The sequence below is a fragment of the Chromobacterium sp. Ag138 genome, assembly GCF_055181315.1.
Genome location: NZ_JBUPWA010000001.1, coordinates 1,348,975 through 1,396,385, shown reverse-complemented (window position 1 = coordinate 1,396,385; position 47,411 = coordinate 1,348,975). Strand labels below are relative to the sequence as shown.

49 protein-coding genes and 1 other annotated feature are annotated in these 47,411 nt (G+C 64.2%); of the genes, 33 read left to right on the top strand and 16 right to left on the bottom strand.

Translation table 11 applies throughout. From position 1 onward, the window contains the following. From ACY3GB_RS06155 to ACY3GB_RS06045, 23 genes are all read left to right on the top strand, one after another. Window positions 1–751, top strand: a 751-nt coding sequence (locus ACY3GB_RS06155) for a sigma 54-interacting transcriptional regulator (RefSeq protein WP_463087975.1), incomplete at its 5' end; no start/stop codon positions are given. A gap of 2 nt (window positions 752–753) precedes the next feature. After that, on the top strand, window positions 754–1,077 hold the full coding sequence (gene fliE / locus ACY3GB_RS06150) for a flagellar hook-basal body complex protein FliE (protein ID WP_463087974.1): 324 nt from the start codon (window positions 754–756) through the stop codon (window positions 1,075–1,077). 51 nt (window positions 1,078–1,128) lie between these two features. Next, a complete protein-coding gene (gene fliF / locus ACY3GB_RS06145) occupies window positions 1,129–2,868 on the top strand; it encodes a flagellar basal-body MS-ring/collar protein FliF (protein ID WP_463087973.1) in 1,740 nt (579 codons plus the stop codon). Continuing rightward, a complete protein-coding gene (gene fliG / locus ACY3GB_RS06140; protein ID WP_021477483.1) occupies window positions 2,861–3,859 on the top strand; it encodes a flagellar motor switch protein FliG in 999 nt (332 codons plus the stop codon). The genes fliF and fliG overlap by 8 nt, the downstream gene beginning before the upstream one ends. Then, window positions 3,840–4,709, top strand: a complete 870-nt coding sequence (locus ACY3GB_RS06135; RefSeq protein ID WP_463087972.1) for a FliH/SctL family protein — start codon at window positions 3,840–3,842, stop codon at window positions 4,707–4,709. Before fliG ends, ACY3GB_RS06135 begins: the two co-directional genes overlap by 20 nt. Next, complete coding sequence (gene fliI / locus ACY3GB_RS06130) at window positions 4,690–6,087, top strand: flagellar protein export ATPase FliI (RefSeq protein WP_463087971.1); 1,398 nt, start codon at window positions 4,690–4,692, stop codon at window positions 6,085–6,087. The genes ACY3GB_RS06135 and fliI overlap by 20 nt, the downstream gene beginning before the upstream one ends. A 9-nt stretch (window positions 6,088–6,096) precedes the next feature. Next, a complete protein-coding gene (fliJ, locus tag ACY3GB_RS06125) occupies window positions 6,097–6,549 on the top strand; it encodes a flagellar export protein FliJ (RefSeq protein WP_463087970.1) in 453 nt (150 codons plus the stop codon). A 54-nt stretch (window positions 6,550–6,603) separates the two neighbouring features. Then, entirely contained in the window at window positions 6,604–7,554 is a 951-nt protein-coding gene (locus ACY3GB_RS06120; protein WP_463087969.1) for a flagellar hook-length control protein FliK, read from the top strand. Between the two features lie 107 nt (window positions 7,555–7,661). Then, window positions 7,662–8,180: a flagellar basal body-associated FliL family protein gene (locus ACY3GB_RS06115; RefSeq protein WP_021477488.1), complete on the top strand. Its 519-nt coding sequence runs from the start codon at window positions 7,662–7,664 to the stop codon at window positions 8,178–8,180. Window positions 8,181–8,187: 7 nt separating this feature from the next. Further along, a complete protein-coding gene (fliM, locus tag ACY3GB_RS06110) occupies window positions 8,188–9,192 on the top strand; it encodes a flagellar motor switch protein FliM (protein ID WP_021477489.1) in 1,005 nt (334 codons plus the stop codon). Next, window positions 9,189–9,632, top strand: a complete 444-nt coding sequence (gene fliN / locus ACY3GB_RS06105) for a flagellar motor switch protein FliN (RefSeq protein ID WP_463087968.1) — start codon at window positions 9,189–9,191, stop codon at window positions 9,630–9,632. Before fliM ends, fliN begins: the two co-directional genes overlap by 4 nt. A gap of 5 nt (window positions 9,633–9,637) precedes the next feature. Then, window positions 9,638–10,102, top strand: coding sequence for a flagellar biosynthetic protein FliO (gene fliO, locus ACY3GB_RS06100; RefSeq protein ID WP_463087967.1), 465 nt, complete (start codon window positions 9,638–9,640; stop codon window positions 10,100–10,102). Window positions 10,103–10,104: 2 nt separating this feature from the next. Further along, window positions 10,105–10,857, top strand: coding sequence for a flagellar type III secretion system pore protein FliP (fliP, locus tag ACY3GB_RS06095; protein ID WP_463090917.1), 753 nt, complete (start codon window positions 10,105–10,107; stop codon window positions 10,855–10,857). A gap of 2 nt (window positions 10,858–10,859) precedes the next feature. Beyond that, entirely contained in the window at window positions 10,860–11,354 is a 495-nt protein-coding gene (locus ACY3GB_RS06090) for an N-acetyltransferase family protein (protein WP_463087966.1), read from the top strand. Further along, window positions 11,351–11,620, top strand: coding sequence for a flagellar biosynthesis protein FliQ (gene fliQ / locus ACY3GB_RS06085; RefSeq protein WP_463087965.1), 270 nt, complete (start codon window positions 11,351–11,353; stop codon window positions 11,618–11,620). Before ACY3GB_RS06090 ends, fliQ begins: the two co-directional genes overlap by 4 nt. Beyond that, window positions 11,620–12,396 carry a flagellar biosynthetic protein FliR gene (gene fliR, locus ACY3GB_RS06080; protein ID WP_463087964.1) on the top strand — a complete coding sequence of 259 codons (777 nt, stop codon included), beginning with the start codon at window positions 11,620–11,622 and terminating at the stop codon, window positions 12,394–12,396. Before fliQ ends, fliR begins: the two co-directional genes overlap by 1 nt. 100 nt (window positions 12,397–12,496) lie before the next feature. Then, window positions 12,497–13,222, top strand: a complete 726-nt coding sequence (locus ACY3GB_RS06075; RefSeq protein WP_463087963.1) for a YebC/PmpR family DNA-binding transcriptional regulator — start codon at window positions 12,497–12,499, stop codon at window positions 13,220–13,222. A 134-nt stretch (window positions 13,223–13,356) separates the two neighbouring features. After that, window positions 13,357–14,652 (top strand): aminopeptidase P N-terminal domain-containing protein, encoded by a 1,296-nt coding sequence (locus ACY3GB_RS06070; RefSeq protein WP_463087962.1) that lies wholly within the window; start codon window positions 13,357–13,359, stop codon window positions 14,650–14,652. A gap of 17 nt (window positions 14,653–14,669) precedes the next feature. Beyond that, window positions 14,670–15,827, top strand: a complete 1,158-nt coding sequence (locus ACY3GB_RS06065) for an FAD-dependent oxidoreductase (protein ID WP_463087961.1) — start codon at window positions 14,670–14,672, stop codon at window positions 15,825–15,827. Window positions 15,828–15,831: 4 nt separating this feature from the next. Next, a complete protein-coding gene (locus ACY3GB_RS06060) occupies window positions 15,832–16,983 on the top strand; it encodes a UbiH/UbiF family hydroxylase (RefSeq protein WP_463087960.1) in 1,152 nt (383 codons plus the stop codon). 20 nt (window positions 16,984–17,003) lie between these two features. Continuing rightward, window positions 17,004–17,735, top strand: coding sequence for a DsbC family protein (locus tag ACY3GB_RS06055; protein WP_463087959.1), 732 nt, complete (start codon window positions 17,004–17,006; stop codon window positions 17,733–17,735). A gap of 57 nt (window positions 17,736–17,792) precedes the next feature. Beyond that, complete coding sequence (locus ACY3GB_RS06050) at window positions 17,793–18,368, top strand: hypothetical protein (RefSeq protein ID WP_463087958.1); 576 nt, start codon at window positions 17,793–17,795, stop codon at window positions 18,366–18,368. Between the two features lie 101 nt (window positions 18,369–18,469). Further along, window positions 18,470–18,730: an acyl-CoA-binding protein gene (locus ACY3GB_RS06045; RefSeq protein ID WP_463087957.1), complete on the top strand. Its 261-nt coding sequence runs from the start codon at window positions 18,470–18,472 to the stop codon at window positions 18,728–18,730. A gap of 61 nt (window positions 18,731–18,791) precedes the next feature. Here ACY3GB_RS06045 and ACY3GB_RS06040 read toward each other — a convergent pair whose 3' ends face one another. From ACY3GB_RS06040 to nhaR, 7 genes are all read right to left on the bottom strand, one after another. Beyond that, window positions 18,792–19,226 carry a type IV pilin protein gene (locus ACY3GB_RS06040; RefSeq protein WP_463087956.1) on the bottom strand — a complete coding sequence of 145 codons (435 nt, stop codon included), beginning with the start codon at window positions 19,224–19,226 and terminating at the stop codon, window positions 18,792–18,794. 20 nt (window positions 19,227–19,246) lie between these two features. After that, window positions 19,247–22,528 carry a pilus assembly protein gene (locus ACY3GB_RS06035; RefSeq protein ID WP_463087955.1) on the bottom strand — a complete coding sequence of 1,094 codons (3,282 nt, stop codon included), beginning with the start codon at window positions 22,526–22,528 and terminating at the stop codon, window positions 19,247–19,249. Between the two features lie 2 nt (window positions 22,529–22,530). Beyond that, entirely contained in the window at window positions 22,531–23,085 is a 555-nt protein-coding gene (locus ACY3GB_RS06030) for a pilus assembly PilX family protein (RefSeq protein ID WP_463087954.1), read from the bottom strand. Beyond that, window positions 23,082–23,771 (bottom strand): PilW family protein, encoded by a 690-nt coding sequence (locus tag ACY3GB_RS06025; protein WP_463087953.1) that lies wholly within the window; start codon window positions 23,769–23,771, stop codon window positions 23,082–23,084. The genes ACY3GB_RS06030 and ACY3GB_RS06025 overlap by 4 nt, the downstream gene beginning before the upstream one ends. Further along, window positions 23,768–24,304 (bottom strand): type IV pilus modification protein PilV, encoded by a 537-nt coding sequence (pilV, locus tag ACY3GB_RS06020; protein ID WP_463087952.1) that lies wholly within the window; start codon window positions 24,302–24,304, stop codon window positions 23,768–23,770. Before pilV ends, ACY3GB_RS06025 begins: the two co-directional genes overlap by 4 nt. Further along, entirely contained in the window at window positions 24,295–24,852 is a 558-nt protein-coding gene (locus ACY3GB_RS06015) for a GspH/FimT family pseudopilin (RefSeq protein WP_463087951.1), read from the bottom strand. Before ACY3GB_RS06015 ends, pilV begins: the two co-directional genes overlap by 10 nt. Before the next feature lie 139 nt (window positions 24,853–24,991). After that, window positions 24,992–25,873 (bottom strand): transcriptional activator NhaR, encoded by an 882-nt coding sequence (gene nhaR, locus ACY3GB_RS06010; RefSeq protein WP_463087950.1) that lies wholly within the window; start codon window positions 25,871–25,873, stop codon window positions 24,992–24,994. A gap of 131 nt (window positions 25,874–26,004) precedes the next feature. Between nhaR and htpX the strand changes: the two genes are divergently transcribed. From htpX to ACY3GB_RS05975, 7 genes are all read left to right on the top strand, one after another. Further along, window positions 26,005–26,886, top strand: coding sequence for a protease HtpX (htpX, locus tag ACY3GB_RS06005; protein WP_463087949.1), 882 nt, complete (start codon window positions 26,005–26,007; stop codon window positions 26,884–26,886). 56 nt (window positions 26,887–26,942) lie between these two features. After that, on the top strand, window positions 26,943–27,428 hold the full coding sequence (locus ACY3GB_RS06000; protein WP_463087948.1) for a TerC family protein: 486 nt from the start codon (window positions 26,943–26,945) through the stop codon (window positions 27,426–27,428). After that, window positions 27,346–27,942, top strand: a complete 597-nt coding sequence (locus tag ACY3GB_RS05995; protein ID WP_463087947.1) for a TerC family protein — start codon at window positions 27,346–27,348, stop codon at window positions 27,940–27,942. Before ACY3GB_RS06000 ends, ACY3GB_RS05995 begins: the two co-directional genes overlap by 83 nt. 114 nt (window positions 27,943–28,056) lie before the next feature. After that, the gene (locus ACY3GB_RS05990) at window positions 28,057–28,770 is read left to right on the top strand and encodes a response regulator (protein ID WP_021477512.1); all 714 of its coding nucleotides are present in this window, start codon (window positions 28,057–28,059) and stop codon (window positions 28,768–28,770) included. Then, complete coding sequence (locus ACY3GB_RS05985; RefSeq protein WP_463087946.1) at window positions 28,767–30,221, top strand: ATP-binding protein; 1,455 nt, start codon at window positions 28,767–28,769, stop codon at window positions 30,219–30,221. Before ACY3GB_RS05990 ends, ACY3GB_RS05985 begins: the two co-directional genes overlap by 4 nt. A gap of 447 nt (window positions 30,222–30,668) precedes the next feature. Beyond that, window positions 30,669–31,745: a porin gene (locus ACY3GB_RS05980; protein WP_463087945.1), complete on the top strand. Its 1,077-nt coding sequence runs from the start codon at window positions 30,669–30,671 to the stop codon at window positions 31,743–31,745. Window positions 31,746–31,901: 156 nt separating this feature from the next. Then, window positions 31,902–32,516, top strand: a complete 615-nt coding sequence (locus tag ACY3GB_RS05975; protein WP_463087944.1) for an LbetaH domain-containing protein — start codon at window positions 31,902–31,904, stop codon at window positions 32,514–32,516. 46 nt (window positions 32,517–32,562) lie between these two features. On the opposite strand, the gene ACY3GB_RS05970 is transcribed toward ACY3GB_RS05975, so the two are convergent. The 9 genes from ACY3GB_RS05970 to ACY3GB_RS05930 form a co-directional block, all read right to left on the bottom strand. Continuing rightward, window positions 32,563–34,182, bottom strand: coding sequence for a flavin monoamine oxidase family protein (locus ACY3GB_RS05970; RefSeq protein ID WP_463087943.1), 1,620 nt, complete (start codon window positions 34,180–34,182; stop codon window positions 32,563–32,565). 31 nt (window positions 34,183–34,213) lie between these two features. Beyond that, window positions 34,214–36,127, bottom strand: a complete 1,914-nt coding sequence (locus tag ACY3GB_RS05965; RefSeq protein ID WP_463087942.1) for a thiamine pyrophosphate-binding protein — start codon at window positions 36,125–36,127, stop codon at window positions 34,214–34,216. A gap of 328 nt (window positions 36,128–36,455) precedes the next feature. Further along, the gene (gene mgtA, locus ACY3GB_RS05960; RefSeq protein ID WP_463087941.1) at window positions 36,456–39,200 is read right to left on the bottom strand and encodes a magnesium-translocating P-type ATPase; all 2,745 of its coding nucleotides are present in this window, start codon (window positions 39,198–39,200) and stop codon (window positions 36,456–36,458) included. Between the two features lie 301 nt (window positions 39,201–39,501). Then, window positions 39,502–39,840, bottom strand: a complete 339-nt coding sequence (locus tag ACY3GB_RS05955) for a hypothetical protein (RefSeq protein ID WP_463087940.1) — start codon at window positions 39,838–39,840, stop codon at window positions 39,502–39,504. Between the two features lie 230 nt (window positions 39,841–40,070). Then, the gene (locus ACY3GB_RS05950) at window positions 40,071–40,448 is read right to left on the bottom strand and encodes a hypothetical protein (protein WP_463087939.1); all 378 of its coding nucleotides are present in this window, start codon (window positions 40,446–40,448) and stop codon (window positions 40,071–40,073) included. A 700-nt stretch (window positions 40,449–41,148) separates the two neighbouring features. Then, the gene (gene lipA, locus ACY3GB_RS05945; RefSeq protein WP_463087938.1) at window positions 41,149–42,096 is read right to left on the bottom strand and encodes a lipoyl synthase; all 948 of its coding nucleotides are present in this window, start codon (window positions 42,094–42,096) and stop codon (window positions 41,149–41,151) included. Further along, the gene (gene lipB / locus ACY3GB_RS05940) at window positions 42,093–42,716 is read right to left on the bottom strand and encodes a lipoyl(octanoyl) transferase LipB (protein ID WP_021477524.1); all 624 of its coding nucleotides are present in this window, start codon (window positions 42,714–42,716) and stop codon (window positions 42,093–42,095) included. The genes lipA and lipB overlap by 4 nt, the downstream gene beginning before the upstream one ends. A gap of 17 nt (window positions 42,717–42,733) precedes the next feature. Next, the gene (locus ACY3GB_RS05935; RefSeq protein ID WP_463087937.1) at window positions 42,734–43,003 is read right to left on the bottom strand and encodes a YbeD family protein; all 270 of its coding nucleotides are present in this window, start codon (window positions 43,001–43,003) and stop codon (window positions 42,734–42,736) included. A gap of 86 nt (window positions 43,004–43,089) precedes the next feature. Beyond that, window positions 43,090–44,235 carry a D-alanyl-D-alanine carboxypeptidase family protein gene (locus ACY3GB_RS05930; protein WP_463087936.1) on the bottom strand — a complete coding sequence of 382 codons (1,146 nt, stop codon included), beginning with the start codon at window positions 44,233–44,235 and terminating at the stop codon, window positions 43,090–43,092. A 203-nt stretch (window positions 44,236–44,438) separates the two neighbouring features. Here ACY3GB_RS05930 and ilvA point away from each other — a divergent pair, with 203 nt between their 5' ends. From ilvA to ACY3GB_RS05915, 3 genes are read left to right on the top strand one after another with little or no spacing between them, the layout of a single operon-like run. Then, a complete protein-coding gene (gene ilvA / locus ACY3GB_RS05925; protein ID WP_463087935.1) occupies window positions 44,439–45,968 on the top strand; it encodes a threonine ammonia-lyase, biosynthetic in 1,530 nt (509 codons plus the stop codon). A 44-nt stretch (window positions 45,969–46,012) separates the two neighbouring features. Beyond that, window positions 46,013–46,660 carry an HAD family hydrolase gene (locus tag ACY3GB_RS05920; RefSeq protein ID WP_463087934.1) on the top strand — a complete coding sequence of 216 codons (648 nt, stop codon included), beginning with the start codon at window positions 46,013–46,015 and terminating at the stop codon, window positions 46,658–46,660. A 6-nt stretch (window positions 46,661–46,666) separates the two neighbouring features. Continuing rightward, window positions 46,667–46,843, top strand: coding sequence for a hypothetical protein (locus ACY3GB_RS05915; RefSeq protein WP_463087933.1), 177 nt, complete (start codon window positions 46,667–46,669; stop codon window positions 46,841–46,843). Window positions 46,844–47,153: 310 nt separating this feature from the next. After that, window positions 47,154–47,411 (top strand) — a sequence feature (16S ribosomal RNA rRNA prediction is too short).

The following is a 47,411-nucleotide window of genomic DNA, read 5'->3' as shown; positions in this document are numbered from 1 at the left end:
CGCCGCGCAGGCGCTGCCCGGCAAGTTCGAGCAGGCGCAGGCGGGTACCATTCTGCTGGATGAGGTGACCGAGATGCCGTTGCCGTTGCAGGCCAAGCTTTTGCGGGTGCTGCAGGAGCGCGAAGTGGAGCGGATAGGCAGCACCCGCGCGATAAAACTGGACATCCGCGTGCTGGCCACGTCCAACCGCGATCTGCAGACGGCGGTGGCGGCCGGGAATTTCAGAGAGGATCTGTATTTCCGTCTGAATGTTTTCCCGTTGAGAATACCGGCGCTCGCCGAGCGGCCGGAGGATATTCTGCCATTGGCACGATTCCTGCTTAAAAAACATGGGGAGGCCGCCGCGCGGGCGTCTTTGGTATTTTCCAAGGATGCGGAACGTCATTTGACGGCCTATAGTTGGGAGGGTAACATCCGCGAACTGGATAATGTCGTGCAGCGGGCGGTCATTCTTGCCGCCGGGGCGGAAATTCTTGCCGCCGATCTGATGCTGGGCGATATTGCAGGCGTGGGGCAGTTTACCCGGGCAGAGTCCGAATCGGACAGTTCGGTGTCGGGTGAAACCGACATGAAAACCCTTGAAAAACGCCATATTCTGGAAACATTGGCGGCAGTCGGCGGCGTGAAGAAGCTGGCTGCGGAGAAACTGGGCATCAGCGAGCGCACTTTGCGCTATAAATTGCAGCGTTACCGTGATGAAGACGCTGCGGATGCCGGTGGAGATGTTCCGGAGGGAAGTGGCACGGAGTAGCCATGTCAGTCAATAATATCGACCAGTTGCTGGGCGAACTGAAAAGCGCGGCGGCGCTGGCTTCCGGCAAGCAGCCGCAGGCGATTCAGCAGACGCCGCAGGTCGACTTTTCCGACGTGCTCAAATCGACGATAGAGCAGGTCAATTCGGCGCAGCAGACATCGGAGGAGATGCAGAAGCAGTTTCAGCTGGGCGACAACAAGGAGGTCAATCTGCAGGACGTGATGGTGTCGCTGCAGAAAGCCAGCCTGTCGTTCCAGACGATGGTTCAGGCGCGCAACAAGCTGGTCAGCGCCTATCAGGAAATCATGAATACTCAAGTCTAGCGCTGCCTTGCCACGGCCCGGCGGCGGTGGACCTAAACCATAAACCACCGTATGGCTGATCTGGCAGAAGAAAACGCTACTCCAGTTTGGCGCGCGCGACTGAACGAAGCGGGTGATCGCTTCAAGGCGCTGCCGAACAATCGAAAAATCCTATTTCTCACGGCGCTGGCCGCGATTTTCGCCGTCGTCGTCGGCGCGGTGCTCCTCAACCGCACGCCTTCCTACAAGATACTGTTCTCCAATCTGCCCGATCGCGACGGCGGCCAGGTCACGGCCGCGCTGCAGCAGATGAACATCCCCTACCAGCTGGGCGAGGGCGGGGTGGTGTCGGTGCCGGCGGACAAGGTCTACGATGTCCGCTTGAAGCTGGCGGCCCAAGGCTTGCCCAAGGCCAGCGGCGTCGGTTTCGAACTGATGGACAATCAGAAGTTCGGCATCAGCCAGTTCGCCGAGCAGGTCAATTACCAGCGCTCCATCGAGGGCGAGCTAGCCCGCACCATCGAGGCCGTTTCCTCGGTGCAGAGCGCCCGCGTCCACATCGCCACCCCCAAGCAGAGCGTGTTCGTCCGCGAGCAGCAATCGCCCACCGCTTCGGTGATGCTGCAGCTGTATCCGGGGCGGATGCTCGATGGCGGCCAAGTGGCGGGCATTCTGCATCTGGTTTCCAGTTCGGTGCCGAACCTGCCGCTGAAGAACGTCACCATCGTCGACCAGGACGGCAATCTGCTGTCCAAACAGACCGGCCCCGACGATAACTCCGGCCTGGATCAGCGCCAGCTGGGCTTCGTGCGCCAGGTCGAGGAAGGCTACGTCAAGCGGATCGAAGATATCCTGGAGCCCATCTTCGGCCACGGCAACGCCCGCGCCCAGGTGACGGCCAACGTCGATTTCTCCGAAACCGAGCAGACCTCGGAGACCTATCGGCCCAACTCCAATCCCAACCCTTCGGCCACCCGCAGCCAGCAGATCAGCGAGAAGCTGGTCAACGGCTCGGCAAACCCCACCGGCGTGCCGGGCGCCTTGTCCAACCAGCCGCCGTCCGCGGCGTCGGCGCCGATCACGCTGCCGCCGGGTGCCGCGCCGGGCACCGCCAATCTGTCCGGGCTGGGCGTCAGCGCCAGCGGCACGCTGCAGCGCGACATCACCACCAATTACGAGGTCGACAAGACCATACAGCACACCAAGGTGCCGACCGGCGTGGTCAAGCGCCTGTCGGCGGCCGTGGTCGTCAATTACCGCAGGATGCCGGACAAGAGCGGCGAGATGAAGCCGACGCCGCTGACGCCGCAGGAAGTTCAGCAGATCAACAATCTGGTGAAGGAGGCGATGGGCTACAACACGGGACGCGGCGATACGTTGAACGTGGTCAACGCCGCCTTCGCCGACAATGCCCAGCCCGTCACCATGCAGGAGCGGGTGATCGATTACGTCAGCGGCAACGGCACCAGCCTGATCAAGTACGGCCTGCTGGCGATCGCGGTTCTCTACTTGCTGTTCGGCGTGGTGCGTCCCGTCATGCGCGATCTGGTCAGGCCGCCGGCGCCTGCAGGCGCGGAGGGCGAGGCCGGCGCCGCCGGCGCGGCGGGGCCCGGGGGGCGTTTGCTGGGCGTGGCCGGGGAAGAGGGCGAGCCCGGCGTCGCGGGCGCCGCGATGGCTGGCGGCGGCGAAGACCCGCGCGAAGCGCAGAAGCGCCAATACAGCAGCAATCTGGAAGCCGTGCGCGAGCTGGTGAAGTCTGATCCGCGCATGGCGGCCCAGATCATCAAGGAATGGATAAGCGCCGATGAGTGATAACGGAATACGCAAAAGCGCCGTGCTGCTGTTCAGTCTCGGCCAGAACGAGGCGGTCGAGGTGTTCAAGTATCTCGGCCCCAAGGAAGTGCAGAAGATCTCCCTGGCGATGGCGGCGATCAACAATCTCAGCTACGAGCAGATCGACGAGGTGGTGGCCGAGTTCCGCAAGGAGTGCGACGCCCGCGCCAGCATCGGCGCGTCCGACGAATATCTGCGCAACGTGCTGATCGAGGCGCTGGGGCCGGACAAAGCCGCCAACTTGCTGGACAAGATCATGCAGGGCAACGATCACAGCGGCATCGAGAGCCTGAAGTGGATGGACCCGTCGTCCGCCGCGGACTTGATCCGCCACGAGCACCCGCAGATCATCGCCACCATCCTGGTGCATCTGGAGCCGGACCTGTCCAGCTCCATCCTGGCTTTCTTCCCGGAGCGGATGCGCAACGAGGTGCTGATCCGGACCGCGACGCTGGAGGGCGTGCAGCCGCAGGCGCTGCGCGAGCTGAACGATGTGCTGACCCAGCTGTTGTCGGGTTCCGACCGCATCAAGAAAAGCGCGTCCGGCGGCGTCGGCCTCACCGCGGAAATCCTCAACTTCATGGGCGGCAACGTCGAGGCGTCGGCGCTCAGCTTCATCCGCGAGTACGATCCCGAGCTGGCCCAGCGCATCCAGGACAAGATGTTCGTGTTCGAGAACCTGCTGGACATCGACGACCGCTCGATCCAGACGATTCTGCGCGAGGTTCAGTCCGATTCCCTGGTGATCGCGCTGAAAGGCACCAGCACCGATCTGAAGGAAAAGATCTTCCGCAATATGTCGCAGCGCGCGGCGGAAATGCTGCGCGACGATCTGGAGTCCAAGGGCCCGGTCAAGCTGTCCGAAGTGGAGGCCGAGCAGAAGGAAATCCTCAAGGTGGTGCGCAAGCTCGCCGACGATGGCCAGATCGTGCTAGGCAGCAAGGGCGGCGATGAAGGCCTCATCGAGTAACGGACCCATCATTTCCGGCGAGGACCTGGAGAGCTGGAGCAGCTGGAGCCCGGCATCGCTGGATGGCTTCACCCAGGCGCTGTCCCCGGCCCAATTGGTGGCGATGGCGCAGATGCGCCGTCCGGGCGCCAGCCTGGCCGAGCGCATCGCGGCCTCCGAGTCCGAACCGTCTGCGCCGATTCCGCTGGCGGAAGCCGAAGCGCTGGCCGAGCAGGCTGAGGAAGCCCAGCCGGAAGCCGAGGCCCCGGCGCTGGGCTACCCCACCGCCGCCGAGCTGGAGGCCATCCATCAGGAAGCCTGGCAGGCGGGACATGAGGCCGGCCTGGAGGCGGGGCGGACGGAAGGTTTCGAGCAGGGTTTGCAGGCCGGTCGGGAGCAGGGCGAGGCGGACGCGCGCGCCGAGCATCTGCCCAGGCTGGAGCAGGCCTGGCAGGCGCTGAGCGAGATGGGGGCGAGTTTTTCCAGCGAGCTGGCCGAGATGGAGCAGGCGCTTTCCCGGGACTTGCTGCGGCTTGCCTGGGGCCTGGCCCAGAAGCTGGTGCAACAGAAAATAGATCAGGACGAGCAGGTTTTGCTGCCGCTGTTGCAGGCGGCGCTGGCGGAGCTGCCGTCCACGCTGGCCAGCGCCCGCCTGCGCGTGAATCCGGCCGATCTGGCCGCCGCGCGCGAATTCCTGCAGCAGGAAACGCCGGAGACGGCGTGGCAGTGGGTCGAGGATCCGCAGATGCGCCGAGGCGGCTGCGTGATCGACGCCAGTTCGGTGCGGCTGGATATGGCGCTGGAAACCCGGCTGGCGGCGCTGAGCCGGGCGCTGGGGCTGGAGGGCGGAGATGAGCGGCAGCCTGATTGAGCGTCAGCGCGACTGGCTGGCGTCCTGCGGCGCGGCCGCGGAGTCGGCCAGGCTATGGCAGCCATGCGGCCGGCTGGTCCGCGTCACCGGCATGGTGATGGAGGCGGTGGGCATCAAGCTGCCGGTGGGCGGCGCCTGCCGCGTGGTGTTGGCGGACGACCACTCGGTGGAGGCCGAGGTGGTGGGCTTCTCCGGCGACAAAGTGTTCTTGATGCCGCTCTCCAATGTCCATGGTTTGCTGCCCGGCACGCCGGTATTTCCCTTGCCGTCTTTCAATCCTCCCCGCTACGGCCGTGATGTCGGCGCGGCGCAGGCCGCTAATGGCGCGGCCGGCCGCCAGGTGCCGGTGGGCGCCAGCCTGCTCGGCAGGGTGCTGGATTCGCTGGGGCGGCCGCTGGACGGCCTGGGCCCCATCCACCCCGAGGCTTGGTTTCCCTTGTACAGCCAGCCGATGAACCCCTTGCACCGCACGCCGGTGCGCGATGTGTTGGATGTCGGCGTGCGCGCGATCAACGGTTTGTTGACCGTCGGGCGCGGCCAGCGGCTGGGCCTGTTCGCCGGCTCGGGCGTCGGCAAGTCTGTATTGCTGGGCATGATGGCGCGCTTCACCAAGGCCGACGTGGTGGTGGTGGGGCTGATCGGCGAGCGGGGCCGGGAAGTGAAGGACTTCATCGAGAACATTCTGGGCGAGGACGGGCGAGCCCGCTCTGTGGTGGTGGCGGCGCCGGCCGACATGCCGCCGCTGATGCGGCTGCACGGCGCAGCTTACGCTACCGCGCTGGCCGAGTATTTCCGCAGCCAGGGGCTGGATGTGCTGCTGCTGATGGATTCGGTCACTCGTTACGCGATGGCGCAGCGCGAGATCGCGCTGGCGATCGGCGAGCCGCCGGTGACCAAGGGTTACCCGCCGTCGGTATTCGCGCGGCTGCCGCAGTTGATCGAGCGCGCCGGCAACGGCGAGGAGGGGGGCGGCTCCATCACCGGCTTCTACACTGTTCTGTCCGAAGGCGACGACCAGCAGGACCCGATCGCCGATTCGGCCCGCGCCATTCTGGACGGCCACTTCGTGTTGTCGCGCGATCTGGCCGAGGCGGGCCACTATCCGGCGATAGACATCGAGCAGTCGATCAGCCGGGTGATGGTGGATGTGGTGCCGCAGCAGCAGATGGAGCTGGCCCGCCATTTCAAGCAGCTGTATTCCCGTTATCAGCGCAATCGCGACCTGATCAGCGTCGGCGCTTACGTCTCAGGCTCCGATCCGGTGCTGGATGACGCCATGCGCCGCCAGCTGCCCATGGTCAGCTTCCTGATGCAGCCTATGCACGAGTCGCACGATTATGCCTCTTGCTGCCAGCAGCTGGCCGGCGTGATGGCCTGAGTCTGATCCATGGCGGCCAGCAAGTACGAGCTATTGATTCATCTCGCCGACGAGCGCCAGCAGGCGGCGGCGGAGAGGATGGGCATGGCGCAGAACCGCTTGGCGGAATCCCGCTCGCGTCTGGAGCAGTTGCACGCTTTTCGCGAGGAATACAGGCAGAGGCTGGTGAGCGGCGGCGGGCAGAGCATCTCCATCATTCAATACCAGGACTTCCGCCGCTTTCTGTCCCGGCTGGACGAGGCGATGATCCAGCAGCAGCAGGATGTCGACCGCTGCGCGCAGCGCTTCGTGATGGAGCGCCAGGCCTGGCAGATGGAATACAAGAAGTTCAAGGCCTACGAGAAGCTGTTGCAGCGGGAGCGGGAGCGGGAGGCGCAGAAAGAGGCCAGGCTGCAGCAAAAGCAGTCGGATGAATTCGCCACCCGCCAATTCTGGGACCGTTCCCATGGCCACGATTCCTGACTTGGCACGCTCCTTGCTTTAATTTGTCTCGTTCTACTCAGTCGAGACATCGTCATGACCATCATTGTGAATACACCGGCGACCACGACCGGCCCGGCTGCTTCCGCCGGCGCCGCGGGCTCGGCTGCCAATGCCGGGGGCGGCGCGGCAGGGGATCTGTTCGCCAGTTTGCTGGGCATCCAGATGGGCATGATGGGCGCGGCCTTGCCGGGCGCCGCGGATGGCGGCGCTTCCCTCGGAGATAAGCCTGCCGACGACAAGCCTGCGGCCAAGAGCGATGAAGGCGACGCCAGCCTGCAGGCCGCATTGGCGATGCCGATGCTGACGGCGCTGCAGGTTCAGCCGCAGCAGACCGAAATCAAGGCTCCGGCCCAGGATCTGCTGGCCCAGCAACCGGCGGACAAGGTCGATCCTGCGCTGTTGTTGTCGACAGCCAAGCAAGACTTCAACTGGAAAGAGGGTCAGCAAAAATTGCCGGATCCGGACGCCTCGAACGCGCAATTTTTGCCGCTGCAGCAATTGCAGCAGCAAGCGCAATCTCAGCCATCCGCCCATGCTCAAGCGGCCAGCGCCAACATGCCGCAGCTGACCTTGCCGCAAGCGCTGACCGACCCGAACTGGGGCAAGGCGCTGGGCGAGCAAGTGATGAACATGGTCAGCCTGAAAATGGACAAGGCCCAGATTCAGCTGAATCCGCCGCAGTTGGGGCCGATCGAGGTGACGCTGAAAATGAACGGCACCGACCAGGCCCAGGTATTGTTCACGGCGGCGGTGCCGGCGACCCGCGAAGCGCTGGAAAACAATATGCACCGCCTGAGCTCCATGCTCTCTTCCAGCGGCATCCAGCTGACCGATTCCCAGGTTTCCAGCGGCAATTCCGGCCAGCAGCAACAAGCTTACCAACAGAAGAAAGGGCATTCCCAGCCCATTATCGGAGAGGCCGAAGGCGTGGATGCACTGAGCGTGATCAAGACCGCGCGCGGCATACTCAGCATCTTTGCTTGACCCGATTTGAGATTGACACTGTTCAGCAGGCCGAGAAAACAGGAAAATATGGCCGGGAAATCGTTTAAGATTTCACTAGGAACTCCATAAAGAACAGGTCATAACTTATGTCGGATGATAAAAAGGCGGACAAGGCGGAAAAAAAGGCGGGAGGGGGCGGCAACAAGCTGATGCTGATCGTCATCATTCTGCTGATTTTGGTGCTGGGCGCAGTAGGGGGCTTGGCTGCCTATATGTTCACCAATATGAACAAGCCGGCGGGGGCGCAGGCCGAGCAGGTTCATGAAAAGCCGAAGAAAAAACACGACGGGCCGCCGATCTTCGAAAAGATGGATACCTTCGTGGTCAATCTGGCCGGCAATGACGGCAGTTTGCTGCAGATCGACATGCAGGCCGAGCTTGGCGACGAGGAGGCCAAGAAGAAGTTCACCGATTACGCGCCCAAAGTCCGCAGCGCCGTGATCCTGCTGCTGTCGTCCAAGACCGCGGCCGAGGTCAGCACCGCCGAAGGCAAGGTCAAGCTGAAGGCGCAGGTCAAACAGATCATCAACGAGGCGATGGACGCGGGCGAGGAGCCCGTGGTCGACAGCGTCCTCTTCACTTCCTTCATCATCCAGAAGCAGTAGGCGCGCCATGGGCGACGATATTCTGTCCCAGGAAGAGGTAGACGCCCTACTGCGGGGCGTCTCCGGCGAGGACGAAGACGAGGAAGGCGGGCAGGATGGCCAGGGTGTCAGAGGCTATGACATCGGCCGGCAGGAGCGCATCGTGCGCGGCCGGATGCCGACGCTTGAAATCATCAACGAACGCTTCGCGCGCAATTTGCGCATCGGCCTGTTCAACTTTCTGAGGCGCAACGCGGAAATCTCGGTCGGTCCGGTGCGGGTGCAGAAGTACAGCGAATTCATCCGCAATCTGGTGGTGCCGACCAACCTGAACCTCGTCCACGTCAAGCCGATGCGTGGAACCGGCTTGTTGATCTTCGATCCCGATCTGGTGTTCCTGATCGTCGACAATCTGTTCGGCAGTGATGGCCGCTACCACGTGCGGGTGGAGGGGCGGGATTTCACCCCGACCGAGCAGCGCATCATCCATCGCTTGCTGGAAGTGGTGTTCGCCGAATGCCAGAAAGCCTGGGAGCCGGTTTATCCGATCGAATTCGTTTACTTGCGCTCGGAGATGAACACCCAGTTCGCCAACATCGCCACGCCCACCGAAGTGGTGGTGGCGATGACATTCCATATCGAATTGGGCGCGGGCGGCGGCGACTTCCACATCTGCCTGCCGTACTCTATGGTGGAGCCGATCCGCGATCTGCTGTCCAGTACCATGCAGGCCGACCGCACCGAGGTGGACAACCGCTGGGTCAATCTGATGACCCACCAGGTGCAGGCCGCCGAGGTGGAACTGGTGGCCAGCCTGGCGCATGCCAAGGTGACGCTGGGGCAGATACTGAACCTGAAGAACGGCGATGTGGTGATGATAGAAATACCGGAGCGGGTGGAGGCCGACGTGTCCGGCATCCCGGTGTTCGAGGCCAGCTACGGCACCGTGCAGGGCCGATACGCGCTGAAGGTGGAAAAGATACTGGCGGGGACCAACGAGTTTCTGGAGTCCCCCGGAGAGCATGAGCAATGAGCGAAGAAGAATTGCAGGGCGGCGCGGCCGGCGCCGAAGAGGAAGTGTCGATGGACGACTGGGCCGCCGCGATGGCGGAGCAGGAGACCGTCGAGAGCGCATCTCCGGCGGAGGCCGAGGCGGTGCCGGCCCAGGGCCTGTTCCAGGAAATCGGCGCCGGGGCTGTGGCCGGCGGTCCGCCCAATCTGGACATGATTCTGGACATTCCGGTCCAGCTGACCGTTGAGCTGGGGCGCACCAAGATCGCGATCCGGAACCTGCTGCAGCTGGCGCAGGGCTCGGTGGTGGAGCTGGACGGCATGGCCGGCGAGCCGATGGATGTGCTGGTCAACGGCTGCCTGATCGCCCAGGGCGAAGTGGTGGTGGTCAACGACAAATTCGGCATCCGCCTGACCGACATCATCACCCCGGCCGAACGCATACGGCGGCTGCAGAAATAATGGACATGGTCAAACTCGTGAAAGTGCGCCTGGCGCTGCGAGGCGCACTTTGCTTTGCGGCGTCTTCGCCGCTGTGGGCGGCGACGGCCGCCGCTCCCGCGCCGGCGGCCGCGCCGTCTCCGTTCGTCAGCCTGTTGCAGGTGATCCTGGGCTTGGCGGTGGTGCTGGGCGCCATCGTCGGCGTGGCCTGGCTGTTCAAACGCCTGTCGGGCGGCATGCTGGGCGGCTCGGGCCGCGTCCGCGTCGTCGGCGGCGCCATGGTCGGCCAGAAGGAGCGGGTGGTGATCGTCGAGCTGGAGGGCGAGTGGCTGGTGCTGGGCGTGACGCCGCAGCAAGTCAATCTGCTCAACAAGATGCCGCGGCCGGAGGGCGCTGAGCTGGAGCGGGCGGAGCCGGCCGAGCCGTTCGCGCGCTGGCTGAAGGCCGCCTTGGACAAGAGCCGCGAGGCGCAGCGGCGGCGGCAGGACTAATGATGAAGAAAAAGATCGTGATCGCCCTGCTGTCCGGCGGGGCGTTGTTGTCGCCATTGCTGGCCGATGCGGCGGCGGGGCTGCCGCTGATGACCAGCACGCCGGCGGCGGGCGGCGGGCAGAACTACTCGCTCAGCCTGCAGATGCTGCTGTTCATGACGTCGCTGACCTTCATCCCGGCGATGCTGCTGATGATGACGGCGTTTACCCGCATCATCATTGTGCTGTCCTTGCTTCGGCAGGCGCTGGGCACCACCCAGTCGCCGCCGAATCTGGTGATCGTCGGCCTGGCGTTGTTTTTGACGCTGTTCGTGATGGGGCCGACCTTCGATCAGGTTTACACCAAGGCCTGGGTGCCGTTCTCCGACGACAAGATCAGCTTCAATCAGGCGCTGGACGAGGGGAGCAAGCCGATGAAGGCCTTCATGCTGCGCCAGACGCGGGAAAAGGATCTAGCCTTCTTCATCGAGATTTCCCAGTCGTCCAAGCCGCAGAGCAAGGAAGACGTGTCGATGAAGACGCTGATTCCGGCTTTCGCGATCAGTGAGTTGAAGACCGCGTTTCAGATCGGTTTCATGGTTTTCATTCCGTTCATGATCATCGACCTGGTCGTCGCCAGCATTCTGATGGCGATGGGCATGATGATGGTTTCGCCAGTCACCATTTCGCTGCCGTTCAAAATGATGCTGTTCGTGCTGGTGGATGGCTGGACGCTGCTGATGGGCTCGCTGGTGCAGAGTTTCTACACGGGGTGAGCATGTTTCTGGAAGCGTTGTCGCCAGACGATTGGCCGGCCTGTTTCAGCCTGTTTCGCCAAAGCGTGCATGCCTTGGCGGGCGGAGTCTATACCATTGAGCAGTGCGAAGCCTGGGCGCCGGCCCGGGAGTGGGATGCGGATGCCGAGCGCGCGTGGCGCGCGCGTTTGGACGGCGCGTGGTCGCTCAAGGCTGTGGCCGATGACGGCCGGCTGGCCGGTTTCGCCTGGCTGAAGCGAGACGGCGAATTCGACATGTTGTATGTCGCGCCCTGGGCCGGCAGGCAGGGCTTGGGCGAGCGCATGGTGGTTGAGCTGGAGCGCCGCGCCGCAGAGGCCGGCGTGACTGCCCTCCATGCCTGGGCCAGCCACGCGTCGCGCCCGGTGTTCGAGCGGGCCGGCTACCGGCTGGCGCGCGCCAACCGCATCGTCCGTGACTGCGTGGAAATCGACAACTGGCTGCTGGCCAAGGGTGGCTGGCGGGAGGAGGGCGCATGAGTCCGGAACTGGTCATCAGCATCGTGCAGAACGCCTTGTACGTGTTGATCATCGTGTCGGCGCCGGTGTTGCTGACATCGCTGCTGGTGGGTTTGCTGATCAGCATTCTGCAGGCGGCCACCCAAATCAACGAAATGACGTTGACCTTTATCCCCAAGCTGCTGTCGATGTTCCTGGTGCTGGTCCTGGCCGGCCCGTGGATGCTGAACACCCTGATCGAGTACACCACCAGGCTGTTCCAGAGCATACCCAGCGTGATTGGCTGATGCAGGCGATCAGCGATATCCAGATCAACGCCTGGGTCGGAGCCTTTGTCTGGCCGTTCGCGCGCATCATCGGCCTGTTCCTGGCGGAGCCGATGTTCGCCTACCGCGGCGTGCCGCGCAGTTTCAAGGCCGCGTTCGCGCTGATGCTCACCGTGATGCTGGCGCCGCTGCTGCCGCCGCTGCCGGCGGTGCCGCTGGTGTCGGCCGAGGGCGTCGCCATCCTGGCGCAGCAATTGCTGATCGGCCTGTCCATGGGTTTTGTGATGAGAATCGTGATCAGCGCGGTGGAGCTTGCCGGCTTCGTCATCGGCGCGCAGACAGGGCTTGGCTTCGCGATGTTCTACGATCCGGTGCATGCCGCCCAGGTGCCGGTGCTGTCGCAGATGCTGTCGCTGTTCACCTTCTTTCTTTTTCTCGCTTTCGACGGCCATCACGTGGTGCTGGGGGCGCTGGTGCACAGCTTCCAGGTATTGCCGATAGGCATGCCCATGCCGGCTCAGGGCATCAAGGCGCTGGTCTTGTGGGGGGGGCATCTGGTCGAGTGGGGCGTCTGGCTGGCGATGCCCATCATCGGCGCGCTGCTGATCACCAACCTGGCCATCGGCGTGATGACGCGGGCGGCGCCGCAGTTCAACATCTTCTCTTTCGGCTTCCCGCTGACCATCATGATAGGCTTCGGCACGCTGTACCTGACGCTGCCGATGATGATCCCGGTGATAGAGCGCATGTACCAGGCCGGCTTCGAGATGATGTTGCGCATGCTGCAGGCGAAGTAGCCGGGCGCGTCTCGTAAAGCCGGATGGCTTTCTGCTAGAATACCGCGAATTTTGATTGACGCTCCGGCGAGCCGGGGCCAGACAACGCACAGAGGCAAATATGGCAGGTCACAGCAAATGGGCTAACATCCAGCACCGCAAGGGTCGCCAGGATGCCAAACGTGGCAAGATCTTCACCCGCCTGATCAAGGAAATCACCGTCGCGGCCAAGATGGGCGGCGGCGACGTCAACATGAACCCGCGCCTGCGCCTGGCGGTGGATAAGGCCAAGTCCGAGTCCATGCCCAAGGACAATATCGAGAACGCGATCAAGCGCGGCACCGGCCAGCTGGATGGCGTCGATTACGTCGAATGCCGCTACGAAGGCTATGGCATCGGCGGCGCGGCGGTGATGGTGGACTGCCTGACCGACAACAAGACCCGCACCGTGGCCGACGTGCGCCACGCGTTCTCCAAGTACGGCGGCAATATGGGCACCGACGGCTGCGTGGCGTTCCAGTTCAAGCATTGCGGCTACCTGGTGTTCGCGCCGGGCGTGGATGAGGACGCCTTGATGGAGGCGGCGCTGGAGGTCGGCGCCGAGGACGTGGTCAGCAATGAAGATGGTTCGATCGAAGTCATCACCGGCCCGTACGAATTCTCCGACGTCAAGGACGCGCTGGAAGCCAAGGGCTTCAAGTCCGAGATGGGCGAAGTGACCATGCGCGCCGAGAACGAAACCGAACTGACCGGCGACGACGCCGCGCGCATGCAGAAGCTGCTGGACGCGCTGGAAGACCTGGACGACGTGCAGGATGTCTATACCTCGGTCGTGCTCGGCGAATAAGCCTTTTTCGCCCGCTGCTGAAACCCGGCCTGGCCGGGTTTTTTCATGCCCGCGCGGCTTGGGCGCCGGGCGCGGGCGGTGTAAACTGGCGTCTTGATTCCGCACGTCCCGTTTCCGCAAGGATTTCATTGCCCATGCACCAGCCGCATGCCGAACGCCGCAAACGCTTGTTGGCCCAGATAGGCGACGGCGTCGCCTTGTTGCCCACCGCGACGATCGCGGTGCGCAACGCCGACAACCATTATCCCTACCGCGCCGACAGTTATTTTCTGCACCTGACCGGGTTCGAAGAGCCGGAAGCCGTGCTGCTGCTCGACGGCCGCAGCGGCAAGTCGGTGCTGTTCTGCCGCGACCGCAATCCCGAAATGGAAATCTGGGACGGCTTCCGCCATGGGCCCGACGGCGCGAGGGAAGCCTTCGGCTTCGACGAAGCCTATCCGCTGGCCGAGATGGCCGAGCGGATTCCCGACCTGCTGGCGGACTGCTGCCAGCTGTGGTGGCCGCTGGGCCACGACGAAGCGTTCGACCGCCGCGTCAACACCTGGCTGGACGCGGTGCGCGGCCGCGCGCGCGCCGGCGCCCGTCCGCCCGCGCATTACGGCGACCTGCGGGCGCTGCTGGACGAGATGCGCATGGTCAAGGACGCGGCCGAGATCGCGCTGTTGCGCCGCGCCGGCGAAATTTCCGCCGCCGGCCATGTGCGGGCGATGCGCGCCGCGCGGCCCGGCATGCATGAATACCAGCTGGAGGCGGAGCTGCTGCACGTTTTCGTCGGCCACGGCGCCCGCCAGACGGCGTACGAAAGCATCGTCGCCGCCGGGATCAACGCCTGCACGCTGCACTACGTGGCCAACAACGCGCGGATCAACGACGGCGAGCTGCTGCTGATCGACGCCGGTTGCGAATACCGCGGCTACGCCGGCGACATCACCCGCACCTTTCCGGCCAACGGCCGCTTCAGCGGCCCGCAGCGAGACGTCTACGAGGTGGTGCTGGCGGCGCAGCTGGCCGGCATCGCCGCGGTGAAGCCGGACGCGGTGTGGCACGCGCCGTCGGACGCCGCGCTGGCGGTTCTGGCGCAGGGGATGGTGGATCTGGGCCTGCTGGCCGGCAGCGCGGACAGCGTGATCGAGTCCGGCGCTTACCGCCAGTTTTACATGCACGGCATCGGCCACCTGATCGGCCTGGACGTGCATGACGTCGGCCAGCGCAAGCAGGACGGGCAATGGCGCCGCTATCAGCCGGGCATGTGCACGACGATAGAGCCGGGCCTGTACATCCGGCCGGCGCCCGGCGTGCCGGAGGCGTTTCACGGCATAGGCGTGCGCATCGAGGACAATGTACTGGTGACGGCGGACGGCAACGAGGTATACACCGCGGCGGCGCCCAAAACGGTGGCGGAGATCGAGGCGCTGATGCGCGGGGAGTGAGATCGATGGATGAAAGAATGAGCGAACACGCCGACGTCCTGATCGTCGGCGGCGGCCCGGTGGGCGCGCTGGCCGCCATGAGGCTGGCGCGGCAGGGGCGCAGCGTGATGCTGCTGGAGGCGAGGGCGAGAGACGCCGAGGTGCGCGACGCCCGCGCGCTGGCGCTGTCCTGGCACAGCCGCCGCCTGCTGGAAGACGCCGGCTCCTGGCCGGCCGATCTGCCGGCGACGGCGATAGACACCGTCCACGTGTCGCAGCAGGGCAGTTGCGGCCGCACCCGTCTGGATCGGGAAGACCTGGATCTGCCGCATCTGGGCGCGGTGGTCGATTATCCGGCCTTGGTCGCGGGGCTCGGCGGCGCGCTGGAGAAGGCCGGCGTGCAGGTGAGATGGCAGTGCCGGGTGACGGCGGTGACGAGCCTGAGCCAGTACGCGTGCGCCGAGGTGGACACGCCGGACGGCCGTTTGCTGCTGACCGGCAGCCTGCTGGTGCTTGCCGAGGGTGGCGCGCTGGCGGAAACGCTGCCGGGCATCCGCCGGCTGAGCCACGATTACCATCAGTGCGCGGTATTGGCCGAGGTGGAAACCGAGCTGCCGCCGCAGGGCGTGGCTTACGAGCGTTTCGCCCACGACGGCCCGTTCGCGCTGCTGCCGCATGGCGAGCGCTACATGCTGGTCTGGACCCGCAGCCAGGCCGACGCCGAGCGTCTGGCGGCCGCCGACGAAGCGGTGCTGCGCGGCGAGCTGCAGCAGGCCTTCGGCGAGCGCCAGGGCCGGATTCTGTCGGTCGGCCCGCGCGCGATCTTCCCGTTGGCGCTGCGCCAGGCCAGCCGGGTGGCGAGCGGCCGGGTGGCGTTGATAGGCAACGCCGCCCAGACCATGCATCCGGTGGCGGCGCAGGGCCTGAATCTGGGCCTGCGCGACGCGGTCGGCCTGGCCGACGCGCTGGAGGGCGCGGCCGATGCCGGCGACCCGCGCGCTCTGAAACGCTATGCCGCCGCGCGCAAGCTGGACAGCCGCGCGGTGGTCGGCTTCACCCATGGCCTGATCAAGCTGTTCGACGGCCACCATCCGCTGATGAACCGCCTGCGCGGCGTCGGCATGACGGCGCTGGACGCGCTGCCGGCCTTGCGGCGCAAATTCGCCGGCCATCTGGTATTCGGCGTGCGGGGATAAACGGATGCGTTACGACAAATATCGAGCAGTCATCGTCGGCGGCGGCCTGGTCGGCGCCAGCCTGGCGCTTGCGCTGGCGCGCGCCGGCAAACGGGTGGCGCTGCTGGAGGCCGGCGAGCCGGCGGTCGATGATCTGGAGCAAGGCTGGGACGCGCGCATTTACGCGGTCAGCCCGGCCAACCGGCGGTTTCTGGAGGGCATGGGCGCCTGGCCGGACATGGCGCGGATCGGCACTATCGCGTCGATGGACGTGCGCGGCGACGCCGGCGGGCGGATTTCGTTTTCGGCCCGCGACGCCGATGCCGACGCGCTGGCCTGGATCGTCGAGAACCGCTGGCTGCTGGCCTCGCTGTGGGCCCAGCTGCGCGACAGCGGCGCGGAGCTGATCACCGGCGCGCGCGCCGAGGCGCTGGCCACGACGCCGGGCGAAGCCCGGCTGAGGCTGGAGGATGGCCGCGAACTGGCGGCCGAGCTGCTGGTTGGGGCCGACGGCGCCAACTCCTGGGTGAGGGGGCAGCTGGGTTTGCAGGCCAGCGTCAAGCCCTATGGCCAGAGCGGCGTGGTCGCCAATTTCGCCTGCGAGCTGCCGCACCAGGGCATCGCGCGGCAATGGTTTTTCGGCGACAGCATTCTCGCCTGGCTGCCGATGGCCGGGAACCGAATATCGATGGTCTGGTCCACTCCTGATCCGCAGTCGCTGCTGCAGCTGTCGCCGGAGGCCCTGGCCGCGCGGGTGGCCGAAGCCGGCGGACGCCAGCTGGGCGCGTTTTTCGTCCTGACCGCCGCCGCGGCTTTCCCCTTGCGGCTGATTCAGCCGGAGGCGGTGGCGGCCGAGCGGGTGGCGCTGATCGGCGACGCCGCCCACACCGTCCATCCGCTGGCCGGGCAGGGCGTCAACCTGGGTTTCCAGGACGCCGCCCAACTGGCCGGCCTGCTGGACGCCGCGCCCGATTGCGGCGACTGGATGCTGCTGCGCCGCTACCAGCGCCAGCGCCGCGAGGCGGTGGCCGCCATGCAACTCGGCTGCGATGGCTTGTACCGGCTATTCCATGCGAAACTGCCCGGTCTGCCATGGCTGCGCAATACCGGCCTGTCTTTGACCAACTGCCTGACGCCGCTGAAACGGCAGTTCGCCAGACAGGCGATTGGATACTGATCCCAAAGGACCCCTGATCGATGAACAAGAGAATGAAAACGCTGGCCCTGTCCAGCGCGATGCTGATGTCGCTGGCCGCCTGCTCCCAGGCCGCCGGCGGCAATGTCGAAGACGTGAAAAAAGCCTTCCTCGGCCACTTCCCCGGCAAGCAGGTGAAGAGCGTCAGCGCCACCCCGGTCAAGGGCATCTACGAGCTGGTGGTGGACGGCCGCCAGGTGGTGTACGTCAACAGCGACGCCAGCTATCTGTTCGTCGGCGACCTGATCGACACCAAGAGCAAGGAAAGCCTGACCGAGAAGAAGATGACCGAGCTGTCCAAGGTGGACTTCAACGCGCTGCCGTTCCAGTACGCGTTCAAGGACGTGCGCGGCAAGGGCGAGCGCAAGATGGCGGTGTTCACCGATCCTGACTGCCCGTTCTGCAAGAAGCTGGAGCGCGAGAGCCTGAAGGACATCGACAACGTCACCATCTACACCTTCCTGTACCCGCTGACCCAGCTGCACCCGGACGCGATGCGCAAGTCCAAGCAGATCTGGTGCTCGGCCGACAAGGCCGCCGCCTGGACCGCCTTCATGCGCGACGGCAAGCCGCTGACCGGCCCGGACAACTGCGACACGCCGCTGGAGAAGATCCAGGCGCTGGGCGAGAAAATGGGCATCACCGGCACGCCGGCGCTGGTGTTCGCTAATGGCCGCATGGTGCCGGGCGCCATCGGCGGCGATGACATCGAACAGCTGCTCAACGCCAAGTAAGCCAGCAAGACGGGACCGGTGGTCCCGTTTTTCATGGCGAAGCGGCGCGAAACGGGCATGAAGATGCGGCGTTGGAACACGACGGAACGGTTGCTGCTGGCGCTGTGGCTATCGCTGCTCGTTCACGCGGCCCTGCTGTGGCTGCCGCTGAGGCCCGGGCAATGGGCTTCCTGGCATGAGGCGATGCGGGTGAGGCTGCGGGGCGAACCCGCGCCCGCGTCCGCCGCGCCGCCGCCGATCGCGCCGCCGCAGGCCGAAGCGCCCGAGCCGGAAGCGGACGACATGGCGCCTGAGGACATCGGCGACGACAGGCTGCGTCTGGGCGCCGACATCTATTATCCGGCGCGGGAGCTGGACCAGCTGGCGCAGGAGCGCGGCCGCATCGCGCTGCCGGACGTGGCATTGAACGGCCCGTCGCGGCCGATCGAGGTGTTGGTGTTCATCGGCGCCGGCGGCAGGGTGGACGCGGTGCGTTTCGAGGGGGAGGTCGACGCCAGGCTGGCCGACGCCATCGCCCCGGTTTTCCGCGGCGCCGACTACCAGCCTGCGCGCAAGGACGGACGGGCGGTGAAAAGCTACAAGCGGATACGGATAGAGCCGCAGCCGGATGCGCCGCCGCCACTGTCGCATTGAGTCCGCTTCATGCTACATTGTCCCCCGTTCCGGCGCATGCCGGAGGGCTAACACCGCCAGGGACGGAGCCAACCGTCCCGGCAATCGACAAAGGAAACGCCATGTCTGATCTGCAGACTCTCTTCACTCAGGCCCAGGCCGACGTCAAGACCCTGTCCGAGCGTCCGGACAACCAGACCCTGCTGCAACTGTACGCGCTGTTCAAGCAGGCGACCGAAGGCGACGCCACCGGCGAGCGTCCGGGCATGATGGACTTCATCAACCGCGCCAAGTTCGACGCCTGGGAAAAGCTGAAGGGCAAGGATGGCGCCGCGGCCATGCAGGAATACGTAGACGTGGTGAACAAGCTGCTGGCCGACTAAGCCGGAGCCTGTCCTCCATCAAGCTGAACGGCGCCCATCGGGCGCCGTTTTGTTTTGCCGGTCACCAGCAGCCGCTGACGCTCAGTGTGGTTCCGCTGGCATTGTTGGCGATATTGCTCTGGTTGCCCAGATTGTCCAGCTGGTAGGTCTGGCAGCTGTCCTGGGCTTGGCTGCCTTGCGGCGCGGCGTTCAGGATGAAGGTGTTGGCGGTGGCGTTGGCGATGGAGAGCGCATACAGATTGTTGCCGTTGCCTGGCACGTAGACCGTGCCGCTGGCGTAGCCCAGCGCGGACAGCTGGCTGGCGTAGTTGTTGTTGGTGGCAAAGTAACTTTCCTCGCGGCTGGCCAGATCCTGCAGCGCGGTTTTGGCCGCGGTGCGGTTGGACTGCATCATGAAATTGCGGTACGAGGGCAGGGCGATGGAAACCAGCAGGGCCAGCACCGCCAGCGCGACCATCAGTTCGATCAGGGAAAATCCTTCAGGTTTTTTTTTCATGGTTCCGTCTCTTTGGAGGCTCATCGCAGCTCGATCCAGTTCAGCCTGGCGTGCAGGTCGAAAGCGGCCGGGTTGAGTTGCGGCGGGGTGGCGACCGGACCGCCGCTGATGCTGCTTCCGATCGCGAAATAGTTGCCCAGGGCGCGCACCACGCTGGGCGAGCCGGCCATGTTCACCGCGATGCCGTTGATCACGCTGCCGCTGATGCCGCTGAAGTTGCCGGCGTCGTTGGCGTAATAGGAGCGCGCGGTGGCGCCGCCGGTTTTCGGATTCAAGGACATGGTGAAGCCGGTGGCGGACGATACCGAGCACGACGACGGATTGCTGTTGGGCGGAATGGTGGTGTTGACGGTGAAGGTGCCCAGCTGGCTGACCGGGTTGTAGATCACCTGCTCGCCGCTGCCCGGCAGGTTGAGCAGCCAGCCGTAGCTGGTGTTGCTGGTGCTGGGGCTGCAGGCGCCGCCGCCTTGCCAGCAGACGGTGTTGTTCGACAGCGCGCGGTAGCCCTGCACCGTGCCCAGCGTCGAGCTGTAGGACGCGGCGACGGTCTGGGCGGTGAGGTTGCTTGGGCGCACGGTCAGCCCGCCGGTGGGCGCGGCCTGGCTATAGTAGGCGGATTGTCCGGTCAGCGTGTTCCAGCCCGACATGTCCCAGTCCCAGACGCCATACAGGCTTTGGGTGCCGCTGGCGTAGACGTCGGCGGAGTTGGTGGTGAACGGGATTTTCTGGCCGGTGCCGAACGACACCAGCACCCGCGGGCTGGCGCCGCCGGAGGGAATGGCGGTGACCAGCAGCTTGCTGGTGATCGGCTGCAGGCTGGGGGTGCAGCTGCCGGCGCTGATCTGCGCGCTGGTGCAGTAGGTGTATTGAGTGGTGAACAGCGGCGAGGCGACGCCTTTGCCGAATTGCGAGACGGACCAGCTGGACGGCGTGTTGCCGGTGACGTCGAAGCGCCAGACATTGCCGAACAGGTCGCCGGCATAGATGTAGTCGGCGATGTTGTCGCCATCCAGGTCGGCGACCGTGGTGTAGTAGATGCCGTTCTTGCCGCCGGCGCCCGAGGGATCGTTGGCGCTGCCGCTGCCGGTGTCCAGTTCGTAGTAGCTGGGCGCGCCGTTGCTGCCCACCAGCATGATGAAGATGACGGCGTGGCCGTTGGCGCTGTTGTAGCCGTTGCCGAACACCGCGCCCCACTGGCCGTTGTGGAAGCGCGCGATCACCGGCGTGCCGAAGGTGTAGCCCAGATCGTTGCCGCAGCTGGCATTATTGACGCAGCTGAGCGTGCCGTTGTTGACCTCCGTGACCACCAGGCTGGCGGCGTTGGTCTCGGCGAAGTTGGCCGGATTGCTGACATCCAGCATGTACAGCGCCTGGCCGCCCGCGGCCAGGCCGCCGATCAGCCAGGTGTGCCAACCGCTGCCGTAGAACAGGTCGTCGGCGACCGGGGTGGCGTCGACGAAATACTGGTGGGGATAGGTGGGATTGCTGTACTGGACGGTGTTGGCCTGGACCGCGGCCGGCAGATAGGCGAGCACTTCCTGGCCGTCGTTGTTGGTGGCCACGTAATTGCCGTTGCTGTCGTTGGCGCCGGTGCGGAAACCGTGCAGCATGCCGTCGTTGCCGCCGTTGTAGACGATATTGGTCCGGGTGGCGTTGGCGCTCTGATAGCTGGGGTAGGACTGCGCGCCGGTCGCGTTCTCCGCCGGCGAGGCCGATGGGTAGAGCTTGTCGCCCCAGGCGCTCGGATAATTGTTCTGCGGCGGACCCGCCCATACCGGGCTGCTGTTGATCAGATCGCCCAGCACGCTGTCGCGGTCGCGAAACAGGCCGCTGCCCAGCGTGGTCACTTCATTGCCGCGCGCGCCGCGCAGGTAGGACACCCGGGCCGAGCCGTTGCCGTCCGGGCTCAGCGCGGTTTGCTGCGCGGACGTCAGATTCGCCCATTGGAAAGGGATGCCCTGGCTGCCGTTCCAGCTGAGAATGGCGCGGCTGGTCTGCGCGCTCATATTGCTGGCGCCGGTGGTGGCGCAGCTGCCGCCGGTCAGTACGCAGGAGCCATCCCAGGTGGCGGTGCTGGCCACCGTGACCTGGCCGGTGTTGGGATCGCCTTGCAGCGCGTAGGACGCGAGCGATCCCCACCAGTTGTCGGCGTGGTAGCTGGCCACGTATTGCTGGGTGCCGGTGCGGATCAGCGTGGTCTGTTGGCTGTTCAGGCCGCTGGAGCTGGCGGACTGGGTGAAGGGCTGGGCCTGGAAGCAGCTGATCTCGTGCACGTTGCGGCTGCCGCCGGTGGAGGCGGCGAAGCCGAAGGTGATCTGGCTGGGCAGTGGGCCGCTGACCGAGGTGTTGTTGATGTCGTAGTTGGTGATCACCGGCACGTAGGCGCCGTTGTTGTAGCTGTACCAGAGGCTGAGCAGGTTGGCGGGCGTGATCTTCAGCTTGTAGCTGATCGGCACCGCCTGGCCGCGCCTGGTGGCGGATTCATTGGCCATCGGCTGGCTGGACGGCAGCTGGTAGACGCCGCCGCTGGTGCCGGGAATGCTGATGAACGGATAGTTCATCACGCTTTGGGTGCCGTATTTCCCGGTTTTGCAGACGCTTTGCACCATGGAGGCGCTGAAGCTGCCGCCGAACTGGCCGGCCAGGGCGCTGGCCGCCACCGATCCGGCGCCGCGCAGCGAGATGTTCTGCGGCTTGGCGCCGGGGCCGCTGGAGGTGTTGTCGTTGCCGGAGCCGCCGTTGGGGAAGTTGCCGTACTCGTCCATGCCCAGGCCCAGGTAGCCGCCGATGATGCCGTTGTACGGCGAGTTCACGTTGGAGCAGCTGTAGCCCAGGCTGCCGCCGAAGGAACCCACGGCGCTGGGAATGCCGGTGAGCAGGAAGAAGCTCATGCCGTCGGCGCCGTCGCGCGCGCTGCCCCCGGAGTCGCCGTCGTAGGTGTAGCTGGTGAAGGTGGCCTGCAAGCCGCTGCTGGATGGAAACAGGCTGTTGTAGACGATGGCGCCCGACTGGCTGCCGGAGCTGTTGGTCAGCCTCAGCGCGCCGTTGCCGCTGGTGTCGGGCAGTGTGCCGCTGTAGCCGCCGATCTGGGTATTGCCGCTTGGGTCCTTGCTGCCGCAGGCCGGTATGGTGCCGGCGCCGGTGCCGGCTGTCATGCACGCGCCGCCGAACACCAGCCAGTTCAGCTGGGCGCCGCCGCCGGTGAAGTTGTCGCTGACGGTGACCGCGCCGGTTGCCGCCGGCCACAGACCGGCGGCGAGGATGGCGATCGGGGGGAGCAGGCGGGAGGCATGGGATCGCATAGTCATTTTCCCAGATTCGTGGTGCCGGAGTACAGCGTGTAGGTGCTTTGCAGCACGGCCACCGAGGCGGCGTTGCCGCCGTAGCCTATCGCGGTGAGCTGGTAGATGGCGCCGGTGCCGGCGGCGTTCAGCCCCAGGTACTGGATGTAGAGCTGGGGGGGCTGGTAATAGGTTTGGCTACCGCCGCTGGTCGATGCGGTCATGAAAGGCGGGGTGTAGGTATAACCGGCGTTGCTCCACGATGCCGTGGAGGTCGCGTTAGGCAGCGCATTACTGCAGACCTGCAGCGTGCTCTGGCGCGCGGTGTTGCTGCAATTGGGGGCGGCGCCGGCGTTGCCGCCCTGGTTCAGCCACCATTCCGCGTATTGCAGCGTCGCCTCCGCAGCCTCGAAGGCCCGGCCCTTCTCGCGGGTGTTGCCGGCCAGCTTGCCCAAGAGGCCGCTGCTGCGCATCAGCGCGATGCCGATGATGGTGATCACGATCAGCATCATCAGCGCCGCCACCATGGTGAAGCCGCGTGGACGGGAGGCGCGGGAGAGAGGGGAGGGGCGCGTCATAGCTGGTTCATCAGGCCGGTGAGCCAGGACATCTTCACCGTGGCCGGCTGTCCAGGCTGATTGGCCAGAGGATTGACCATGGTCAGCGTCACCCAGACCGAGCGCACGGTGGCGCCGGAGGGAATGGCGGAGGCCGGATAGTAATGGGTGATGGAGCCGCTGTTGGCGGAGTCCACGCCGTACCGCACCGTCATGTTGCTGACGCCGTCCACTAGCACCTGGGCGGTTCCGCCGTTGACGGCGCAGGCGAGCTGGTTCGAGCTGTTGACGGAAAACTGGTTGATGTAGATCTGGCCGCTGCCGCTGGTATTGCTGGAGCCATTGCAGTTGAGCACGGTGTCGCCGGACAGGGTGGCGAAACGCACGCTCAAGGTGTCCGACGCGCCCGAGCCCCCCGACGTGCCGGTGATCGACTGCCCTGCGGCGAAGCCGCCTGCGGCGGGGAGCGCCTGCGCCGCGGTCTGGGTCTGCGGATTGGGATAGTAGCCGGCGGTCTGTACGATGCTGCTGATCAGGGTCATCGCCGTGCGCTGGTTGTCCTGCAGCTGGGCCAGGCCGGACTGGCTGGTCTTGGTCAGCCGCGCGGAGGTGAAAATCAGCGTCAGCACGCTGAGCAGGAACAAGCCGATGGCGATGGCCACCATCACCTCGATCAGGCCGCCGCCGCGCTGCCGGCGCGCGCTCATGGCACCACCACCATCTGGTAGCTCTGGCTGGCCGTGCCGGCGGCCATGGACACGGCATTCACCATGCGGTTCTTTTCCAGCCAGTACACGGTGACAGTGCAGGCGACCGGCGTGGCGCTGGTGGCCGGATTGCAGGCGATCTGGCCGCTGCCGCCGGGCAGGGCGCTGATCGTGCCGCTTCCCCATTGGGCGGCGTCGTAGCCGGCCACGTTGGCGGCGGTGCAGGTGGTGCTGGAGGCGGAACAGTTGACGGTTTGGCTCAAGGCCGGCGTGCCGCTGATGGCGCCGGAAGCGCTGACGCTCCAGCTGCCGCTGGCGTTCAACGCGCCCCAGTACGCGGTATTGGCGTGCATCGCGGCCGCCATGCTTTCGGCGGCGATGGCGCCCAGGCTGCGGCTGCGGGCGATGCTGGTGCTGTTGATCGCGGCGGCCTGCATGCCGGCGATGCCGAGCAGGCCAAGCGAGATCACGATCAGCGCCACCAGCACTTCCAGCATGCTGAAACCGTTTTGGCCGGGTGTTTTCATGGACATGTGTATTGTCCCGTGCTGTCGGTCTGGCCGCTGGTCAGCACCTGAGGATGGCCTACCGCGGCCAGCGCCACGCAGCGCCGGCTGCTGGCCTGGTTGCCGGAGGTATTGAACGTGATCATGCCGTCGTTGCTGGACGGCGCATAACCCATGCGGTTGAAGCATAGATAAGGATAGGCGCTGTTGTTGGAGCTGGCGCTGTCGCCGCTGGCGAAGGCCTGCTGCCTGCGCAGCACGACGCCGCTGGTGTCGGTGCAGTTTCCCCCGGCCGCCTGCAGCACGATCCAGCCGCCGGCCCAACTGGTATTGCCGGGCGCGCTGGCGTTGCAGTTGGCGCCGTCGGCGGAAGGGCAAACCAGCACGGTCTGGCCGCGCTTGAGCGCCTCGTTGCGGGCGGACAGGATGTCGCCGTACAGATTGTTGCTCTCCGACATCACCGCGTTGGCCGACACGGCGCTTTGATACGCCGGCACGGCGAATGCGAGGACGATGGCCAGCAAGGCCATGACGATCAACAACTCAGGCAGGGTGAAAGCTTGTTGCTTGTCCATGATGCTCGATCTGTTGCCCGGCTGCCGCGCCGGCGAAGTGCTTCGAACCATTATCGGTCAAGACTATCTTGGGTGGAATCATCGCCGACGCCGCCGGTCTGACTCACGCGGCCGCCTGTCGCCCGCAGGGCGCAAGCGCTCAGCTCCAGGCCTGCAGGATGGCTTGCAGGGCGGGGTGCTGCAATTTGCGCCGGCTGGCGGTGACATAGTAGTGCTCCCATACGCCGTCCAGCGCGCCCAAGGGCAGCAGGCCGGGGTGATCGGCCTCTCCGTCGGGCGAGACGGGCGCGGGCAGCAGCCCCATTCCCTGGCGGGCGAATGTCTCCATTAACGCATGATCGTCGAATTCGCCGACAACATCGGGCCGCAGGCCATTTGCTTCGAACCAATGCTCCAGTTGCCGGCGCAGCACGTTGTCGCGGCTGGGCAGCAGCAGCGGCGCCTGCTCCAGGCTGGCGGGGAAGCCTGCCTGGCGGCTGGCGTGCAGCGCCGGCGCGGCCAGCAGCTGCACAGGGCAGCTCAGCAGCTGCCAGGACTGGAACTGCTGCTGCTCGCTGCTGGCTACCGGCCGGTCCGCCAGCACCAGGTCCAGCCGGTGCCGGCCCAGTTCGCCGATCAGCTCGTCGAAGTCCCCTTCGCCGCAACTGAGGCGGAGGCGGTTGCCGGTGTGCAGCGCCGGGCGCAGCAGGCGGCTGGCGATGCCTTTGGGGACGACGTCGGAAATGCCGGCCGCCAGCCTCAGCGTCTGGTCGAGCAAGGGATCGGCCAGCGCCTCTTCCATTTGCTCGCCCAGCAGGAAAATGCGGTCGGCGTAGCCCTGGGCCACGCGTCCGGCTTCGGTCAGTTCCAGTCCGCGGCCTTGCTGGCGGAACAAGGACCTTCCCAGCTGCTGCTCCAGCCGGGAAATCTGGCCGCTGACGGTCTGCATGCTGATGCCTAGTTGTTCGGCGGCGCGGGTGACGCTGCCGGTGCGGGCGACCGCCCAGAAATAGTGCAGGTGCTTGTAATTGAGCTTGTCCATTTTAAATTCGAAAAAACCGTATATATATTCAGATTTTACTTTATTTTTTCGATTCATTTTGTCGCATACACTGCAGTGTGGCCAGCGCTTCGTCCTGGCTGATGATTGAACGGATTTTGGGAGACTAAACAATGAAACGGGTGATTTTGCTGATTGTGACCAACATCGCCGTGATGCTGGTGCTGAGCGTGAGCGTCCGTCTTTTGGGGCTGGACCGCTTCGTCACCGCCGGTGGGCTGAATCTGGGCATGTTGCTGATGTTCTCGGCGGTGCTGGGCTTCGGCGGCGCCTTCATTTCGCTGGCCTTGTCCAAGACCATGGCTAAGTGGAGCACCGGCGCGCGGGTGATCACGCAGCCGTCCGGCCAGACCGAGGCCTGGCTGCTGAACACCGTGCGCAAGCTGGCCGACCGCGCCGGCCTGCCGATGCCGGAGGTGGCGGTGTACGAGGGCGAGCCCAACGCTTTCGCCACCGGTCCCAGCCGCTCCAACTCGCTGGTGGCGGTGTCCACCGGCCTGTTGGCCAATATGAACGAGGAAGAGGTGGAGGCGGTGCTGGCGCACGAGATCGCCCACATCCGCAACGGCGACATGGTGACGCTGACGCTGATCCAGGGCGTGGTCAACACCTTCGTGTTTTTCCTGGCGCGGGTGGTCGGCTACCTGGTGGACAGCTGGCTTAAGCGCGACGAGGAAAACAGTTCCGCCGGCACCGGCATCGGCTACTTCGTCACGGTGATCGTGTGCGAGATCGTGTTCGGCATCCTGGCTTCCGTGGTGGTGATGTACTTCTCGCGCCAGCGCGAGTTCCGCGCCGACGCCGGCGCCGCCGAGCTGCTGGGTTCGCCGCGGCCGATGGCCAACGCCTTGCGCCGCCTGGGCGGCATCGAGGCCGACGGCCTGCCCAAGAGCATGGCCGCTTCCGGCATCGCCGGCGGCCGCGGCCTGCTGGGCCTGTTCGCCACCCACCCGAGCATGGAAGAACGCATCGCCGCGCTGGAAGGCCGCGGCTGACGCCAAGGGCGGTAGCTTCCCGCCGCCGCCCGCTGACGGATTGAATGGAGTGTGAAGTGATCGATTTTCTGACCGCCCCCGCGTTGGGCTATCCCTTGTGGACCTGGCTGGCTTTCCTGGCCGGCGTGCTGGCTTTGCTGGCGTTCGACCTCGGCATTTTGCAGAAGGACGGCCGCGAGATCGGCGTGCGCGACAGCCTGAAGCTGTCGGCGTTCTATATCGCCATCGGCCTGGCCTTCGGCGGCTGGGTGTGGTGGTATCGCGGCGCCGACGCCGGCGTGCAGTATTTCACCGGCTACCTGCTGGAGAAGTCGCTGTCGCTGGACAATGTGTTCGTGATCTCGCTGATCTTCGGCAGCATGGCGGTGTCGCGCGCCTACCAGCACCGGGTGTTGTTCTGGGGCATCCTGGGCGCCATCCTGATGCGGGCGCTGATGATAGGCGCCGGCGCCGCGACTGGTGGCCGAGTTCCAGTGGGTGCTGCTGCTGTTCGGCATTTTCCTGCTGTGGGCCGGGCTGAAGATGCTGTTCTCCGGCGATGAGGAAGCCACGCCGCTGACCGAGCAGAAGTTCTACCAGTGGCTGCGCCGCCGGATGCGGTTGACGCCTGAGTTGCACGGCAACGCCTTCCTGGTGCGCGGCGAGCGCCACGGCCTGGGCAAGGGCTGGTGGGCGACCCCGCTGTTGTTGACGCTGATTCTGGTGGAGTCGGCCGACCTGGTGTTCGCGGTGGACAGCATTCCGGCGATCTTCGCGGTGACCCAGGATCCGTTCCTGGTCTACACCTCCAACATCTTCGCGATTCTGGGCCTGCGCGCGCTGTATTTCGCGCTGGCGGCCATGGTGCACCGCTTCCATTACCTGAAGTACGCGCTGGCGCTGGTGCTGGTGCTGATCGGCGTCAAGGTGGGGCTGGTCTACCTGCACGACGCGGGCCTGGTGGCCTTCAAGCTGCCCACCGCCTGGTCGCTGCTGGCGACGGTGTCCCTGCTGGCCGGCGGCATCGGCTATTCCTGGCATCGAACCCGGCAGCAACCGCACAGCGGAACCAATTGAAACCTTCGTCGCTCCAACTCTGAGAGCGCGGGCGCCCAGACACGGCGCCCGCGCCGTTGTCGCGCTTGCAGGCGACACCTTCGTGATTAACTCCCGATACCTTAGGAACTGCCGATGTCTCAAGCTTCCCGCGTGCTTATTGTCGATGACGATCCGGATCTGCGCGATCTGCTTAGCGATTACCTGAGCCGCCAGGACATGGTTGTCTCGGCGGTGGGCGATGGCGAGGCGATGAACCGCGCCTTGGCCGAGCAGTCGTTCGACATCCTGATCCTCGATCTGATGTTGCCGGGCGAGGACGGCCTGAAACTGTGCCGCGACCTGCGCTCCCGCTCCAATATGCCGATCCTGATGCTGACGGCGCGGGGCGACGAACTGGACCGCATCATCGGCCTGGAAATGGGCGCCGACGATTACCTGCCCAAACCGTTCAATCCACGCGAATTGCTGGCCCGCGTGCGCAGCATCCTGCGCCGGGTGGAAGAGCGCCGCAACAACAGCGCGCTGCGCGCGCTGCAGTTCGGCGACTGGCGGCTGGAGCTGGGCGCCCAGCATCTGGTCGACGGCGGCGGCGTGGTGACGCCGCTGTCCGGCGGCGAATTCAAGCTGATGCAGGCGCTGGCCGAGAATTCGCAGCGCGTGATGTCGCGCGACCAGTTGATGGAGGCGATGAACGGCAAGGAAGCCGGCCCCTTCGATCGCACCGTCGACGTGATGATAGGCCGCTTGCGCCGCCGCCTGGGCGACGACGCCCGCGAGCCGCTGCTGATCAAGACCATACGCAGCGGCGGCTACATGCTGGCTTGCGAGGTGGTGCCGGTGAGATGAGGCGGCTGCCTCGCACCCTGTACGGCCAGCTATTGCTGACGCTGCTGACCAGCGTGCTGCTGGCCAATGTGATCGGCATCGCGCTGGTGCTGACCGACCGCGAGCGGCTCAGCCGCACCCTGCGCGCCGAATACGTGGCGCAGCACCTGGCGGACATGATCAACCTGCTGGACGAAACCGCCGCCGCCAGCCGGCCCAAGCTGGCCGGCGCGCTGACTTCGCCCAATGCCCAGGTGCTGCTCGACCAGCCTTGGCGGGCTGGCGGCAAGACCAGCCTGCCGGAAGCCGGCAAGCTGCGCGAGCTGATCCAGGCCGATCTCGGAGCGCCGTTCCGTTTGCAGGTGCTGTCCTTCCGCGACGACTCTCCCGATGCCGCGGAAGATTTGCTGCGCCCCTTCGTCGAGCCTGGCCGGCATGTGTTCACGCCGGGCAAGCAGTTCTGGGTGCAGGCCTTTCCCAACAAGCTGGGCGAGGGCGGGCCGGAGTTCAAGATCCAGATGGCCACGGTGCAGGCGCAACTGAAGGACGGCACGGTGGTGACCTTCCGCATCGGCCAGATATCCAGCGCGGCGGAAACGCCGTGGCGGGTGACCGCCTGGCTGTTGCTGGTGGCGCTGGTGGTGGCCATGGCCTCGGCCTGGGCGGTGCGCCGCCTGACGCGGCCGCTGGCGCTGTTTTCCCAGGCCGCGACCGGGCTGGCGGCCAATCTCAACCAGCCGCCCCTGCCTGAAACCGGCACCCAGGAGGTGGTCAACGCTTCCCGGGCTTTCAACCGCATGCAACAGGAGCTGCAGCGTTATCTGCAGACGCGCAGCCAGATGCTGGCAGGCGTGTCGCATGATCTTCGCCTGCCCATCACCCGCGTCCGGCTGAGGCTGGAGCAGCTGGAGGAGGGAAGCGCGCGCCAGGCGATAGAGCGCGACCTGATCGAGATGGATCAGCTGATAGGCGACACGCTGGCCTATCTGCGGATGGGGCAGGGCAATGAAAGCACGGTGCTGCTCAATGTCGGCGCCTTGCTGGAGGGCGTGGTCGAGGACGTGGAGGCGCTGGGCGCCGAAGTGGCGTGCCGGTCGGAAACGGTGAAGCCCTTGTACGCCCGGCCGCAAGCCTTGCGCCGCTGCATCGCCAACCTGCTGGAGAATGCCCGCCGTTATGGCGGCGGCGTCGTGGAGGTGTCATTGCGCGAGCATGCCGGCAGGGTGGAGATCATGGTGCGCGATCATGGCCCCGGCATCGCCGAGGACGATCTGGAGCGGGTATTCGAGCCCTATGTGAGGCTGGAGCATTCCCGAGCCAAGCATACCGGCGGCAGCGGACTGGGGCTGGCGATCGCCCGTGCCATCGCGCGCGAGCATCACGGCGACATTCTCCTGTTCAATCATCCGCTGGGCGGCTTGTGCGCCGAGCTGCACTTCCCGGCTCAGCGCGAGATGGCTGCGGATCGCTGAGCCAATGGCGGGCTGGCCATCGCCGCATGTTGCGCAGCGGGGCGGGCCGGGGGGCTTAACAATGTTTGACAAAGTGCGCTGGCAAACAAATTGATTGGAAAAACGAAAGCGAGTACACTCTAAATTGAGTCTGGTTGATGTCTGATTTCCTTAGGTTCGAGCAGGCTCAGGTCAAGTCTATCCTTATGTAAGGCCCACACATGTGGGCCTTTTTTTTCGATTTAGAACATTGTTTCGGCGTTAATGGCTTTGTTAATGTTCGTTAAGCAATAAAAACACACAAATTTGTTAAGAATGAACAGAGTTTCAGGTACGCAGACGAGTGTTGTATTTTTGCCGCACATGATGTGTTTTTACAACATAGTACCGAAGTGTTCACTTGCATATATCGATCTGCGGAATTAGTATTCAATCGCTTTCTAAGACAAGCCACAAGGATTGTTCACCATGAAAAAAACTCTGATCGCCCTGGCGGTTGCCACTCTGCCGGCTGCCGCATTCGCTGACGTCACCATCTACGGCCAACTGAAGGCCGGCGTGGAAAATGTTCACGCTGGTGGCGTGAATCAAACCAATGTCGACGATATGGGTTCCCGTATCGGCTTCAAAGGCGGCGAAGACCTGGGCAATGGCCTGAAGGCCATCTGGCAGGTTGAGAGCGGTTTCGACATCGACGGCACCAACCGTCAGGGTTACGGCACGTTCGCCAGCCGCGAATCCTTCGTCGGCCTGGATACCGGCTACGGCAAGGTTCGCCTGGGCAACATCTCCACCTTCAGCGACTCCAACATGAGCGTCGTGAACCCGTGGGAAAGCTCCAGCAACGCGCTGCAGCTGAATGCCTTCACCCGCGACGATGTTCGCGTGAAGAACGCCATCCGCTTCGACACCGCCAACTACAACGGCTTCCAGGGCGCGTTCCTGTACGGCACCAAGGAAGACAAGAGCAACGCGTTCAACAAGGATGCGCAGACTACCCAGCGTGAAACCTACAACCTGGGCCTGTCGTACGAGAACAGCGGCTTCTTCGGCAAATACCAGTACATCCACGAGACTCCGGTGGTTTCCGCTGGCGTGCGCACCCAAGCGAATGACAGCCACCGCCTGGAAGCTGGCTACAACGCCAACAACCTGCTGCTTGCCTTCGGCTACCGCAATGATCGCGGCGACAGCTCCATCACTCCGCTGAGCTTCCTGCAGAACAACACGGTTCCGGCTGGCGATGGCAGCAAGTACAAGTCGCAGGAATACGCGCTGACCGCTGCCTACACCCTGGGCGCCTTCACTCCGAAGTTCACCTATGCTCAGGCCAAGGACTACGACAAGGATGGCGTGAGCGTGGATAACACCGGCTACAAGCAATTCCTGGTCGGCGTGGACTATCAAATGTCCAAGCGCACCACCGTTGGCCTGCAATACGGCGAAGTGAAGGCCGACAAAGCCATCTTCAACAATGGCAGCGACGCTTCCAGCACCGGCAGCAAGCTGCGCGGCGTGGGCCTGAACATGGTTCACTCCTTCTAATACCGGCAACGGATTGGAACAGGCCGCGCCGATGGGCTGACATCGGCGCGCCGATACAAACTGCCGTTCCCGCAAGGGGGCGGCAGTTTTGTTTTGGATGCTTGCCGGCCTGCGTTCGCGCGTGTCAAATCGGTTCTTTGCCTTAAGGAGCCGCCGATGCCCGAATTTCACCGCTTGTTTTATTCCGTGGCCCAGGCTTTGCCCTGGCTCAATGCCGCCGACGAGCCCTGGCGATGGCTGGAAGGCTTGCCCGATGCGTTGGCGGCGCGCCGCGCCGCCGCCAATCCCGATGAGTGGGTGCTGGATGGCGAGGCGATGATCCATCGCAGCGCGACGTTGGAAGAAGGGGCGATCCTGAAAGGGCCGGTCTGGATAGGCCCGGGTTGCCGGGTGGCCGCCCACGCCTACTTGCGCGGCGGAGTGGTTCTCTGCGCCGGAGTGACGGTGGGACCGGGCTGCGAGATCAAGACTTCCATCGTCGGGCCGGGCAGCCGGCTCGCCCATTTCAATTTCGTCGGCGATTCGGTGCTGGGCGCCGACGTCAACCTGGAGGCCGGGAGCATCCTGGCCAATCACTGGAACGAGCGCGACGACAAGACCATACGCCTGCATGTGGCCGGCAAGGTGTTGCTGCCGGGATTGGAAAAGCTGGGCGCCTTGCTGGGCGATGGCGTGCGGGTGGGCGCCAACGCGGTGTTGTCGCCGGGCACGGTGCTCGAAGCTGGCGCGGTGGTGCCTCGGCTGGGGTTGGTGGATCAGGACCGGATTTGAAAACGGACCGCCGGCTTGGCCGGACGGTCCGTCGTCGAAGCGTTGATTACTGCGGGAAAGGCGCGACGCCGAGTTTTTCCAGCAGATAGCCGGCGGTTTGCAGCGCGCCTTCGACCCAGCCCTGCGCGTCGGAGTAGGCCTCGCCGCAGATGTACAGCGGCAGGTCGGTGGGCTGCACCACCGCATGCTTCACTTCCCAGCTCTTCACGCCGATGTTCCAGCTGTTCCAGCCGCCGCCGAACGGATCGTCGCCCCAGTCGCGGTAGGCAGCGTTGCGCACCTTGGGCGTGTAGTTCAGGCTGTGCATCACGGTCAGCTGGCGGGTCACTTCCTCGGTCATCATCCGCGGCGCCTTGTACTGGTGCCAGTCCAGCTCGTCGCGTTGCACGTTGTCGTCCACGCCGATGAAGGGATCGGCCAGCGGCGCCACGTCTCTGCCTAGCGCTCTGGGCTGGCGGCGCTTGGCGCGCAGCCCGTCCCAGAAGCCGGTGTTGTCGCCGTCGTCGTAGCTGGCGAGCAACATCGCGTGGCCTTCGGTCGCCGCGTCCCCATTGCTCTTCGGCCAATAGTAGGTTTGCCGCACCGGCAGGTCGGTGACCGAGCGGCCGGACTGCACCGCGACGTAGGTCGGTTTGCCGTCGGCGCCGGTGGAAGAGTAGCCGGTGTTGCGCCACCAGGGGCTGTCATAGGTGGTGAACAGCTTGAACAACGGCCGCGGCGTGACGGTGGAGATCAGCGCCTGGGTCTTGGCGTCCTGCAGCGCCGGGCTGGTCGCGGTCAGCAGCTCCAGCGAGCGGCGCGGCATCGCCAGGATCAGCTTCTTGGCCGTCGCCGCGCTGCCGTTGACCTGGAAGGCGAAGCCGTCACCCTGCAGCGTGATGTGGGAGATGTGGGAGGCCAGCCTGACGTCGCCGCCGGATTTTTCAAACAGCTGGGCCAGCGACAGCGGCACCTGCTGGAAGCCGTTGCAGAAGCCCATGTATTGCGGGCTGACCCCGAAGTCGGACAGATACCATGGAATCGCATCCGCCGCGTTCCAGTTGCACAGCGTGGAGTCGTAGCCGCCGACATCTTCGGCGTAGTGGTAGGCTTCGCCGGTGATGACCCGCAGCAGCACGTTCCAGAAGCCTTGCTTGTACAGCGGCACGCCGCCGAATTCGGCGCTCTGCGCCATTTCGCGGCGTTGCTCCTCGTTCAGATTGGAATTGGTGATGCCGGGCACGATCTGTTCGATCGCGTTGACGATCACCTCGCCGGCGCTTTGGCCGTGGTCGATGAAATTCAGCTGGTAGGGGACGATGTCCGGATCATTGGTGAAGTCGGCCAGGCGCAGGTAGACGCCGCGCAGGAAGGCGATGTTCTGGGGCTCGTCCACCGGAAACTTGTATAGCGAGATCTGTTCGTCGGCCGGCAGCTCCTGATTCAATTCGGTGATCAACTTCGTCACCAGCGGCTGCACCGCGGGCAGGATGCGCATGCCGCCCAGCTCGGCCACCATGTCGGGAATGTCGGGCGGGCGCACCGACAGCAGCCGCCCGCCGATGTGGTCGCTGGCTTCGAATACGGCGATCTTCTGCCCCGGGTTGGTTTGTTTCAGCCGCCAGGCGCAGTAGACGCCGGATACGCCCCCGCCGACGATGGCGATGTCGAAATTTTCTTCAGCCATGGTGCTGTTTCCTTCTCTGGGTGGATTGGGTTCAGAAGATCACCGGCACATTGCCCGGCAGGCCGGCATCGTCGTTGCGCCGCAGCAGGTCCGCGCCGAAGTGGAAGCAGTCCAGGCGGGGCTGCTTTTCGTAGCGGGCATTGGCTTCTTCCGGCGTCGGCGGGGTTTGCTCCAGACCGACGGTGTGCATGTCCAGCACGTAGGCGTGGCCGCTCAGCGCGTGGTCAATGCCGCGCCTGACCGCCGCGCGCACGTCTTCCGGATGGCGGACAATCTCGCCCTCCATGCCGCCGAAGGCCTTGGCCAGGGTGACGAAGTCCGGCTTGGGCCGGTGGATGCGCAGGTATTCCGGGTCTTGCGTCTTGGCTGTCCATTCGTAGCCGGGCGCTTCGCCGTATGTTTTCTCCACCTGTTGCAGGCCCATCTGCAGCGTGTGGTACTCGTGGTTGTTGGTGATGATGTAGAGCACGCCCAGCTGGCGGTGCTGCGCGGTCCACCAGGTTTGCGGGTAGAACAGCGAGGAGCCGTCGCCGGTGGCGGCGACCACGAAGCGGGTATCTATGCCCTGGCAGCTGCCCGGCTCCAGCTTGATGCCCAGCGTGGCCGGCATCGACCAGCCCAGCGAACCGCCGCCGACGCAGTAATAGCTGATCGGCGCCGCCGCCTGGTCGGTGAACGGCAGCAGATACTGGAACGGGGCCGGATCGGACACCGCCTCGTGCGCGTAAACGAACTGCTTCTCCAGCTGGCGCTCGCCGATTTCCTTGCGCAGGGCATCGGCGATCACCACCGCCCAGATCTCGTTCTGGTGCATCGCTTCGCGCAGATAGGCGTCCCAGGCGACCTTGCGCTGGGCGGCCAGCTCTTTCAGCTTGGCGTTGCGGGCGGCCGCCGCCGGGGAGGGCTGGTCGCCGATCAACTGGTTTATCAGCGGCAGCGTGGCTTTCAGGTCGCCGAACAGCGCCGCCTCGCCGTAGTAGTTCTTGCCGATGTCCCAGGTGTGGTTGCTGAGGTAGACCTGAGTGACATTTGGCGGGATCAGCGGACCGTCGCTGTACTTGTAGACCGTGATCTGCGCCTGGTTGCTGAAGCCGCACAGGAAAGCGACGTCATGGCCGGCGAACACCTGCTGCACGCCGGACTGGCTGCCGGGCAGCTCGCCTTGCCAGTGGTAATCGTTGTTGGGGAAGTTGGCCAGGCTGCTGAAGGTTTGCTGCAGCACCGGCGCGCCCAGCAGCTCCGCCATCCGCTGCAGCTCCAGCCAGGCTTCGGCGTAGCCGGCGGCGTCTCCGGTGACGATGATGGGGTTCTTGGCCTCGCGCAGCAGCTGCGCCGCCTGCTCGATGGCCTGGCGGTCCGCGGTGAAGTGGGGCGAGATCTTCGTCACGCCCTTGATGCGGTCGTCGTCGCCGATGCGGCGCATGGTGAATTCCCATGGAATGGCGACGAAGACCGGGCCGTTGGGCGGCGCCATCGCCTCCTTGAACGCCCGTTGCAGCACCATCGGGAATTCCTGCTCGGTGCGAACCTCGTGCGCCCACTTGGTGTATTGGCGGGCCAGATCCACCAGATTGGATGCCAGGAGCGGCTCCTGGGTGACCAGCTCGTTCTGCTGCTGGCAGCACAGGATCACCAGCGGGGCCTGCGAGCGCCAGGCGTTGAACAGATTGCCGATGGCGTGGGCGATGCCGGGCGTGACGTGGACCACCAGCACCCCGGGCTTGCCGGTCATCCGCGCCGAACCCATCGCCGCGCCGATGGCGATGTTCTCGTGCAGGCACTCGATGTACTCCACCTGGTTTTCCGGGTAGGAGGTGCCGTCGATGATGGGAATCTCGTTGGTGCCGGGCACGCCGAAAATCCGGTGTATGCCCAGTTGGCTCAGGATGTCGAATACGTAATCGCGCGCCCAGCGCTTTTGTCCGCCTGCTTCGTCCACGCTCATGCTTGTTCTCCCCTTGGAAAATTCGGACCGACACCGTGAGTGGTAATCCAGCGGGAAAACGAAGGATATGAAAGGGAGCTTGTCGGATTTATTTCCACATCTTGATGGCGGGTCTGCGGGGCGGGATCAAGTCCGCGATTTTCCTTGCGATCTTCTCCAGGGACTAGAGGAGGTTAAGTACGAATACGACCTGTCTGAAAGTGCAGGTATGAGTGGAAATCGCTGGATGCGGAATGATTCCTAAACTAAAGGCGAGTTGTTTGCATGAAAAAAAGCCGGTCGTTCGACCGGCTTGCGGATGCTTAGGTTTGCTCGCGAGTTCAGGCAATCAGAACCACTGGCCGTAGCGCTTGATGTAGATGGTCTTCACCGTCTGCGTCAGGGCCAGGTAGCCGGCCATGGTCAGCAGCAGCCACCAGAAGTAGCTGGTGTCGAGCTGGATGAAACCCAGCGAGGACGCGATCGGCGAGAACGGCAGGTAGCAGGCGATGGCGATGGCAGCCGTGGTGGACAGCATCACCGGCAGCGACGCCGTGCTCTGCAGGAACGGAATCTTGCGCGTGCGCAGCATGTGCACCACCAGCGTCTGCGAGATCAGGCCTTCCATGAACCAGCCGGTGTTCATGATCAGCTGGCCGCCGTCGCCGCCGTGCATGTGGTAGGCCGCGCCGGCGCCGAACACCGTCCACAGCAGGATGTAGGTGGTGATGTCGAACACCGAGGACGTCGGGCCCAGCCACAGCATGAAGCGCTTGATGTTGCCGGCCTCCCATTTGCGCGGCTTCTTCAGGAAGTCCGGGTCCATCTTGTCCCAGGGCAGGAACATCTGCGACAGGTCGTAGATCAGGTTTTGCAGCAGCAGCTGCATCGCCAGCATCGGCTCCCATGGCAGCCAGGCCGAGGCCACCAGCACCGAGAACACGTTGCCGAAGTTGGAGCTGGCGGTCATGTTCAGGTACTTGAGGATGTTGCCGAAGGTTTCGCGGCCCTTGATCACGCCTTCTTCCAGCACCATCAGGCTCTTTTCCAGCAGGATGATGTCGGCGGTTTCCTTGGCGATGTCGGCGCCGCTGTCCACCGAGATGCCGACGTCGGCGTCGCGCAGCGCCGGCGCGTCGTTGATGCCGTCGCCGAGGAAGCCCACGGTGTGGCCATTGGCCTGCAGCGCCTTCACTACCCGCGATTTCTGCAGCGGGGTCAGCTTGGCGAAAATGGTGGTGCGCTTGACCGCGGCGCACAGCGCCACGTCGTCCATCGCCTCGATTTCCGGGCCTAGCAGCGGTTTGCCCGGATTGAGGCCGACGTCGCGGCAGACCTTGGCGGTGACGATGGGATTGTCGCCGGTCAGCACTTTGACCGCGACGCCGTATTCGTTCAGCGCCTTGATCGCCGGCGCGGCTGAATCCTTAGGCGGATCGAGGAAGGTCAGGAAGCCGCGCGCCACCAGACCCTTTTCGTCGGCGGTCTGGTAAGCGTTCTTGCGCTCGTTGGATGGGATGTGGCGGGTGGCCACCACCAGCACGCGGTAGCCTTCGGCGTTGAACTCCTGGCTCAGGCGCAGCAGGCGGGCGCGTTCTTCCGCGTTCAGTACGCGCACTTCGTCGCCGTCCTGGATGTGGCTGCAGACGGCCAGCATCTCTTCCACCGCGCCCTTGGACACCATCAGCTGCTGGCCATTCTGCTCCTGCAGGATCACCGACAGCCGGCGGCGCTCGAAGTCGAACGGCAGCTCGTCCACCTTGCTGTAATGGCGCAGCTTGACGCGTTCGCCCAGCTCATCGGCGCGCTCGACGATGGCGATGTCCATCAGATTTTTCATGCCGCTCTGGTGGAAGCTGTTGAGCCAGGCCAGCTGCAGCGTGGTTTCGTCCTTGTCGCCGTAGACGTCGTAATGGTGCTCCAGGATGATCTTGTCCTGGGTCAGGGTGCCGGTCTTGTCGGTGCACAGCACGTCCATCGCGCCGAAGTTCTGCACCGAGTTCAGCCGCTTCACCACCACCTTGCGCCGCGCCATCGCCACCGCGCCCTTGGCCAGGTTGGCGGAGACGATCATCGGCAGCATTTCCGGGGTCAGGCCCACGGCCACCGCCAGCGCGAAGGTGAGGGCGGACATCCAGTCGCCCTTGGTGACGCCGTTGATCATGAAGACGATGGGCACCATCACCAGCATGAAGCGGATCAGCAGCCAGGACACGCTGTTGACGCCCTTGTCGAAGCTGGTCTCGATGCGCTTGTGGCTGACCACGTTGCGCGCGAGCGAGCCGAAATAGGTATCGGTGCCGGTGGCCACCACCACCGCGCGGGCGGTGCCGGACACCACATTGGTGCCCATGAAGCAGGCGTTGGACAGGTCAAGCAAACCGGCGTCGCCGTCAGTCTGGCCGTCGGCGGATTTGGCGGCCACCGCGCCCAGGGTGTCGTACTTCTCCACCGGCAACGCCTCGCCGGTCAGCACCGCCTGGCTGATGAACAGGTCGCGGGACTCCAGCAGCCGCACGTCGGCGGGCACCATGTCGCCGGCCTGCAAGTGGACGATGTCGCCGACCACCAGTTCGGTCATCGGCACTTCCATGCGCAGGGGCACGGTCGGCGAAGTGGGGCGGCGCTGCACGGTGGCGGTGTTGCGCACCAGAGATTTCAGTTTTTCCGCCGCCTTGGCCGAACGGTACTCCTGCCAGAAGCGCAGCAGGCCGCTGACGCCGATCATGCTGGCCAGAATGATGACCTTGGTCCAGTCCTGATCGTCAGGCGCCGCCATCGCGATATCCATCACGTAGCTGATCGCGGCCAGCGCGATCAGCACCATCACGAACGGGTTCTTGAATGCCAGCAGCAGCTGGATCAGCGCATGCGGCGGCTTGTCATGGGCCACTTCGTTGCGGCCGTATTGCTCCAGCCGCTGAGCGGCTTCGGCGGAGGTCAGGCCTTCCGGCTGGCTGCGCAGCCGCTTGAAGGTTTCTTCTTGAGGCAGCAAGGCTTCGTGGGCCAGGCGGAAAGCGATTTGGTCGCCGGTTTTGCCCGGAGCGGCGATGAAGCCCCGGTTCCGTTTGCGGGGGGTGAGGTTCTTGGTCATGGTAAATCTCCTGGCGCTGCGGGCACGACCAGCCCTGCCGTTCGAGCGTGCCCGCGATCCCGCTCTCCGAACGCCGTGAAACGGCCGATGTCGGAAAGGATCGTGAGCAGGCTCTCATGCATCAGCGCCGACAATGTGTCAGCTCGAAAAGCGAGAGAACATTGCCGCCCGTTGGGGGGCTCTGCGCGAACGCCCCAGCGGGTGGCATCTCAAAAGGTGGTGGGGGCGCTATGTCATGCCGTCTCCTGTGCTGCTTGGGCGCCGGCCGGGAAGGCGCGGCGCATGATTTCGGAAGACGGCGTCAGGCCAGCGCGCGGTTGGCGGTGGGCGGCAGCGACAGGCATTCCAGCTTCACCTGCGTCAGCGGCAGCGTGGTCAGACGCTGGGCGATGCCTTGCAGGAAATGCATGCAGGCGGTGGAGTCGGAACGAAAGTCCGCGCTGATCAGCCAGGGCGCGGCGGCCAGGATGGCGCCGCGGGCCGGGGCTTGCGGCTGCTCCCGCCATTGCAGGATGCGCAGGCCGTGTTTCAGCGCCTGGCCGCGCAGTTCGCGGCGGGCGGCGCCCAGCGACATGGCCGGGCAGGCGATCGACAATTGGTAGCGCTGTTGCTGGCGCGGATTCAGGAAAGGATTCTGCATCGTAAGCTCCTGGCCGCGCGGGGCCGGACGGGCCGGCCATCGCGCGCGGCGATGGATGTCCGCGTCCCGCTTGGGGACGCGAAACGGATCGGGTCGTGCCGCGACGGCATTCCCCGATGCTTACGACAGGGGATTACCGGCGGCGAAGGCTTGCTGTTTGCGGCTCGGGCTCTTCGGGCATGTCGGCGTGTTCCTCGCTTAGGGTGGCGTAGTGGAAGAGTCTGTGGATGTCAGGCGATTCTGGCGCGGCCGTGGCCGAACAGCCCGCGCGTCTGCGGACGGGCGGCGTGCGCGCGGCGGCCCCAGTGAACGCGGTGGATTTCCGGCAGCTGGCTCAGACGCAGCGCCATGTCGTCCAGAATCTGGCGCTGCTGCAGCGGGCAGTTCAGCACCACCGACAGCTTGCAGTGGCTATCGGAGCCTTCCGGCGCGATGGTGACCTGAGAGGCGCGCAGGCCCAGGTCGTGCATTTCCCAAAACAGGCGTTTGCGCAGCGTGGTGATCACGTCTTTGTCGCAAACGATATTCAGACGGAAATCGGCGGATGCGGCGGCTTGATTATTGCGGGTGAAGTATTTCAGCAGCTGGGTCAATTTCAGGGCGTGCATATTGAGTCCCCCATTATTATTTCAATAGGTAATAAACATCCCCTTCCGGTTGAATAAACCGTAATCGTGGATGTACTCCGATATTGAACGAGCGAATATCGCGCAGCTGCTGGCTTGCTTAATCCCACCCGAGGGAAGGTCAGCCTGTCCGGCAGGCATGCGACGCATTCGCTCGCGGTTCTGGCTCTTCCGGCATGGAATCTCCTTTGCAAAACGAAAGCATGCGCAAACAATCCGTCTGACGCGTGATCTGTCGATGGGGGCGTTGGCCGCCGCGACGCGAGCTTGATTTGACAGCGTGGCCGGCTAAGACCGGGCAATATCCGTCATGAAGCGTTGTGCGTCGTATTGCGGCTTGGGAGCCGGCTTGTTGCCGGATCTGGACGCCACATCCTGCTTGCAGGATGCGGCAGAGGAAGGGTGTTCGGTCTGCTGAAATCCTGCAAGGCTTATACTGCGATCGAAGATCGACTAGAACCGTCGTTGTCCACGGTTTGCCTTTGCAAAATTAATAACAAGCCAACTATAAGCGAAATTCGTTATTAAATCAAACCCGATTGTTATTTGATCGAATCGGCGTGGCGGATTTGTCTAATTCGGTAAAGATATCCGCTCTCGGGAATGGCAAGCACGGAGTGGGAATAGAAAAACGGCATCCGGATTTTGATCCTGGATGCCGCTTGAGGGGGGATTTTAGGGCTTACACGCCCGCTTCGTGCGCCTGCTCGTCCGCGTGGTAGCTGGAGCGGACCATCGCGCCGACGGCGGCGTGGACGAAGCCCATTTCGTAGGCTTTTTCCTCGAACATCTTGAATACGTCCGGATGCACATAGCGCAGCACCGGCAGGTGGCCGTCGGATGGCTGCAAGTATTGGCCGATGGTCAGCATGTCCACGTTGTGGGCGCGCATGTCGCGCATCACTTCCAGGATTTCCTCATCGGTCTCGCCCAGGCCCACCATCAGGCCGGACTTGGTGCGGACGCCGGGATTCTTCGCCTTGTAGTCCTTGAGGAGCTGCAGCGAGTGCGCGTAGTCGGCGCCCGGGCGGGCTTGCTTGTACAGGCGCGGCACGGTTTCCAGGTTGTGGTTCATCACGTCTGGCGGCGTCTGGGTCAGGATGTCGACGGCGATGTCCAGGCGGCCGCGGAAATCCGGCACCAGCGTTTCGATCTGGGTGTTCGGCGACATGGCGCGCACTGCGCCGATGCAGTCGGCGAAGTGCTGGGCGCCGCCGTCGCGCAGGTCGTCGCGGTCCACCGAGGTGACCACCACGTACTTCAGCCGCATCGCCGCCACGCTCTCGGCCAGGTGCTTGGGCTCGTTCGGGTCCAGCGGATTGGGACGGCCGTGGCCCACGTCGCAGAACGGGCAGCGGCGGGTGCAGATGTCGCCCATGATCATGAAGGTGGCGGTGCCCTTGCTGAAGCACTCGCCGATGTTCGGGCAAGTGGCTTCTTCACAGACGGTGTGCAGCTTCTGCTCGCGCAGGATCTGCTTGATCTCGTGGAAGCGCTGGCCGTTGGGCAGCTTGGCGCGGATCCATTCCGGCTTTTTCAGCTTTTCGTCCAGCGGCACGATCTTGATCGGGATGCGGGCGGTTTTGGCCGCGCCCTTGTGCTTCACCCCGGCCTGGTTGTCCGGCTTCATGCGGTCTCCTTGCTTATGCTCAGGTGGCGTTCCAGGTGCGGCAGCAGCTTGTCGGCGGCTTCGGCGACCGTGAGGTTCACGCCCAGATTCTTCATTTGGGTCACCTTGAGGTTGGCGTAGCCGCAAGGGTTGATCCAGCTAAACGGGGTCAGGTCCATGTCCACGTTCAGGCTCAGGCCGTGGTAGGTGGCGCCGTTCTTGATGCGCAGGCCCAGCGATGCGATCTTGGCGCCGTCCACGTAGACGCCGGGCGCGTCCACGTCGCCATTGGCGGCGATGCCCTGTTCGGCCAGCATGTCGATGATGGCCTGCTCGATGTGGCGCACCAGGTCCCGGACGCCGACGCGCATGCGCTTGAAGTCCACCAGCAGGTAGACCACCAGCTGGCCGGGGCCGTGATAGGTGATCTGGCCGCCGCGGTCGGTCTTCACCACCGGGACGTCGTTCTGCTGCAGCAGATGTTCCGGCTTGCCGGCCAGGCCCTGGGTGAAGACCGGCGGATGCTCCACCACCCACAGCTCGTCGCGGGTCTCGGCGGCGCGGCTGTCGGTGAAGGCCTGCATGGCGCGCCAGGTCGGCTCGTAATCGACCCGGCCCAGATGTTTGATGATGCGAGGCACCTGAACTCCCGGTGTTTTTAGAGGACCATCTTTACCATTGGGTGGCCGGTCAGCGACAGATAGATATTGTCGAGCTGCTGGCGCGAGGTGGCGGTGACGGTGACGGTCAGCGCATAGAAGCGCCCGCCGGAGCTTTCGCGCAGCACCACGTCGACCTCGGCGAGGTCGGGGGCGTTGACGCGAACCACTTCGGTGATGGTGGCGACGAATTCATCATGCCGCTCGCCCATGATCTTGAGCGGAAAGCGACAGGGGAATTCCATCAGTTCCTGTTTTTCGTCGGACATGTCTGGCTACTCTGATGCGATTACAAAATGGCAGGCCGCGGACAAGCCGCGGCGCTGCGTACTACTGAATACTATTATACCCCGGCTTACTTCCAGCCGAGCATCAGCTTCAGGCTGTCCCACAAGCGGCTGAAGAAGCCGCCTTCTTCCACGGCTTTCAATGCTACCACCGGGCGCTCCAGCAGCGGCTTTCCATCGAGGGTGACTGTCAGCTTGCCCACCACCTGGCCGGCCTTGATCGGCGCGATCAGCGGCTGCATGGTGGTCATGTCGGCCTTCAGCTTGGCGGCCTGGCCCTTGGCGACGGTGGCGAACACATCGCCGCTGAAGCCGACCGAAACCGCCTTTTCGCTGCCCTTGTACACGGAAACGTCCGAGACGCGGGTATTCGCAGCATAAAGTTTGGGCGTGTCGAAGAATTGCAAGCCGTAGTTCAGCAGTTTGGAGCTTTCCACCGCGCGGGCTTCCGGGCTGGCGGTGCCGACGACGACGGAGATCACGCGGCGGCCGTCGCGGTGGCTGGAAGTGACCATATTGTAGCCGGCGCTGTCGGTGTAGCCGGTCTTCATGCCGTCGACGTTGGGGTCGCGGTACAGCAGCAGGTTGCGGTTCGGCTGCTTGATGTTGTTGTAGGTGAACGACTTCATCGAGTAGATCGGGTAGAACTCGGGATAGTCGCGGATCAGCGCGGCGGCCAGGATGCCCAGATCGTGCACCGTGGTGTAATGGCCTTCATGCGGCAGGCCGGTGGCGTTCTTGAACTGGGTGTTCTTCATGCCGAGCTTTTGCGCCTGCTGAGTCATCAGCTGGCCGAACACGTCTTCGCTGCCGGCGATGGCTTCGGCCAGCGTCACGCAGGCGTCGTTGCCGGACTGGACGATCATGCCCTTGATCAGGTCGTCCACCTTGGCCGGAACTTTCGGGTCCAGGAACATCCGCGAGCCTTCGGTCTTCCAGCCGCGCTGCGATACGGTCAGCGTCTGCTCCAGCGACAGGCGCTTTTCCTTCAGCGCCTTGAAGGTCAGGTAGGCGGTCATCAGCTTGGTCAGCGAGGCGGGTTCGACGCGGGCGTCCGGATCGCGGGCGGCGAGCACCTGCTGGCTGTTGTAGTCGAGCAGGTAGTAGGCCTTGCCGGCGATTTCCGGCGTTGGCGGCACGAATGCGGCGTTGGCAAAGCCAAACGAGGGCAGCGCCAGCGCGGCGGCTACCAGGGCAGAGGTGAGTTTTTTCATTTTCTGGAGGGGGCTTGCTAGAGGTAACAAACAGTAGCCGTTGATTATACACATTCGGGCTACCTGCGCAGCCGGAAAAAGCCTGCCCGACATGTTGCATATTGCATTGCAGCAAATTCTGCCGGACAGACCTCCCGCTGGTTTGGAGTTCCTGATACTCTGACAGTTCAAATACAAGAAACTATCAGGGACAAGGCATTGCCATGAGCAACAAGCAAGACTATCTGGAACGCATCCTCACCTCGCGGGTGTACGACGTGGCGGTGGAGACGCCGCTGGAGCTGGCGCCCAATCTGTCGCGCCGTTACCGCAACAACATCCTGCTCAAGCGCGAGGATCTGCAGCCGGTGTTCTCGTTCAAGCTGCGCGGCGCTTACAACAAGATGGCCAAGTTGACGCCCGAGCAGCGCGCTCGCGGGGTGATCACCGCCAGCGCCGGCAATCACGCCCAGGGTGTGGCGCTGTCGGCCAGCAAGCTGGGTTGCGAGGCGGTGATCGTGATGCCGGTGACCACGCCGCAGATCAAGATAGACGCGGTGAAGCAGCGCGGCGGCCAGGTGGTGTTGTCCGGCGATTCGTTCAACGAGGCCTTCCAGCATGCGGTGAAACTGGCCGAAGAGAGCGGCCGCGCCTATATCCCTCCATTCGACGATCCGGACGTGATCGCCGGCCAGGGGACGGTGGGCATGGAAATCCTGCGCCAGCACCCGGATGACCTGAATGCGGTGTTCGTCGCCATCGGCGGCGGCGGCCTGGCGGCCGGCGTGGCCAGCTTCATCAAGCGGCTGAAGCCGGAGATCAAGATCATCGGCGTGCAGCCGGTGGATTCCGATGCGATGCGCCAGTCCATAGAGAAGGGCGAGCGGGTCGAGTTGAAAGACGTGGGTCTGTTCGCAGATGGCGTGGCGGTCAAGCTGGTGGGTGAGGAAACCTTCCGCATCTGCCGCGAGTTGCTGGACGAGATCATCCTGGTGGATTCCGACGCCATCTGTGCGGCGATAAAGGACATTTTCGAGGACACCCGCTCCATCGTCGAGCCGGCCGGCGCGCTGGCGGTAGCCGGGGTCAAGGCCTACATCGAGCGCGAGGGCTGCGAGGGGCAGTCGCTGGTGGCGATCTCCTGCGGCGCCAATATGAATTTCGACCGGCTGCGCCATGTATCGGAGCGCTCCGAGCTTGGCGAGCGGCGCGAGGCCATCATCGCCGTCACCATTCCGGAGAAGCCGGGCAGCTTCAAGCGCTTCTGTTCGGTGATCGGTGGCCGCAACATCACCGAGTTCAACTACCGCTTCGCCGATCCCAGCGTCGCCCACGTCTTTGTCGGCGTGCAGATCGCAGGCAAGGACGATGTGGAAAGATTGCTCGGCGATTTGCGCGAGGCCGATCTGGACGGCATCGATCTGACAGACAACGAGCTGGCCAAGCTGCATATCCGCCACTTGGTCGGCGGTCATGCGCCGCAGCTGAAGGACGAGCGGGTGCTGCGCTTCGAATTTCCGGATCGTCCCGGCGCGCTGATGCGTTTCCTGGAGGCGATGCGCACCGACTGGAACATCAGCCTGTTCCACTATCGCAACCACGGCGCCGATTATGGCCGAGTGCTGGTCGGCATCCAGGTGCCGTCGGGCGATGCCCAGGCCTTCCAGCAATTTCTCGATACGCTCGGATATCCTTATATAGAGGAAACCGAAAATCCGGCGTATCGATTGTTCCTTGGCAAGACTATCCGTTGATGGTGCAATGTCGGCCTCATTCCCAATCCGGTGAAGCAGCAATCATGATCAAGGCAGTATTGTTCGATTTGGACGGCACGCTGGCCGACACCGCCCGCGATTTGGGCGCGGCGTTGAACCGCCTGTTGGCGGAGGAGGGGCGCGAGCCTCTGTCTTACGAGCTGATCCGGCCCGTCGCCAGCCACGGCGCGCGCGGTTTGGTTCAGCTCGGTTTCGGCGCCGATCTCGATGCCGACCGGATGGAGGCGCTGCGGTTGCGTTTCATGGATCTGTATGACGCCAACCTCGCCGGCGAGACCACGCTGTTCGATGGCGTCAATGAGCTGATCACCGAGCTGGACCAGCGCGGCTTGGCTTGGGGCATCATCACCAACAAGTCGATGCGTTTCACCGATCGCCTGGTGCCGTGGCTGCCTTTCATCATTCCGCCGGCGGTGATTGTCAGCGGCGATACCGTAGGTGCGGCCAAGCCCGACCCCAAACCGATGCTGCATGCGACTGGCCAGATCGGCATCGCGCCCGAACATTGCATGTATGTCGGGGATGCCGAGCGCGACATCCAGGCTGGCCGCAACGTCGGGATGAAGACGGTGCTGGTCAACTGGGGCTACTTCTCCGAGCAGGACAAGCCGGAGCAATGGGGCGCGGATATCGATATCGATCATCCATTGCAATTGCTTGATCATCTATAAAGCAGAATGGCATGGAAACAGGCCGGCGACACCGCCGGCCTGTTTGTTTTTGGATGCGCGGCGCGGTGGCAGATGGGCGGGCATCCGCTTTTTTACAGACAGGTTCAAATACCCCTTGTTCATATCCTCTGCCAGATCAGCGGCTTGCCTGCGGTTGGCTGGTTTGAGGATGAATTTTCCTGATTTTTCTCGCAAAAGGTGTTGACGGAGGTGGGGCCCGGGCGTATAGTTCGCCTCCTCAGCTGACGCAGCGAACGAAACAGCGGAAACGAAACGGTTCCGGTGATGACGACGCAGCGGATGGCACTGCTCTTTAACAGAACGAATAACCGATAGGTGTAAGTGCTTGGCGAAAGCCGAACACTTGCACTGCAAGAGACAAGAGATACTTGTTTATTTCTTTGAACTTGCGTGCCAGAAAATTTGCTTGAGATTGAACTGAAGAGTTTGATCCTGGCTCAGATTGAACGCTGGCGGCATGCTTTACACATGCAAGTCGAACGGTAACAGGGTGCTTGCACCGCTGACGAGTGGCGAACGGGTGAGTAATGCGTCGGAATGTACCGTGTAATGGGGGATAGCTCGGCGAAAGCCGGATTAATACCGCATACGCCCTGAGGGGGAAAGTGGGGGACCGTAAGGCCTCACGTTATACGAGCAGCCGACGTCTGATTAGCTAGTTGGTGAGGTAAGAGCTCACCAAGGCGACGATCAGTAGCGGGTCTGAGAGGATGATCCGCCACACTGGGAC

What these genes read in the sequence shown, in the direction of transcription:
- fliO (WP_463087967.1), top strand. Translation starts at nt 9,638, where the DNA reads ATGGTCAAACTCGTGAAAGTGCGCCTGGCGCTGCGAGGCGCACTTTGC.
- ACY3GB_RS05965 (WP_463087942.1), bottom strand. Translation starts at nt 36,127, where the DNA reads ATGAGCGTGGACGAAGCAGGCGGACAAAAGCGCTGGGCGCGCGATTAC.
- ACY3GB_RS06135 (WP_463087972.1), top strand. Translation starts at nt 3,840, where the DNA reads ATGAAGGCCTCATCGAGTAACGGACCCATCATTTCCGGCGAGGACCTG.
- ACY3GB_RS06070 (WP_463087962.1), top strand. Translation starts at nt 13,357, where the DNA reads ATGCACCAGCCGCATGCCGAACGCCGCAAACGCTTGTTGGCCCAGATA.
- ACY3GB_RS06060 (WP_463087960.1), top strand. Translation starts at nt 15,832, where the DNA reads ATGCGTTACGACAAATATCGAGCAGTCATCGTCGGCGGCGGCCTGGTC.
- ACY3GB_RS06030 (WP_463087954.1), bottom strand. Translation starts at nt 23,085, where the DNA reads ATGACGCGCCCCTCCCCTCTCTCCCGCGCCTCCCGTCCACGCGGCTTC.
- ACY3GB_RS05990 (WP_021477512.1), top strand. Translation starts at nt 28,057, where the DNA reads ATGTCTCAAGCTTCCCGCGTGCTTATTGTCGATGACGATCCGGATCTG.
- ACY3GB_RS06120 (WP_463087969.1), top strand. Translation starts at nt 6,604, where the DNA reads ATGACCATCATTGTGAATACACCGGCGACCACGACCGGCCCGGCTGCT.
- ACY3GB_RS06040 (WP_463087956.1), bottom strand. Translation starts at nt 19,226, where the DNA reads ATGAAAAAAAAACCTGAAGGATTTTCCCTGATCGAACTGATGGTCGCG.
- fliP (WP_463090917.1), top strand. Translation starts at nt 10,105, where the DNA reads ATGAAGAAAAAGATCGTGATCGCCCTGCTGTCCGGCGGGGCGTTGTTG.
- ACY3GB_RS05950 (WP_463087939.1), bottom strand. Translation starts at nt 40,448, where the DNA reads ATGCACGCCCTGAAATTGACCCAGCTGCTGAAATACTTCACCCGCAAT.
- ACY3GB_RS06115 (WP_021477488.1), top strand. Translation starts at nt 7,662, where the DNA reads ATGTCGGATGATAAAAAGGCGGACAAGGCGGAAAAAAAGGCGGGAGGG.
- ACY3GB_RS05980 (WP_463087945.1), top strand. Translation starts at nt 30,669, where the DNA reads ATGAAAAAAACTCTGATCGCCCTGGCGGTTGCCACTCTGCCGGCTGCC.
- ACY3GB_RS05920 (WP_463087934.1), top strand. Translation starts at nt 46,013, where the DNA reads ATGATCAAGGCAGTATTGTTCGATTTGGACGGCACGCTGGCCGACACC.
- fliR (WP_463087964.1), top strand. Translation starts at nt 11,620, where the DNA reads ATGCAGGCGATCAGCGATATCCAGATCAACGCCTGGGTCGGAGCCTTT.
- fliM (WP_021477489.1), top strand. Translation starts at nt 8,188, where the DNA reads ATGGGCGACGATATTCTGTCCCAGGAAGAGGTAGACGCCCTACTGCGG.
- mgtA (WP_463087941.1), bottom strand. Translation starts at nt 39,200, where the DNA reads ATGACCAAGAACCTCACCCCCCGCAAACGGAACCGGGGCTTCATCGCC.
- ACY3GB_RS05935 (WP_463087937.1), bottom strand. Translation starts at nt 43,003, where the DNA reads ATGTCCGACGAAAAACAGGAACTGATGGAATTCCCCTGTCGCTTTCCG.
- htpX (WP_463087949.1), top strand. Translation starts at nt 26,005, where the DNA reads ATGAAACGGGTGATTTTGCTGATTGTGACCAACATCGCCGTGATGCTG.
- ACY3GB_RS05970 (WP_463087943.1), bottom strand. Translation starts at nt 34,182, where the DNA reads ATGGCTGAAGAAAATTTCGACATCGCCATCGTCGGCGGGGGCGTATCC.
- ACY3GB_RS05915 (WP_463087933.1), top strand. Translation starts at nt 46,667, where the DNA reads ATGGCATGGAAACAGGCCGGCGACACCGCCGGCCTGTTTGTTTTTGGA.
- ACY3GB_RS05985 (WP_463087946.1), top strand. Translation starts at nt 28,767, where the DNA reads ATGAGGCGGCTGCCTCGCACCCTGTACGGCCAGCTATTGCTGACGCTG.
- fliF (WP_463087973.1), top strand. Translation starts at nt 1,129, where the DNA reads ATGGCTGATCTGGCAGAAGAAAACGCTACTCCAGTTTGGCGCGCGCGA.
- ACY3GB_RS06015 (WP_463087951.1), bottom strand. Translation starts at nt 24,852, where the DNA reads ATGGACAAGCAACAAGCTTTCACCCTGCCTGAGTTGTTGATCGTCATG.
- ACY3GB_RS06055 (WP_463087959.1), top strand. Translation starts at nt 17,004, where the DNA reads ATGAACAAGAGAATGAAAACGCTGGCCCTGTCCAGCGCGATGCTGATG.
- ACY3GB_RS05975 (WP_463087944.1), top strand. Translation starts at nt 31,902, where the DNA reads ATGCCCGAATTTCACCGCTTGTTTTATTCCGTGGCCCAGGCTTTGCCC.
- ACY3GB_RS06045 (WP_463087957.1), top strand. Translation starts at nt 18,470, where the DNA reads ATGTCTGATCTGCAGACTCTCTTCACTCAGGCCCAGGCCGACGTCAAG.
- lipA (WP_463087938.1), bottom strand. Translation starts at nt 42,096, where the DNA reads ATGAAGCCGGACAACCAGGCCGGGGTGAAGCACAAGGGCGCGGCCAAA.
- ACY3GB_RS06025 (WP_463087953.1), bottom strand. Translation starts at nt 23,771, where the DNA reads ATGAGCGCGCGCCGGCAGCGCGGCGGCGGCCTGATCGAGGTGATGGTG.
- ilvA (WP_463087935.1), top strand. Translation starts at nt 44,439, where the DNA reads ATGAGCAACAAGCAAGACTATCTGGAACGCATCCTCACCTCGCGGGTG.
- fliQ (WP_463087965.1), top strand. Translation starts at nt 11,351, where the DNA reads ATGAGTCCGGAACTGGTCATCAGCATCGTGCAGAACGCCTTGTACGTG.
- ACY3GB_RS05955 (WP_463087940.1), bottom strand. Translation starts at nt 39,840, where the DNA reads ATGCAGAATCCTTTCCTGAATCCGCGCCAGCAACAGCGCTACCAATTG.
- ACY3GB_RS05930 (WP_463087936.1), bottom strand. Translation starts at nt 44,235, where the DNA reads ATGAAAAAACTCACCTCTGCCCTGGTAGCCGCCGCGCTGGCGCTGCCC.
- fliI (WP_463087971.1), top strand. Translation starts at nt 4,690, where the DNA reads ATGAGCGGCAGCCTGATTGAGCGTCAGCGCGACTGGCTGGCGTCCTGC.
- ACY3GB_RS06065 (WP_463087961.1), top strand. Translation starts at nt 14,670, where the DNA reads ATGAGCGAACACGCCGACGTCCTGATCGTCGGCGGCGGCCCGGTGGGC.
- pilV (WP_463087952.1), bottom strand. Translation starts at nt 24,304, where the DNA reads ATGTCCATGAAAACACCCGGCCAAAACGGTTTCAGCATGCTGGAAGTG.
- fliJ (WP_463087970.1), top strand. Translation starts at nt 6,097, where the DNA reads ATGGCGGCCAGCAAGTACGAGCTATTGATTCATCTCGCCGACGAGCGC.
- ACY3GB_RS06035 (WP_463087955.1), bottom strand. Translation starts at nt 22,528, where the DNA reads ATGCGATCCCATGCCTCCCGCCTGCTCCCCCCGATCGCCATCCTCGCC.
- nhaR (WP_463087950.1), bottom strand. Translation starts at nt 25,873, where the DNA reads ATGGACAAGCTCAATTACAAGCACCTGCACTATTTCTGGGCGGTCGCC.
- fliG (WP_021477483.1), top strand. Translation starts at nt 2,861, where the DNA reads ATGAGTGATAACGGAATACGCAAAAGCGCCGTGCTGCTGTTCAGTCTC.
- ACY3GB_RS06090 (WP_463087966.1), top strand. Translation starts at nt 10,860, where the DNA reads ATGTTTCTGGAAGCGTTGTCGCCAGACGATTGGCCGGCCTGTTTCAGC.
- fliN (WP_463087968.1), top strand. Translation starts at nt 9,189, where the DNA reads ATGAGCGAAGAAGAATTGCAGGGCGGCGCGGCCGGCGCCGAAGAGGAA.
- fliE (WP_463087974.1), top strand. Translation starts at nt 754, where the DNA reads ATGTCAGTCAATAATATCGACCAGTTGCTGGGCGAACTGAAAAGCGCG.
- ACY3GB_RS06050 (WP_463087958.1), top strand. Translation starts at nt 17,793, where the DNA reads ATGAAGATGCGGCGTTGGAACACGACGGAACGGTTGCTGCTGGCGCTG.
- ACY3GB_RS06075 (WP_463087963.1), top strand. Translation starts at nt 12,497, where the DNA reads ATGGCAGGTCACAGCAAATGGGCTAACATCCAGCACCGCAAGGGTCGC.